A 57,671-nucleotide genomic window follows, 5' to 3' on the forward strand; every position below is an offset into this window, starting at 1 on the left:
CCCGTATGTTGCTCAGGCAAATGCGCCCCTTCGCGAAACAGCTTTTCCCGCAAGCTGCCATCGTCATAAGCCGTCTTGTACGACCCACGCCGCTGCAGCTCCGGTATCACCAGAGCAATGAAATCCACATAGCTCTCCGGCGTGACGATGCGCGTCAGGTTGAAGCCATCGAGCCCGGTTTCGGCGATCCACGATTCCAGCTCATCCGCCACTTGCTCTGGCGAGCCGACCACGGTGATGTAGCGTCCGCCGAGGGCGTGTTGTTCGAGCAATTTGCGCCGGGTCCAGTCGTTGTTTTGCAGGTTTTTGGTGGCGGACTGGATGGCGTTGCTCTTCACGTACTGGATCGGTTCGTCAATGGCGTATTCGGAAAAGTCGATCCCGGTGGATGCCGAGAAATGCGCCACGCCGGCCTCGGCACTGGCGTAGCTCAGGTACTCGGCGTGCTTCGCCCAGGCCAGCTCTTCGGTGGCACCGACAATCACGTTCAGGCCCATGAACACCTTGATGTCCTCAGGGTTGCGCCCGGCCTCGACGGCGCTGGCGCGGACCTTGTCCACCTGCACCTTGGTCGACGGCTTGTTCTGGCCGCTGATGAACACGCATTCGGCATGGCGCCCGGCAAACAGCAAACCACGATCGGAGCTGCCGGCCTGGAACAGCACGGGCGTGCGCTGCGGTGACGGTTCGCACAGGTGATAACCCTCCACCTGATAGAACTCGCCCTTGTGCTCGACCTTGTGCACTTTGTCCGGCTGCGCGTAGATGCGTTTCTGCGGATCGTTCAGCACCGCTCCGTTTTCCCAGCTGCCTTCCCAGAGTTTGTAGAGCACCTCCAGGTACTCGTCGGCCTGGTCGTAGCGACGGTCGTGCTCGACCTGTTCGCTCAGGCCCATGGCCTTGGCGGCGCTGTCGAGGTAGCCAGTGACGATGTTCCAGCCCACACGACCGCGACTCAGATGATCGAGGGTCGACATGCGCCGGGCGAACAGGTACGGCGACTCGTAGGTGAGGTTGGCGGTCAGGCCGAAACCGAGGTTCTTCGTTACCGCTGCCATCGCCGACACCAGCAGCAGCGGATCGTTGACCGGCAACTGGATCGACTCTTTCAGCGGCACGTCCACCGAGTTCTGGTAGACGTCGTAGACACCAACGATGTCGGCGATGAACAAACCGTCGAACAGCCCGCGCTCCAGCAGCTGCGCCAGTTCGGTCCAGTATTCGATCGTCTTGTATTGGGTCGAGGTGTCCCGTGGATGGGTCCACAGGCCATGGTTGATGTGCCCGATGCAGTTCATGTTGAACGCGTTGAGCAGGATTTTCTTTTTAGTGGCCGTCATCAGATGGTTCCCCGCAGTGGCGGGTTTTCATCGTTGAGGTAGTAGTTACCGATGGCGTGATACTTCCAGCGCACCGGGTCGTGCAGGGTATGCACCCGTGCGTTGCGCCAGTGGCGATCCAGGCCGTGTTCGCGCAGGGTCGCCTGGCTGCCGGCCAGCTCGAACAGCGTGGTGCCGGCGGCGAGGGAAATCTCGGTGCTGATGGCGCGGGCTTCGGCGACCGCAATCGAGGCGGCGGCGACGGTCTCGGCATTGGTGTTGGCCTGGGCCTGGTCGAGGAATTCTCCGGCACGTTCCAGCAACGCTTCGGTGGCGTGCAGCCGGATGCTCAAATGGCCGAAGCTCTTGAGGGTCAGCGGATCTTCAGTGGCTGTGTCGTGTGTGGCGTCGATCCATGGCCGGGTCTTGGTGCGCACGAAGTGCAGCGCATCTTCATAGGCGGCACGGGCGATGCCGGTGTCGATGGCGGCATGGAGAATCTGCGCCAGCGGGCCGACCGGGGTCGGGCGCTCGAAGGCGGTCTGGAACGGGATCACATCTTCGGCCGCAACAAAAACATCCTCGAACACCACCGAACCGCTGCCGGTGGTGCGCTGGCCGAAGCCGCTCCAGTCGTCGATCACCGTCAGGCCTTTGCTGTCGCGCGGGACAAACGCCAGTTGTTGTACGCCCTGTTCATCCACCACCGAGGTCGGGATGCGCTGGGCATAAATCGCGCCCGTGGCGTAGAACTTGCGACCGTTGATGCGATAGCCACTGCCGTCGTGGGTCAGGCGGGTCACGCGGTCATGGGCAGTCTTGGTGCCCAGCTCGGCGAGGGCATTACCAAAGCGTTGGCCCGCCAGTACTTCGGCGTACAGGCGTTTTTTCTGCTCTTCGCTGCCGTTCACGCGCAGCACTTCCAGGGCATAAAAATGGTTCTGCGGGATCTGGCCGAGGGAGCCATCCGCCTGGGCAATCATCGCGATGACCTTGGCCAGCGTGACGTTGGAAACACCGGCGCCGCCGTATTCTTTGGGCACGCTGATGCCCCACAGACCCGAACGGGAAAACACTTCCAGCTCCGGATATGGCAAACGGCGTTCACGGTCGCGCTGGGCGCTGTCGCGTTTGAAATCTTCGGCCAGGTCGCTGGCGACGACCAGGGCTTGCTCATCGCTGGTGATGACCGCGACGTGTTGAGAAATTGACATGTGTTTCTCCAGAGGTCTGGTCGTTAAATCCAGGAATGGCGAGCGGGTAGCGTGCCATTGAGGTGATAGGCGCCGACCGCGTGGTATTTCCAGCGCACCGGATCATGCAGCGTGTGCACCCGGGCGTTGCGCCAATGGCGGTCGAGGTTGAATTCGGCGAGGGTGGCGCGGCTGCCGGCCAGTTCGAAAAGCTTTTCGCTGGCCAGCAACGAGATCTCGGTGGTCAGCACTTTGGCTTCGGCCACGGCAATCGAAGCGCGGGCGGCGGACTCGGCGGTGAATGGCGCGGCACTGACCTGATCGAGCACTTGACCGGCCTTGCGCAGCAGAGCTTCGGCGGCATGCAATTCGATTTTCAGTTTGCCGATATCGGCGATCACGTACAGGTCATCGCTGGCCCGCTCAACGTTGGCGTCGATCCATGGCCGAGCGCGGGTTTTCACGAACTCGATAGCATCATCGATGGCGCCCCGGGCGATGCCGGCGTCGATGGCGGCTTGAATCAGCTGCGAGACCGCTCCTTGAATATTTGGCTGTTCGTTGATCTTCCAGTTGTCGACCACCAGTTCGGCGTCGACTCGCACGTTGTTAAGCAAAATCGTGCCGCTGGCGGTGGTGCGCTGACCGAAGCCGGACCAGTCGTCGACGATGCGCAGCCCAGGCGTGCCGCGACGCACGAAGGCCAGCACTTGCTTGCCGTCGTCGTTGAGCGCCTTGACTGCAACCCAATGCGCGAACAGCGCGCCGGTGGAATAGAACTTCTGCCCGTTGAGGACAAAACCGTCGCCGTCGGCCGTGATGCGTGCCTTGAGTTCGAGGGTATTTTTGGTGCCGCGCTCGGGCCCGGCATTGCCGATGCGCCAGCCTTCGAGAACGCTTTTGAACAGCTGTGTTTTCTGCGCTTCGGTGGCACTGCCGAGTACCAGATTCAGTATGCCGAACTGGTTCTGCGGGATCTGCCCGAGGGCTGGGTCCGCGGCGGAAATGATCGCGAACACCTCGGCCAGGGTGACGAACGAAACCTGTGGACCACCGTATTCGCGGGGGATAGCGATGCTGCCCAGGCCGCTGCGGGTGAACTGTTCGATTTCCGACCATGGCAGCTTGCGCTGCTGGTCACGTTTGGCCGCTTGCAGTCGGGCGACGTGCGCCAGCTCATGGGCGGCCTTGATGGCTTGTGCGTCGTTGCGCAGGACTTGCGCGGGCAACAACAGCGGGGCGACATCCAGATCACTCTGGACGATTGCATCTGCCAGACTGGACATCAGTGCCGCTCCTTGGCTGCACGCAATGCCCTGGCGATCTGCACTGGGGTGATTGTGTTCCGGACCATACCTACCTCACATCTTATGGAAGCGCCGCTATGCGGCGAACGAAAACAAGAATGTCCGGTGGTCCGGTGCATATACCCTAAGCGTTTATAAAAAACTTATGAACTAACTTTTAGGAATATGCATAGAAAGGATCGCGGTCGGCGACAACTCCTGTAGGAGCGAGCCTGCTCGCGATGGTCGTTAACGATGACGCGGGCTGTCTGGATGCCTGCGTTGTCTGAACGTTCTTCGCGAGCAGGCTCGCTCCTACAGGGAGTGTCGGCCAACCTTCAACATTCGCGCCGGCGCCCAGCGCGAGTTGTTGCCTACCCGGTCGAGAATGCAGTAGGTCACCTCCAGTCGCAGATCTTCGCCGGCGTCGACAATGATTGCCGGTGGTACCCAGACGTGGATCGGCCGGCCCACGTCAGCCGCCATGAGCCGAGGCAGATCCATGCGCACATCGCCCCAGCGCAGGGTGATTTCGTCGTCGGAGGCCATGTTCAGGTAAGGCTCGATGGTCAGCGGCACGCCACGCTGGATCTGTCGCCTGTTGAGCCCCCGGCGGCGGATGAAGGCGGGCAGATTTACCGGCGCCAGGAACTGATTTTCGTCATCACCGAGTGGGCCGCCGGGGCATTCGAGCTTGACCGCTACCCGCGTCGCCACCGACAGCACCGGGTTTCTGCCGACCTGCATGACTCGGTAATGCACCCAAGGGGCACCGCTGACGATAAAGCTTTCCGGGACCCGCAGGCTGACAGTGTGGCCAGTGTCCTGCGCTGTCAGCACACGGGAGGCAACGAAGTGGCCGTTCCAGAACAATTCGATAAGGTCGCCGGTGCCCATGTCGGCGTACGGCCCTATGTCGACCCACAGGTCAGTCGCCGCAATGATATTGATACCGGCCTTGTGGGCCTGGGGCAGGGTGGGTGGCGCCAAAGCCGGGATGCGCGGGAGGCAGTTCATGGGTATCTCTCCTTGAAGTATTTCAGCGAAGTCCATATCGGGAACAAGCGGAAAGTAGCGGGTCAAGGTAGATAAGAGCGCGGTCTAAGTTGAGTCAATAGAGTGGGTTAGTTAAGGACGAGCTCCGCTGTAATTCAGAAGCTTCCTACATCTGGTAGTTAATTCTCGCTAAGGGAATGCCGCAAATAGACATGGCTTGTGTAGGAGCGAGCCTGCTCGCGATGGGTTCGAAGGCGCCGCGGGGAGCCGGTAATCCGGCGTAATCGTTAATGACCATCGCGAGCGAGCTCGCTCCTACAGTTGATGGTGTTCACCACCGCATTCGTTGGCGTGCATATATATGTAACGCACATAATGACAGGGAGTTAGTTGTGGGGTGGGTAACTTCCATCCATGGAAGTTGGGGGTTCTACGATGGGTGTTTCAAGCGTGTGAGTTATTTAGAAATTTGCTGAGAAACTGTTTTGTACGTTCTTCTTTCGGGTTGGCAAACAGCGCCTTGGCTTCGCCTTGTTCGACGATCACCCCCTTGTCGAAAAACACCACACGATTGGCCACGTCGCGGGCGAAAGCCATTTCGTGGGTCACGATGACCATGGTGCGATTCTCTTCGGCCAGGCCGCGGATCGTCGCCAGTACTTCGCCCACCAGTTCCGGGTCGAGGGCCGAGGTCGGTTCGTCGAACAGGATCACCTCCGGTTCCATCGCCAGCGCGCGGGCAATCGCCACACGTTGTTGCTGGCCGCCCGAAAGACGGCGCGGATAAGCATCTTCCTTACCCGCCAGGCCGACCTTGGCCAACAGCTTCTTGCCCAGGGCAACGGCATCGGCGCGCGGGGTCTTTTTCACCACGATCGGGCCTTCGATGACGTTTTCCAGGGCGGTGCGATGGGGGAACAGGTTGAAGTTCTGGAACACGAAGCCCACGTGCTGGCGCAAACGGCGCACCAGGCCTTGCTGCTGGTTCAGCGGACGGCTGCCATCGATCTCGATGTCGCCGACCTTGATCCGGCCGCTGGTGGGTTCTTCCAGGAAGTTCAGGCAACGCAGAAACGTGGTCTTGCCCGAGCCGCTTGGCCCGATGATCGCCACGACCTCGCCTTCCTTCACTTGCAGATCGATGCCGTTGAGTACGACTTGACCCTTGAACTGCTTTGTCAGTTTTTCCACGACAATCATTGGGTCAGGACTCCAGATCGTGCCGATTGACCCGGGCTTCCAACTGGTTCTGCAGGTGCGAAAGCATCGTGGCCAGGACCCAGTAGATCAGCGCGGCGGCAAGGTACATGGTGAAGACTTCGAAAGTCCGGGCGGTAATCAATTGCGCCTGTCGGAACAGCTCCGGCACCTGGATGGTAGCGGCCAGTGCGGTGTCCTTGACCAGTGAAATAAAGCTGTTGCCCAGCGGCGGCAACGCCGTGCGCATCGCTTGCGGCAGGATGGCCCGGCGCAGGGTCTGCGCGCGGGTCATGCCGATGCTGGCAGCCGCTTCCCATTGGCCGCGTTCGATCGATCCGATCGCGGCGCGCAGGATTTCACAGGCATAGGCGGCCATGTTCAGGGAGAAGCCTATCAGGGCCGCCGGCAGCGGATCGAGTTCCAGACCCAATTGCGGCAAGCCGTAATAGATCACGAACAGTTGCACCAGCAACGGCGTGCCGCGAAAGAACGACACGTAGATGCGGGCCAGCCAGCTTACCGATTTGAAACGCGACAGGCGCATCAGTGCCAGGCCGAAGCCCAGCACGAGGCCGAAGAACATCCCGCCGAGGCTCAGGATTACCGTGTAGTACGCGCCTTTCAACAGGAAAGGCGCGGAGTCCAGCGCAAGTTGGAAAGCCGCTTCCATTATTTGGTGACGTCAGCTTGGAAGTACTTTTCCGAGATCTTGGCCAGGGTGCCGTCGGCACGCAGCTCATCGAGGGCCTTGTTTACCGCAGCCAGCAGCTCTGGCTCACCTTTACGCAGGGCGATGCCGGATTCCTGACGGGAGAACGCTTGGCCGGCAGCCACGGTTTTCGGTGCTTTCTTGGCGTATTCAAGTGCGGCCAGTCGATCGATCAGAATGGCATCGGTACGGCCGTTGTTCAGATCTGCAAACTTGGTCGGATCATCGTCGTAGGTGCGCACATCAGCACCCGGCACGTTGGCTCGCACCCATTGTTCGTAGTTGGTGCCCAGGCCTACGCCGACTTTCTTGCCGGTCAGGTCAGCGGCGGTCTTGATGTTCAGCGCGGCTTCCTTGTCCTTCAGCACCAGCGCTTGAATCCCGGAGATGGTGTACGGCTCGGAGAAGTCATACTTCTTCTTGCGCTCGTCGGAGATGGTCACCTGATTGACCACTACGTCCAGGCGCTTGGATTCCAGCGCGGCGAGGATACCGTCCCACTTGGTGGGTTGAATCTTGGCCTTGACGCCCAACTTTTTGGCCAGAGCCTCGGAGAGCTCGACTTCGAAGCCCGCCAGCTTGCCGTTTTCGTCGACAAAGCTGAACGGTGGATAAGTGCCTTCCAGGCCGACGTTGATCACGCCTTTGTCCTTGATTTGTTGCAGCTGCTCACCGGCAACCGCTTGGCCGATCAGGCCAGCGCTCAGTGCCAGGCCCAGCGAACCCACCAGCAGATTTCGACGTAGTGCGGAAAAATTCATGACAAGCCCCTGTGTTTTCTTATGGAAGACGCTTTAAAAAAGGTTGGCGAAATCGGGAATTGGACGACAGCGCTATCCTGCCCTAAAGCAGCGTATGCGTCTCTCGGGAAATTCGCCTGCGGTATGACTATATGATGGCGTTTTTAGATTAGAAAATAATAATTTATATGTTTATTATTCTTTTATCGAATAATGCTTTTTACCTGTAGGAGCGAGCCTGCTCGCGAGGGTCGTCAACGATAACGCTGGCAACCTGACACCCCGCGGCGCCTTTTCGTCCATCGCGAGCAGGCTCGCTCCTACAGGGTTGCGGCGTCTACAGGAAATCCTTGTACGCAAACAACGCTGGCGCCCCACCGGTGTGCAGGAAAATAATCGGGCCGTCATCGAAACGCTGACGTCCGATCCCATCCAGTAACCCCGCCATGGCCTTGCCCGTATAGACCGGGTCGAGCAGCAGGCCTTCCTGGCTTGCCACCAGCTTCACTGCCGCCAGCGTCCCGGCATTCGGTTCACCATAGCGTGGCCCAAAATACTCATCCCACAACTCGACCTTGAAATTCGCCGGCAAGCTCACGCCCAGCAACTCGGCGGTGCGCTCGGCCAAGCCTTGTACCTTCGGCCGCTGATCTTCCTCGCTGCGCGAAACCGTGACGCCGATCACTGGCAGATCCGGCAGCGCTTCGCTCAGCGCCAATGCCAGGCCGCTGTGGGTTCCGGCGCTGCCCGACGCCAGGACCACGGCGGCAAACTTCAGCCCGGTGTCCTTGATCTGCTCGGCCAGTTCCAAGCCGGCGCGCACATAACCCAGGGCGCCTAGCGCGTTGGAACCACCAATCGGCACCAGATAGGGTTTCTTGCCATTACTGTGCAAGCGGGCAGCCAGGGCCTGCAATTGTTCGTCGGCGTTGTCGAGGTTTTCCACAAGCTCGACCTTGGCCTCGAACAGGTCCAGCAGCAGCCGATTGCCATTGCCGACATAGTTGGCGTCGTCGGTGCCGAGGGGGTTTTCCAGCAGGGCGACACAACCGAGGCCAAGCTTGGCGGCAATCGCCGCCGTCTGGCGCACGTGATTGGACTGCAGCGCGCCTGCCGTGATCAAGGTGTCGGCGCCCTGGGCCAGGGCATCGGCGGCCAGGTATTCGAGTTTGCGCAGCTTGTTGCCGCCCATGGCCAGTGGGGTCAGGTCATCGCGTTTGACGTACACATCGCGACCCAGCCAGGTCGACAGGCGTTCGAGTTTTTCCAGGGCGGTGGGCTGACCAAGGAGGTCGAGACGGTTAAAGCGGGCAAGCTGTTGTTTGATCATGAGTCCGTACTGGCGGTGGAGGATGAAAGGACTATAGGCACCCCTAAAAGCCTGGGCAACCGTCAATCGCCTTATAGCCAAAGATGCTTACTACAGCACAATTGGTTCTTAATTTGGCTCGCAGACCTTGCCGTAAAGTAATCGCCGTCAGTGCGGCCAGACAGTCCGGTCGCCCGTGAGGAGTTTTTACCGTGAGTGAGCGTTCCAGCCATTGGCAATTGCAGACCATCGTCAGTCAGCTGCGCACGGCACGCGATCAGTGGCGTGCACAAAATGGCCGCGCCAGCACCGAGCAGGGCGGTCGCGAGTTGCCGTCCCGGGCGGCGATGGCGGAGATTCTCGAAGCACTGTGTGGCGCACTGTTCCCTATGCGCCTGGGGCCGGTGGACCTGCGCGAGGAAAGTGAAGACTTCTACGTGGGCCACACCCTTGATGTCGCGCTGAATGCACTGCTGGCCCAGGCGCGGCTCGAATTGCGGTACGCCGCTCGCCACAGTGGCCGGGCCGACACCGAAATCGAGGCCAAAACCATCCAGATCATTCAGGACTTCGCCCTCGCCCTGCCGGGGCTGCGCAGCTTGTTGGATACCGACGTGCTGGCGGCCTATCACGGCGATCCGGCGGCACGCAGCGTCGATGAAGTGCTGTTGTGCTACCCGGGCATCCTGGCGGTGATTCACCATCGCCTGGCCCACCATTTGTACCGCGCCGGCTTGCCATTGCTGGCACGGATCAGCGCGGAAATCGCCCACTCGGCCACCGGCATCGACATTCACCCCGGTGCACAGATCGGCCGCAGTTTCTTCATCGACCACGGGACCGGCGTGGTGATTGGAGAGACGGCGATCATTGGCGAGCGGGTGCGGATTTATCAGGCCGTGACCCTGGGTGCCAAGCGCTTCCCGGCGGACGAAGATGGTCAGTTGCAGAAGGGCCAGCCGCGGCATCCGATTGTCGAGGACGACGTGGTGATCTATGCCGGCGCGACGATTCTGGGGCGGATCACCATCGGCAAGGGCTCGACCATTGGCGGCAACGTCTGGCTGACTCGCAGCGTACCGGCGGGCAGCAACCTGACCCAGGCGAGTCTGCAGCTGGATGATGGGACGCAGAAGTAAAGCTTTGAATTTTCGCTGACTGAGCTGGCCTCATCGCGGGCAAGCCCGCTCCCACAGGTTCTATGTACGCCACAGATCCTGTGGGAGCGGGCTTGCCCGCGATTGGATTTCAAGTCGAATCGAGCCAGCGGTCCCGATCAAATCTCGCGTCAAATCTTCCTTCGAGCTTGCCTGCCAACAGTACCGCCCAGCCCTGCGATTAGTCCTTAGCCCCCTATCTATGTTTAACTTGAACGTTCATTCAAGTTAAACCGGTGGTTCGCCGCCCGCTCACAACAGGAGGCTTGCCTTTGCTGAGTCCGATTTCTACAGCCACGTTTTCCCCCTTTGAGGTGCACCGTTGATGAGTGCATCGTCCCTCCCTTCAAGCGGCCTGGTCCGCATGAATCCGCCAGTGTTCTGGTTCGCCGCGAGTTTCATTCTGTTGTTCGGCGTCGTGGTCATGGCCATGCCAGAACAGGCCGGCGCCTGGCTGCTGGCGGCGCAAAACTGGGCGGCCAACACGGTCGGCTGGTACTACATGCTGGCGATGACCCTGTATCTGGTCTTCGTGGTGGTCACCGCGTTATCGGGCTACGGCAAGATAAAACTCGGTGCCGACCACGACGAGCCCGAATTCAGTTACCTGTCCTGGGCCGGCATGCTGTTCGCCGCCGGGATCAGCATCACCCTGTTTTTCTTCTGCGTGTCCGAACCGCTGACCCATATGCTCCAACCGCCGCAAGGTGAGGCGGGCACGGCGGATGCGGCACGTCAGGCGATGCAGGTTCTGTTTCTGCATTGGGGGCTGCACGGCTGGGGCGTGTTCGCCTTCGTCGGCATGGCGCTGGCCTACTTCGCTTACCGGCACAACCTGCCGCTGGCCTTGCGCTCGGCGCTGTATCCGCTGATCGGCAAACGCATCAACGGCCCCATCGGTTACGCAGTGGACGGCTTCGGCATCATTGCCACGGTGTTCGGCCTCGGCGCCGACATGGGCTTTGGCGTGTTGCACCTCAACTCGGGGCTGGACTACCTGTTCGGTATCGCCCATACCCGGTGGATTCAGGTCGGCCTGATCACGCTGATGATGGGGGCGGCGATCATAGTGGCCGTGTCCGGCGTCGATAAGGGCGTGCGGGTCATGTCCGATATCAACATGCTGCTGGCCTGCGCACTGCTGCTGTTCGTGTTATTCGCCGGCCCCACGCAGCACTTGCTCAACACCTTGATCCAGAACCTTGGCGATTACCTCGGCGCGTTGCCGATGAAGAGCTTCGACCTGTACGCGTATGACAAGCCCAGCGACTGGCTGGGCGGCTGGACGGTGTTCTATTGGGCCTGGTGGATCGCATGGTCGCCGTTCGTGGGCCTGTTCATCGCACGGATTTCCCGAGGCCGGACCATCCGCGAGTTTGTCTTCGGCGTGCTGTTGATTCCTCTCGGTTTCACCCTGGCGTGGATGTCGATCTTCGGCAACAGCGCCATTGACCAGGTGCTCAACCACGGCATGTCGGCGTTGGGTTTGTCGGCCATCGATAATCCGTCGATGACCCTTTACCTGCTGCTGGAAACCTACCCGTGGAGCAAAACCGTCATCGCGGTCACGGTGTTCATCAGCTTCGTGTTCTTCGTCACCTCCGCCGATTCCGGCACCGTGGTGCTGTCGACGCTGTCCGCCAAGGGCGGCGGCCCCGATGAAGACGGGCCGAAATGGTTGCGGGTGTTTTGGGGGGCGATGACTGCGCTGGTGACCAGCGCGCTGCTGTTTTCCGGCAGCATCGATGCGCTGAAATCAGCGGTGGTGCTGACCTCGCTGCCGTTCTCGCTGATCCTGCTGTTGATGATGTGGGGCCTGCACAAGGCGTTCTATCTGGAATCGCAGAAGCAGATTGCGCAGATGCATTCCCTGGCACCGGTGTCCGGCTCGCGGCGGGGCGGCTGGCGCCAGCGCTTGAGTCAGGCGGTGCATTTCCCGTCGCGGGACGAGGTGTATCGCGTTCTCGATTCGACGGTACGCCCGGCCATCGAAGAGGTGTCGGCGGTGTTCATCGAAAAAGGCCTCGGCGTCGTCACCCACCCGGAGCCGGTCAACGACAGCGTCAGCCTGGAGATCGGTCACGGCGATCAGCACCCGTTCATCTATCAGGTGCAAATGCGTGGCTATTTCACGCCGTCGTTCGCCCGTGGCGGCATGGGTTCCAAGGAACTGAACAACCGGCGTTACTACCGAGCCGAAGTGCATTTGAGTGAGGGCAGTCAGGACTACGACCTGGTGGGTTACACCCGGGAGCAGGTGATCAACGACATCCTGGATCAGTACGAGCGGCACATGCAGTTCCTGCATCTGGTGCGTTGATCGGGCCTTCACGTCTCGGTGGTCAGCACCATGAACAACACCAGCGCCGCCACCGGGACACCGAATACGGCGCTGCCGACCATCAGTTCCATACTCAGTGGCTGGCCGGCATGCACCACCCCGACCGCGCCGTTGATCAACGTCAATGCCAGCCACAGGCCGACAAAGCCGTAGGCCAGTGTCTGGCGGGTGAAGCCGATTTTCTCGCCGATGTAGAGCATCAGCGCCAGGAGGATCAGGCCGAAGGTGATGATGATGGTGGTGTGCATATCGGGTTTCGTCCTGCGGATGTGTGGTGCCACTCAGGCCGCTTTCGCTGGCAAGCCAGCTCCTACAGGTTCTGGGCGGCCCGACCTGCCTGAAACCAGCTTAAACCAACCCGCCATTTACGCCGGACACTGCAAGGGCAAAGAAATCGTGAAACGTTTCAGCAATTAGTCGAATCCGGGGTTTTTTGGTGTTTGTCCGGGCGTATGCTGGGCGACTGGCGAAGCAGTCGAGACCAGATTCAAGACAGACAAGAGAGGATTCGATGACTTATACCGCTGCCGAAAACCGCTACGACTCCATCCCTTACCGCCGCGTGGGCCGCAGCGGGCTGGTGCTGCCGGCGTTGTCCCTGGGCCTTTGGCACAACTTCGGCGACAGCACGCCGATCGACATCCAACGTGCGCTGCTGCGCACAGCGTTCGATCTGGGTATCAACCATTTCGACCTGGCCAACAACTATGGCCCGCCCTATGGCAGCGCCGAGATCAATTTCGGTCGATTGCTGCGTGAAGACTTCAAGCCGTACCGTGACGAGTTGATCATCTCCAGCAAGGCCGGTTGGGACATGTGGCCGGGCCCCTATGGTCAGGGTGGCGGTTCGCGCAAGTACGTGCTGGCCAGCCTCGACCAGAGCCTGCAACGCCTGGGCCTGGACTACGTGGACATTTTCTACTCTCACCGTTTCGACCCGGACACGCCGCTGGAAGAGACCGCCAGCGCCCTGGCCTCGGCGGTGCAACAGGGCAAGGCGCTGTACATCGGCATCTCGTCTTATTCCGGGGTGAAAACCCGGGAAATGGCAGCGTTGCTCAAGGAATGGAAAGTCCCGTTGCTGATTCATCAGCCGGCCTACAACCTGCTCAACCGTTGGGTGGAAAAAGACCTGCTGGACACCACCGAGGAACTGGGCACCGGGGTGATTGCCTTCACGCCGCTCGCTCAAGGGTTGCTGACCGACAAGTACCTCAACGGCGTCCCGGCGGATGCGCGGGTCAATCGACCGGGTGGCGGTTCTTTGCAGGCGTCGCACTTATCCGAGGCCAACATCGCTCACGTGCGCGCGCTGAACGAGATCGCCCGGCGTCGCGGTCAGAGCCTGGCGCAACTGGCGCTGGCGTGGACCTTGCGCGATCCACGGGTGACGTCGGCGCTGATCGGCGCGAGCCGGCCGGAGCAGATTGTCGAGAACGTGGGGGCGTTGAAGAATTTGAGTTTCAGTGTGGAAGAGTTGGCAGAGATTGACCGGTTTGCCCAGGAGGGCGGGATCAATCTTTGGGAGAAGCCTTCAACGGCGGAATGAGTGATCGGCACTGGATTTCCAGTGCCTGTTCCGACCTCTTCGCGGGCAAGCCCGCACCCACAGGATATGCGCCATTTCGAAGTCGGCGCAGTACCTGTGGGAGCGGGCTTGCCTGCGAAGGGGCCATCAAATTCAGCACAAATGGATTGATCAGCGGAAAAACGGCACACCCCCCAACACCGTAGCCCGATGCATCACCCGCCGCGCGGGCCGGTAATCATCTACCGCGTAATGCTGGGTCACGCGGTTGTCCCAGAATGCGATGTCGTCTTTCTGCCAGCGCCAGCGAATGGTGAATTCCGGCCGCGTGGCATGGGCGAACAGGAACTTCAGAACCGCCTCGCTCTCGGTTTCCGACAGTTCGTTGATCTTCGACGTGAAGCCTTCGTTGACGAACAGCGAGCGACGCCCGCTCACCGGATGTGTGCGGATCACCGGATGAGACAACGGCGGATTCTTGCGTCGTGCTTCTTCCCACTGCGCCAGCGCCTCAGGCGTGTTGCCGTAGCGCTCCAGCGGAAACGAACGGGTGAAATCGTGGGTGGCGGTCAGCCCTTCGAGCAGGTTTTTCATCGGCGTCGACAAGGCTTCGTAGGCTGCGATACCACTGGCCCACAGCGTGTCGCCGCCAAACTCCGGCAGCAGCTTGGCACTGAGCACCGCGCCCATGGCCGGGGTCGGCAGGAAGGTCACATCGGTGTGCCAGATCGCGTTGTCGCGCACGTCGGTCACGGCGGTGTCGAGGATCAGCACTTCTGGCTGTTCGGGCACGTTCGGATAGATCGGATGAATGTGCAGGTCGCCAAAGTTGGCGGCAAAGCGTACCTGTTGCTGCGGAGTGATCGGCTGGTCGCGAAAGAACAGCACCTGATGCTTGAGCAGCGCCTGCTCGATGGCATCGCGTTGTTCCAGGTTCAACGGCTGGCTGATATCGACGCCGCTGATTTGCGCGCCGAGGGCAGAGCTCAATGGGACGATGGACAAATTACTCATGGTCTTTCTCTTCAATCCGGGAGTACCAACTGTGGGAGCGAGCCTGCTCGCGAAAGCGCTGTGTCAGTCACTGAAATGTCGCCTGACACTCTGCATTCGCGAGCAGGCTCGCTCCCACAGGAAGGATAATCAGTGGGCCTGGCCGTGCCACGGCACCAGTTTGCGTTGCAGGGCGCGCAGGCCCATTTCCATGGCGAAGGCGATCAGCGCGATCACCAGAATCCCCAGCACCACCACATCGGTGACCAGGAACTGTGCGGCGGACTGCACCATGAAGCCCAAACCGCTGGTGGCGGCGATCAACTCGGCGGCGACCAGGGTTGACCAGCCCACGCCCAGGCCAATGCGCACGCCGGTCAAAATGTCGGGTAACGCACTCGGCAAAATCACATGGCGAATCAACTGCGACCGCGTTGCGCCCAACGACTGGGCGGCGCGCAACTTGGCCGGATCGACCGTGCGCACGCCGGTGGCGGTGGCGATGGCGATCGGAGCGAAAATCGCCAGGTAGATCAGCAGGACCTTCGACAGCTCGCCAATGCCGCACCAGATCACGATCAGTGGCAGATAGGCCAACGGCGGGATCGGGCGGTAGAACTCGATCAGTGGATCGAGCACGCCCCGCGCAATGCGATTGGCGCCGATGGCAATGCCCACCGGCACGGCGGTCAGCACCGCAAAACCCAGGCCCAGGCCGATGCGGCTGAGGCTCGCGCCCAAGTGCTGCCACAGGGTCGAATCCATGTAACCGGTGGTTGCCAGCAGCCAGCCTTTTTGCAGCACGGCGGACGGTGGCGGCAGGAACAGCGGCTCGATCAGCCCGCTGGCGGTCACGGCCCACCAAATGATCACCAGGGCGGCCAGGGTCAGCAGGCTGATCCAGCGAATGCTCAAGCTGCGGCGTACCGGTATCGCGGTAGCGCCGGGTTTTACCGCCGCAACGGGAATTTCATAGCTGCTCATGCGCGCTCCTGCCGCTGGGCGGCGCTGCGTTGGGAGAACACTCTGGCGAGCACGTGTTCGCGGGTTTCAATAAAACGCGGGTCGGATTTGATCGCGCGGGCCGATTCACCGGCGGCGTAACGCTGACCGAAATCCAGGCTCAGGCGCTCGACGATTTGCCCGGGATTCGGGGCGAGCAAAATCAGGTCGGTGGCGAGGAATACCGCTTCCTCGATGTCATGGGTGATCAGGAAAACCGGTTTGGCGGTACGCCGCCAGACTTGCAGCAGCAACTCCTGCATTTGTTCGCGGGTGAAGGCATCGAGGGCGCCGAAGGGTTCGTCCATCAGCAATACACGCGGGTCGGCTGCAAGGGCACGGGCGAGCCCGACGCGCTGTTTCTGGCCACCGGAGAGCTGCCAGATTCTGCGGCTCTCGAATCCGGACAGATCCACCAGCGAGAGCATTTCCCGAGCGCGGATTTCACGTTTGTCCCGGGCAATACCGGCCAGTTCCAGACCGAACCCCACATTGGCCAGCACATCCTGCCAGGGCAGCAGGGCGTCGTCCTGGAACACCACGCCGCGTTCGGCGCTGGGGCCTTTGACCGGCACGCCATCGAGGGTGATGCGCCCGGCGCTGGGTTCGACGAAACCGGCGATCAGGTTCAACAGCGATGTCTTGCCACTGCCGGACGGGCCGAGGGCGACCAGCAACTGCTGGGGCCCCAGGCTCAGGGAAATATCCGCCAGCACAGGTGTAGGGCTGCCGGGGTACTGTGCGCTGATGCGCTCCAGCTGTAGCAAAGCCATCGCGGTCAACTCCCGATCAGTTGGTGATGAACTTGGCGCTGACGTACGGCGCGTAGTCCGGCAGTACGGCCTCGACCTTGCCTTGTTCCTTGAGGAACACGGCGGTGTCGGTAATAGCCTTGGTGGTCGGTGCGCCCAGGGTGACGACCTGATCGGCCGCCAGTGGGTAGACGTTACCTTGCAGCAACAGCGGAATATCGCTGGCCTTGGCACCGGAGAGCTTCACCAGCTTGTCGACATTGGCCTGATTGGCGAGCCAGGCTTTCGGGTCTTTGCGGTAATCGGCGTAGGCATCCAGGGTCACTTTGGCGAAAGCAGTGACGATTTCCGGATGTTTCTCGGCGAAGTCTTTACGCACGATCCAGGCATCGAAGGTCGGCGCGCCGAACTTGGCCAGTTCGCCGGAAGTGATCAGCACTTTGCCGTTTTCCTTGGCGACACCCAGTGCCGGGTCCCATACGTAGGTGGCGTCGATGTCGCCGCGCTTCCATGCTGCGATGATTGCTGGCGGGGCGAGGTTGAGCACGGTGACTTTCGATGGATCGATGTTCCAGTGCTTCAGCGCGGCCAGCAGGCTGTAGTGGCCGGTGGAAACGAACGGCACGGCGATCTTCTTGCCGATCAGGTCTTGCGGGGTTTTGATCCCGGAACCGTCGCGAGCCACCAGGGCTTCGGCGGCGCCGATCTGGGTGGCGATGAGGAAGGTTTCCACCGGCACTTTGCGGGTGATAGCTGCCGTCAGCGGGCTGGAACCGAGGTAGCCGATCTGCACGTCGCCGGAAGCGATGGCGGCGATGATGTCGGCACCGTTATCGAATTTGCGCCAGCTGATGTCGGCCTTGGTGGCTTTTTCATACGCGCCGTCGGCCTGGGCGACTTTCGCCGGATCAACGGTGGTCTGGTAGGCGACAGTGACGTCAGCCGCCTGGACAAACAAACTCGCGGCAGCCAAAGACGCGGCCGCCAGCAAGCGAAGGGGGAAAGTCAGTTTCATGGGGAAGCTCCTTGTCAGGCGACCGAGAGTCGGCGTGAAAGGAGACTAAATGATCTAAGAATTCGAAAATAAATAACTTTTTCGAATGAGCTTATGAGCGGAAGGTTTTAAAGGCGGTAGTCGTGAACCGCCTTTGTGGCGAGGGAGCTTGCTCCCGCTGGAGGCCGAAGGCCTCCAAAATGCAACGATGCAGATGCGCCTGGATAAACACCATCGCTGATTTTGCGACTGCTGCGCAGCCGAGCGGGAGCAAGCTCCCTCGCCACAGGAGAGTAGCTAGTTACTGATCGCCAGAATGCTCGCCTGATACGACCCGACAAATACATCGAAATCGCCAACCTCGTTCTGCTCAAGCTCCACTTGCTCAGCCAGTGACGACCGTGCGCGTTCTTCAAACTTCGCCTGGTCTTCGCGGGACAACGGCTCGCTGCGGAAGAACTCCGCGTGGGCCTGGCTCTGACGCAGCGAGAACCGGGCAAAGCTCTCCTTGTGCTCGGCCATTGCTGCGAGGACCTGGGCCGAAGGCGTCAGGGACGGGTCCTTGACCTTGGCCAGCTGGGCATCCAGCGCCTTGCTGTGGGCATCGCCGCCATGGCTTTGATCCAGCAGCGCGGCCAGTGGCGCGATGTTTTCCAGCAATTGGCCCGCCCACTCCTTCAGGTCCACAGGGTGACCGTCGCGTTGCAGTTGCAGGCCCGGGCGGCGGCCTTCCTTGACGACGCTGAGGAAGTTCGACGTCGCGTTGCCGCAGCTGGTGTTGGTCAGCAGCGGGCTGTCGTTCAGGGCGCAGTACAGCAGGAAGGCGTCGAGGAAACGCGATTCGGTGATGTCGATGCCCATTGGCAGGAACGGGTTGATGTCCAGGCAACGAACTTCTACGTACTGGATGCCGCGAGCCATCAGCGCCTGGATCGGCCGCTCGCCGGAATAGGTCACGCGTTTGGGGCGGATATTGGAGTAGTACTCGTTTTCGATCTGCAGGATGTTGGTGTTGAGCTGAACCCACTCACCGTCCTTGTGCGTACCGACCTCGACGTACGGCGCATAGGGTGTCGCCACCGCCTTGCGCAGGCTGTCGGTGTAGCTGACGAGATCGTTGTAGCACGGCGTCAGGCCGGCCTGGGCGTTGCTCTGGTAACCCAGATCGCTCATGCGCAGGCTGGTGGCGTACGGCAGATACAAGGTGTCCGGGTCCAGCTGTTCCAGCTGATGCGAACGACCGCGCAGGAAACCGGCGTCCAGTGCTGGCGACGCGCCGAACAGGTACATCAGCAGCCAGCTGTAGCGGCGGAAGTTACGGATCAGGGCAATGTAGGACGACGACTGGAAGTCGCGGTCGGTGCCGACAAAACCTTCAGCCGCTTTAAGCAACGGCCAGAGTTTTTCCGGCAGGGAAAAATTGTAGTGAATCCCGGCGATGCACTGCATGGTCTTGCCATAGCGCAGGGCCAGGCCCTTGCGGTACACGTACTTGAGCTGACCGATGTTGGACGTGCCGTAATAGGCAATCGGGATATCTTCCTCGGCCGGCAACGGGCACGGCATCGATGGACTCCACAGGTACTCGTTGCCGAGCTTGCTGTAGGCAAAACGGTGAATGCTGTCCAGGCTCGCCAGCGTATCGGCAGGATCGGGCAAGGCCGGGGTGATGAACTCCAGCAGCGACTCGGAATAGTCGGTGGTGATCTGTTCATTGGTCAGCGCGGAACCCAATGCTTCCGGGTGCGGCGTTTGCGCCAGGCGACCTTCGCCGGTCACGCGCAGGCATTCACGTTCGATGCCGTGAAGGCACTGTTCGAGCAGAGAGAGGTTGGCACGCTCGCCGAGCAGGGCCAGGCGGCGGTTGAGAAGTTCGCTCAAGTTGGATTCCTTCACGCGTCAGTCGCCCCAATATGGGGGTGGGCAAGACGGTCTACAAGGGTGAAGTTGAAACTGGCGTTTTCGCCTGGTTTTTTGAGCCGCGCAGGTACTGACTGTCGTAATCCCCTGTGGGAGCGAGCCTGCTCGCGAAGAGGGAGTGTCAGCGACATTGAAGTCTCCTGACACACCGCCTTCGCGAGCAGGCTCGCTCCCACAGGAAACTCCGGCGCTGCGGTCACAGCGCCGAAATTACCTCAAATTGATGGCGACTAGCTACAGGACAGCGAACGTGCCTTGTGCTTTTGCGACCAGTTTGTCGCCTTGCACCACATCGGCTTCGACCACCAGCGTGCGGCGGCCCGGGTGGATCACCCGCGCCGTGCACATCACCTCGCCGTCGGCGACGGCGCGGATGTAGTTGATCTTGCACTCGATGGTCGCGCTTTGCTGGTCAAAGCCGTGGGTGCTGGAGCAGGCCAGTCCCATGGCAATGTCCACCAGGCTGAACAACGCCCCGCCGTGCAGTTTGCCGGCGCGATTGCGCAGCTCCGGTTCCAGCACCAGGGCGACTTGCGCCACCCCGGTTTCCAGGCTGTGCAAGCGGCAGCCCAGCAGCTTGAAGAACGCGCTTTCGGTATACCCCGCAGGGATCTCCATCAGCGTTTCTTCAACTGCTTGGCGTTGGCGAACAGCGAAGCCATGGCGTTATTGGACGGAGCCGCCGCCGTGGTTTCCTTGCGCGGTGCAGTGTTCTGGGACTGGCGTGGCGCCGACCCCGGACGTGCACCGCGAGCGCCGTCGATTTTCTCGCCCGGGGTGTCGCTCATGCGCATCGACAGGCCCACGCGTTTACGCGGGATGTCGACTTCCATGACCTTCACTTTCACCACGTCACCAGCTTTGACCGCTTCCCGTGGATCTTTGATGAACTTCTCGGAAAGTGCAGAGATATGCACCAAACCGTCCTGATGCACGCCGATATCAACGAATGCGCCGAAGTTGGTCACGTTGGTCACCACGCCTTCGAGGATCATCCCCAATTCCAGGTCCTTGAGATCTTCGACGCCTTCCTGGAACTCGGCGGTCTTGAACTCCGGACGTGGGTCGCGACCCGGTTTTTCCAGCTCTTGCAGAATGTCGGTAACAGTCGGCAGGCCGAAGGTTTCGTCGGTGTATTTCTTCGGGTCGAGGCGCTTGAGGAACGCGGCGTCGCCGATCAACGAGCGAATATCACGGTCGGTCTCGGCGGCAATACGCTGTACCAGCGGATAGGCTTCCGGGTGCACCGCCGACGAGTCCAGCGGGTTCTCGCCGTTCATGACGCGCAGGAATCCGGCGGCCTGTTCGAAGGTTTTTTCACCCAGGCGTGCGACTTTCTTCAGCGCGGCACGGGTTTTGAACGCGCCGTGCTCGTCGCGGTGGCTGACGATGTTCTGCGCCAGGGTTGCGTTGAGGCCGGAGATTCGCGCCAGCAGCGCCACGGAAGCGGTGTTCACGTCCACGCCGACGGCGTTCACGCAGTCTTCGACCACGGCATCCAGGCCACGGGCCAGTTTCAGTTGCGACACGTCGTGCTGGTACTGGCCGACGCCGATGGATTTCGGATCGATCTTCACCAGTTCCGCCAGCGGGTCTTGCAGGCGACGGGCAATCGACACGGCGCCGCGGATCGACACATCGAGGTCGGGGAATTCCTTCGACGCCAGTTCCGACGCCGAGTAAACCGATGCGCCAGCCTCGGAGACCATGACTTTGGTCATCTTCATGGCCGGGTATTTTTTGATCAGCTCGGCGGCCAGTTTGTCGGTTTCACGGCTGGCGGTGCCATTGCCGATGGCGATCAGGTCCACCGAGTGCTTGGCGCACAGCGCCGCGAGTATCGCGAGGGTCTGGTCCCACTTGTTGTGCGGCACGTGCGGGTAAACCGTGGCGTGATCCAGCAGCTTGCCGGTGGAGTCGACCACGGCGACCTTGCAGCCGGTGCGCAGGCCCGGGTCGAGGCCCAGGGTGGCACGCGGGCCGGCCGGGGCCGACAGCAGCAAGTCGTGCAGGTTGTGCGCGAATACGTTGATCGCTTCGGTTTCCGCGCCGTCGCGCAGTTCGCCCAGCAGGTCGGTTTCCAGGTGGGTGTAGAGCTTGACCTTCCAGGTCCAGCGCACCACTTCACCCAGCCATTTGTCGGCCGGACGGTTCTGATTCTGAATGCCGAATTGCTGGCCGATCATGCCTTCGCACGGGTGCATGGTGCCCGGCAGTTCATCACCGACTTTCAGCGCGGAGCTGAGAATGCCTTCGTTACGGCCACGGAAAATCGCCAGGGCACGGTGCGAGGGCATGCTTTTGAGCGGTTCGTCGTGTTCGAAATAGTCGCGGAACTTGGCGCCTTCCTCTTCCTTGCCGGCGATCACGCGGGCACTGAGGGTGGCTTCCTGCTTCAGGAAGTTGCGCAGCTTGTCCAGCAAGCCTGCATCTTCGGCAAAGCGCTCCATCAGGATGTACTTGGCGCCTTCGAGAGCGGCCTTCACATCGGCCACGCCTTTCTCGGCGTTGACGAAGCGTGCGGCTTCGGCGTCTGGCGTCAGGCTCGGGTCGTTGAACAGACCGTCGGCCAGTTCGCCGAGGCCGGCTTCCAGGGCAATCTGGCCCTTGGTGCGGCGCTTCTGTTTGTACGGCAGGTACAGGTCTTCGAGGCGGGTCTTGGTGTCGGCGAGCTTGATGTCGCGTTCGAGTTGCGGGGTCAGCTTGCCTTGCTCCTGGATGCTGGCAAGGATGCTGATGCGCCGTTCGTCGAGTTCTCGCAGGTAGCGCAGACGCTCTTCCAGATGACGCAATTGCGTGTCATCGAGGCTGCCGGTCACTTCTTTTCGGTAACGGGCGATGAAGGGAACGGTAGAGCCTTCATCGAGTAGCGCGACGGCCGCTTCGACCTGTTGTGGGCGTACGCCGAGTTCCTCGGCGATGCGGCTGTTGATGCTGTCCATAAAACCACCTGACAAATTGTGAAAGCAGGCTCGCAGGCGCAGGGATTAGGGCCCGGCGAGTCTGGTTGAGCGGCCTGGCCTGCGCCGCTACCTGGATCAAAAGGTATCCCGTTGACCCGTGAAATCGAACAATTACTGCCGGCGCCATGAAAATAAAATGCGGCCGCCCGGCGTAACGATCAGACGTTGCCTGACACAAAAGGCCGCGCATTATAACCAGCGTTCCGCCCTTCGGGGGGTATCGCAGACTGTAGGCAAAATGCCCGGTTTTCTGGCGGTGAAGGAAAAATCTGCTAACAATGCACACGGTGCGTATATCGGCAGCTACGCCATAATGCGCGCCGAGATCAAAGGAGCATCCAATGAGCAGCACTGCAAACATTGCTGAAGGCGAAAAAATTCTTATTGTTGACGACGATCCTGGGCTCAGCAGCCTGTTGGAGCGTTTTTTCGTCAGCAAGGGCTATCGCGCCCGTGCCGTACCGAATACCGAGCAGATGGACCGCCTGCTGGCGCGTGAAGTGTTCAACCTGGTCGTCCTCGACCTGATGCTGCCCGGCGAAGACGGCCTGACCGCGTGCCGCCGTCTGCGTAGCGCGAACAATCAGATTCCAATCATCATGCTGACCGCCAAGGGCGACGAGCTGAGCCGAATCAAGGGCCTTGAACTGGGCGCCGACGATTACCTGGCCAAGCCGTTCAACCCGGACGAGCTGATGGCGCGTGTCAAAGCCGTTCTGCGCCGTCAGTCGGCTCCGGTGCCGGGCGCGCCGGGCAGCGAAGACGAAAGCGTGACGTTCGGTGACTACGAATTGTCCCTGGCCACCCGCGAACTCAAGCGCGGTGAAGAAGTGCACATGCTCACCACCGGTGAGTTCGCGGTACTCAAGGCACTGGTGATGAACGCCCGTCAGCCGCTGACTCGCGACAAACTGATGAACCTGGCCCGTGGTCGCGAATGGGATGCCCTCGAGCGTTCCATCGACGTGCAGATTTCCCGCCTGCGCCGGATGATCGAGCCCGATCCGTCCAAGCCACGCTATATCCAGACCGTCTGGGGCGTGGGTTATGTGTTCGTTCCGGATGGCACCGCCACCAAGTGATCGGTGATTTGCAAGAGCGGGTGGTGCGGGTAACGGTCATATGACCCTGCCCGCAGACTCGTGACCTGCAATATGCGAGCATCGCTCGCTCCTGCAAGCGTGTAGCGGTTACCCATGAAAACCCCGGTTTGGTTCCCCCAAAGTTTCTTCTCCCGCACCCTTTGGCTGGTGCTGATCGTCGTTCTGTTTTCCAAGGCGCTGACCCTGGTTTATCTGTTGATGAACGAGGACGTGCTGGTGGATCGTCAATACAGTCACGGCGTCGCCCTGACGTTGCGTGCTTATTGGGCAGCCGACGAGAACAACCGCGACAAGATTGCCGAAGCCGCGACCCTGATCAGGGTGGTGGGGGCCGGTGTGCCGGAAGGCGAACAGCACTGGCCGTACAGCGAAATCTATCAGCGGCAGATGCAGGCCGAATTGGGTGCCGACACCGAGGTGCGATTACGCATGCACTCGCCACCGGCGCTGTGGGTCCGGGCGCCAAGCCTGGGCGACGGCTGGCTGAAAGTGCCGCTGTATCCGCATCCGCTGCGCGGTCAGAAAATCTGGAATGTACTTGGCTGGTTCCTGGCCATTGGCTTGCTGTCCACTGCCTCGGCGTGGATCTTCGTCAGCCAGCTCAACCAACCCTTGAAACGTCTGGTCTACGCCGCGCGGCAACTCGGCCAGGGTCGCAGCGTGCGTCTGCCGATCAGCGATACCCCGAGTGAAATGACCGAGGTGTATCGCGCCTTCAACCAGATGGCCGAAGACGTCGAACAGGCCGGTCGCGAGCGTGAACTGATGCTGGCCGGGGTCTCCCATGACCTGCGTACGCCGCTGACCCGCTTGCGGTTATCCCTGGAACTGATGGGTGATCGCAGCGACCTGACGGATGACATGGTCCGCGACATCGAAGACATGGACGCGATTCTCGACCAGTTCCTGGCGTTCATCCGCGATGGCCGCGACGAATCGGTTGAAGAGGTGGACCTGAGCGACCTGGTCCGCGAAGTCGCTGCGCCCTACAACCAGGGTGAAGAGAAAGTGCGCTTGCGCCTGGAACCGATCCAGCCGTTTCCGTTGCGCCGGGTGTCGATGAAGCGGCTGCTGAACAACCTGATCGGCAACGCCCTGCACCACGCCGGCAGCGGAGTCGAAGTGGCTGCGTACGTGTCCGGTGATACCAGCGCGCCCTACGTGGTGCTGAGCGTCATGGATCGTGGTGCCGGGATCGATGCGTCGGAACTGGAAGCGATTTTCAACCCCTTCACCCGTGGCGACCGCGCCCGTGGCGGCAAGGGCACCGGGTTGGGGCTGGCGATTGTGAAGCGGATTGCTTCGATGCATGGCGGGAATGTTGAGTTGCGCAACCGTGAGGGCGGCGGGCTGGAAGCGCGGGTGCGGTTGCCGTTGGGGTTGATGCTGCCTCGGGATGCGGTTTAAGAATTTGGCATTGTTGTCGAGGCCTAAGACCTCTTCGCGAGCAGGCTCGCTCCCACAGGGATCTTGTGAACGCTGAAAATCCATTGTGGGAGCGAGCCTGCTCGCGAAGGCGGCATCCCTGCCACTATCAAAGTTGAGTTAACCCTTGCCCTTGGTCCGCGTCATGTTCGGCCCGCCATTCTTCTCCAGATGCTCGATGATGATCCCCGCCACATTTTTGCTGGTGGTGGTCTCGATCCCTTCAAGCCCCGGCGATGAGTTCACTTCCATCACCAGTGGCCCGTGATTGGAGCGCAGGATATCCACCCCCGCTACCGCAAGCCCCATGACCTTCGCTGCACGCAATGCCGTCATGCGTTCTTCCGGCGTGATCTTGATCAGGCTGGCGCTGCCGCCGCGATGCAGGTTGGAGCGAAACTCGCCGGGTTTGGCCTGGCGTTTCATCGCTGCAATCACCTTGTCGCCCACCACGAAGCAGCGAATATCGGCACCGCCGGCCTCCTTGATGTACTCCTGAACCATGATGTTCTGCTTGAGGCCCATGAACGCCTCGATCACCGATTCCGCTGCCGTGGCGGTTTCGCACAGCACCACGCCGATGCCCTGGGTGCCTTCCAGCACCTTGATCACCAGCGGTGCGCCGTTGACCATTTCGATCAGGTCGGGAATGTCGTCCGGCGAGTGGGCAAACCCGGTAACCGGCAAGCCGATCCCACGGCGTGACAGTAATTGCAGCGAGCGCAGCTTGTCCCGGGAGCGGGCAATGGCCACCGATTCATTGAGTGGGAAAACCCCCATCATTTCGAATTGGCGCAACACCGCACAGCCATAAAAGGTGACCGACGCACCGATGCGCGGAATCACCGCGTCGAAACCCTCCAGCGGCTTGCCGCGGTAGTGGATCTGCGGCTTGTGGCTGGCGATGTTCATGTAGGCGCGCAGGGTATCGACCACCACCATTTCATGGCCGCGTTCGGTACCGGCTTCGACCAGGCGACGGGTGGAATACAGACGCGGGTTCCGCGACAGCACAGCGATCTTCATGCAACACCTGTGGAGAGGGTAGATACCGGGAACACCGGCTTGTCTTGTACATATTTAATGCCCGGATTGACCACCAACTGGCCGTCGATCAGGGCTTTGGAACCGAGTAACAGGCGATAACGCATGGACTTGCGGCAGGCCAGCGTGAACTGGACCCGCCAGACCCGATCACCGAGGGCCAGGGTGGTGCTGATCACGTATCGCACCTGCGCGTGACCGTTAGAGCTTTTAATGGTTTTCATCGTCACCAGCGGCGCTTCGCAGCGGCGGTGACGCAATTGCACTACCGTGCCCAGGTGCGCAGTGAAGCGCACCCACTGCTCGCCGTCGCGGTCGAACGTCTCGATGTCCGTGGCATGCAGGCTGGAGGTGCTGGCACCGGTGTCGATTTTTGCCCGAAGGCCAGCGACTCCCAGATCAGGAAGCGCCACCCACTCGCGCAGACCGACAACGGTCAAATGGTCAAATGTCTTCAAAATTGCTCAACCGGTAGAAACCGCGGTGGCCGCAGGCGGCCGAATTCGCGGTATTCACGCAGAATAATGATTAAAAGGCGACAGATATCTACGGCCCGGATTTCCAGCTTCGCAATGAGGTTATGGAATGTCAGCATTGTAATCCGGGACGACGTAATTCTTGGTACGAGAGAACGGTAGTACAGTTCACCAATATTTCAGAACGAGGAAATCCCATGGCACAAAAAAACGAAGAGGACGATAAAGTCCGTCTCGATAAATGGTTGTGGGCCGCGCGGTTTTACAAAACCCGCGCCTTGGCCAAAGCGGCCATTGAAAGCGGCAAGGTGCATTGCCGGGGTGAACGTTGCAAACCAGGCAAGGAACCGCGCCTTGGCGATGAGTTCGTGATTCGCACCGGCTTCGATGAGCGTACGGTGGTGGTCCAGGCGCTGTCGATTGTGCGCCGTGGCGCTCCGGAGGCGCAGACCCTGTACGCTGAAACCGAAGCCAGCATCGCCAAGCGCGAGAATGCAGCGGCCGAGCGCAAGGCGGGTGCCCTGGGTGTGAGCACCGATGGCAAACCGAGCAAAAAACAACGGCGGGATCTGTTCAAGTTTCGTGGCAGCAGCAACGACTGACCGGCTGCGACTGGCCAGGCGATTCGCAGTCTCTGATCGGGACAGACTTGTAATTCCCCGAATGAGCAACCATATCGGGGGATTCGCCAATGGCGCGTCGAGCGGTTGAACAGCCACTCGTCGAAAATCACCACAGTCTGCGGGCCATGAGCCATAACCAGAGAGCTGGCGCCGTCAGGGGCCTGTTCCTAAAATGCCGGACATGACCAGGCATTTGCGCACTCAAGGGTGTTGCCAATGCGTGATTTTCACCGTTGAAACCCTATTGTTACCCATTCAGATACCCAGACTTATGACCGACCTACCGGATTCCGACTTCACTCAACGCTTCATCTTCGATGACAGCGACACCCGTGGCGAGATGGTCTCGCTGGAGCTCAGCTACGCCGAAGTCCTGGCCAAACACGCCTATCCGGAGCCGGTCGCGCAACTGCTCGGCGAACTGATGGCGGCCGCGGCGTTGCTGGTCGGCACATTGAAGTTCGATGGGTTGCTGATCCTTCAGGCCCGCTCCGAAGGCCCGATCCCATTGCTGATGATCGAATGCTCCAGCGAGCGTGACATCCGTGGCCTGGCCCGTTATGAGGCAGACCGGATCGCCCCCGACGCGACACTCTCCGACCTGATGCCGGATGGTTCGCTGACGCTGACCGTCGACCCTAGGCAAGGCCAGCGCTACCAGGGTGTTGTCGACCTCGACGGCGAAAACCTGTCGGAGTGCTTTACCAACTACTTCGTCATGTCCCAGCAGATCGGCACGCGTATCAAGCTTTGCGCCGATGGCCGTCGCGCCCGGGGCATGCTGCTGCAGCAATTGCCTGCTGACCGCTTGAAAGACGAAGAAGAACGCGCCGCCAACTGGCAGCACCTCACCGCACTGGCCGGAACGCTGACTGCCGATGAGCTGTTGAGCCTGGACAACGAAACCGTGCTGCACCGCCTCTACCACGAAGAGCAGGTGCGTCTGTTCGACGTGCAGAAACTGCGCTTCCGCTGCAGCTGCTCACGCGAACGTTCGGCCAATGCTCTGGTCAGTCTGGGGATGGAAGACGCACAAAATCTGGTGGTAGAACACGGCGGCAAGATCGAAATCGACTGCCAGTTCTGCAACCAGCAATACCTGTTCGACGCCGCCGATGTCACTCAATTGTTCGCCGGCGCGGGTGTCGATACACCGTCAGATACCCGGCACTAAAACGGTTCAGCGCAGGTAAATTCACTGGTTAGTGCCGGAATAACGCCGTTACGACGGGAGGGCCCTACTCTTTTTGGGCTTTTCTGGCATAATCCGGGCCACTTTTTTCGCGGTAGTAGTGCACGACTTTCTACTACAAAACGTTTGGAGCACTCGGCCACTGGCCGACGGGGAACCTCATGACGCAAGCCAATAACGCCGTGTACACCGATCTGAGTGTTGATGATCTGGTTAAAGAAGCCCTGAACCGCGGTGAAGGCGAGCTTGCCGATACCGGCGCACTGGTTGTTCGTACCGGTCACCGTACCGGCCGTTCGCCAGTCGATCGTTTCATCGTTGAAGAGCCGTCCACCCAGGCTGCTATCGCCTGGGGCCCGATCAACCGCAAGTTCCCGGCCGACAAGTTCGATGCCCTGTGGGCTCGCGTCGAGGCGTTCAACAACGCGCAAGAGCATTTCGTTTCCCACGTCCACGTAGGTGCCGCCTCCGAGCACTACCTGGCTGTGAAGATGACAACCCAGACTGCCTGGCAGAACCTGTTCGGCCGTTGCCTGTTCATCAACCCGGCCCAGTACAACCCGGCGGGTCGTGAAGAGTGGCAGGTCCTGAACGTTGCCAACTTCGAGTGCGTACCAGAGCGTGACGGCACCAACTCCGATGGCTGCGTGATCCTCAACTTCGCCCAGAAGAAAGTGCTGATCGCTGGCATGCGCTACGCCGGTGAAATGAAGAAGGCCATGTTCTCGGTGCAGAACTTCCTGCTGCCGGCTGCTGATGTGCTGCCAATGCACTGCGCCGCCAACATCGGCGAAGAAGGCGACGTGACCCTGTTCTTCGGCTTGTCCGGTACCGGCAAGACCACCCTGTCCGCCGACGAAAGCCGTTACCTGATCGGTGACGACGAGCACGGCTGGGGCGAAGGCGTTGTCTTCAACATCGAAGGCGGCTGCTACGCCAAGTGCATCGACTTGTCCGAGAAGAACGAGCCGGTCATCTGGAAAGCCATCAAGCACGGCGCGGTCCTGGAAAACGTCGTTATCGATGACGCCAAGCACGCCGACTACGCTGATGTCAGCCTGACCCAGAACAGCCGCGCCGCCTACCCGCTGGAGCACGTTGCCAAGCGTTCCGAGAAGAACCTCGGTGGCGAGCCAAACGCCGTGATCTTCCTGACTTGCGACCTGACCGGCGTGCTGCCGCCAGTGTCGATCCTCAACGAAGAACAAGCGGCCTACCACTTCCTGTCCGGCTACACCGCGCTGGTGGGCTCGACTGAAATGGGTTCGGGCAGCGGCATCAAGTCGACCTTCTCCACCTGCTTCGGCGCACCGTTCTTCCCGCGTCCGGCTGGCGAATACGCTGAACTGCTGATCAAGCGCATTCGTGGTTTCGGCTCCAAGGTTTACCTGGTCAACACCGGCTGGACCGGCGGTGGCTACGGCGTCGGCAAGCGCTTCAACATCCCGACCACCCGTTCCGTGATCGCAGCGATCCAGAGCGGTGCCCTGATCGGTGCCGAGACCGAGCACCTGGACACCATCAACCTCGACGTGCCACTGGCCGTACCGGGCGTTGAGACTGGCCTGCTGAACCCACGTAACACCTGGGCCGACAAAGCCGCCTACGACGAAGCCGCCAAAGCACTGGCCGGCCTGTTCATCGAGAACTTCAAGAAGTTCGAAGTGAGCGACGCGATCAAGGCTGCGGGTCCAAAGTTGTAAGTGTTGGTTTGAAACAATGAAAAAGCCGCCCTTCGGGGCGGCTTTTTTGTGCGCGACGTTTCAGGTTTTGAGGTGCAGCACAAACGCTCCGACCAACACCAGCACAACCCCCAGCACCTGTACTCTCCCCAGCCGTTCCTTGAAAAATACATACCCCAGAATCGCCGCAATCCCGCCCGACAACGTACTGATCACCGTCACCACCGAAACCGAACCCGCCACCGCGCCCCAGGCGAATGACGAGAAACCACCGAGGTTCATCAGGCTCGCGCCGGTCAACGTCAGGCAATTTTTCAACGGCGGGATTTTCAGACCGTCGTCGATCCTGAGGACGATCACCACCAACACAATCAGACCCACCAGATAAGCCAGCCAAAGCATCGTCACCGGCCCGAGTATCGGCAGGACGAAGCGGCCTTGTAGCCAGAAACTGGTGCCGTAAAACACTGCCGCCAGCAGCGCGTAGGCAATGGAACTGCTCGCTTGAGTGGTGTGTGGCACTTTCGGATCGGAGTGAATGCTGGAGAGGATCACGCCGATCACGCACAACGCGATACACAGCCACTGGAGCGGGCTGATCTGTTCTCCGCCTGCCCAGGACAGCAATGTCGTCACCACGCCGTAAGAGGTCACCAGCGGCGCCACAATCGAGGCTTTGCCGAGGGCGAAGGCCTTGGATAGTGCCAGGGCGCCAGACACGGTCAATACCGCGGCGGCGACACCGATCAGCCAGGTTTCGAGCGGCGCGGCCATGGACCGGAGAATGACGACGGGGAAGGCGATCAGCAACAGGCTCATGATGCTGAAGCCCAGCGCCTGGCCGAAGAAAACGGCGCGCTTGACGCCCACGGCGCGGGCATTCAAACCCACCAGAAAATCCGTGCCGCCCCAAAGCAGGGCAGCCAGCAAACCCATCAGAACGTCCACGTAATATCCTTATTGTTATACGCCGGGGACGTTAAAGGCCTTCAAGCTCCCGGGTGTCCCAGCGTTGAGCCTTGATAGCCCGGTAGAGCATGCCGATGGTCAATGGTTCCTTCTCGCCACGGCCCTTGGCTTTGCGCTTCAGGAACACATCGTAGCCTTCGGGCTGGAAATAGCGATAACTGTCGTAATCCACGAAATCGATGGCGAACTGGTCTTCCAGGGTTTCGATCAAGTGTTGGGCGTCGGCGCCGTTGCAGCCGAGGTCGAAATTGATCGAGGTGGTGAGGTGGATGGTTTTGCGTTCGGGCAGGCCGATTTCTTCGTGTAGCAACTGCAGGAGCTGGTGCATGGTGGGGTCGTTGGGGAAGTTGGGGGCGAGGTTCATTACGGGGTATCCAGAGGCGGCTGGGGTAGAGCTTATTGGTCGTCGGTCATGAGTGGAAGGCCGGCGTTCCCCTCGTAAAATCTCATTCACCTCTTGCACGCTTTCCATTAGCTCATCAAAAAACTTGCTCATGGTTATCTCCAGTGCTTGATGACGGTTTTCGAGTCGTTGCGTTTATCGGGGGCCGTTTTCGTTGCCTGATCGTTCCCAAGCAAAGAATGGGAACGATCTTCCATTGATGTCAGGCTGGGGCTTTCCAGCTAATCATGCGTTGCTGGGCAATCTTGAGCAGGTCGCAGCCGTCCTGGATCAGAAGGTAGAGCGCGTGGGTTATGTGGGGGATGTCTTTGACGTCGCCGTCCTTGAAGCTTTGGCAGTGCAAGGTTTGGAGAAGGTCGCTGGAGGCTCGGATGCGCTGGAGGGCAGCTTCGAGGATGTCTTGGGGGTTGGCTGCTGTGTCGATGATCAGGGGGGGACGTGTCGGTTAGGTTGGTTTGAAGTGGCAGGTAACGTTCGTTGGTGAACGGATTCCATTTGTTCATTGTTGGTTATCTCTGAATGCATCGGCATGAACCACCACTACCGTGACCAAGCGGTGGAGGCGGACTGTGTTCAGGTTGGTCAAACCGGCAGAGATAACCCGGCACGCCGAGGCGTCCCAAACACAGCCGCCATAAAGCGTGCCGACACAAAAATATGTCGGCAGCATACAAGGGCATGCGCCAGTTATCTCTGTTTTTCAGGTGACCAAACCCGAGTCGCTGATTTTGCAGCGACAGCCAGGACTATAGGCGTGAGTCTGCTGGCTGCGGAAAGGCGACAAGGTGTCTTCTTTTGTAGGACCGTGCCGAAGCTTTGATAGGGCGTTGCTGACGGACTTATCTCTTCCGAAGATTCTCGCGTTTGATTGCCATCAATCGTTTGGCTTCTTCATCTGGAATGCTTGGACGAGGGTCGTTCAGGCTGGCTTGCACTTGTTCTCTGAACCATGCGTCGTAGGCTGCTTGTTCGAGCAGTTGTTGAGCGTCGGGCTTATTGTTTTTCATCAGGTCGACCGCGTTATCGTTCTTCGCGAGCAGGCTCGCTCCCACAGGGGAATATAGTCAGCCGGTGGCTTTTGGCAGGCGCTGCCGGGCGATGTCGAGCAGGTCGTTGCCGTCCTGGGTCAGCAGATACAGCGCGCTGACGATGTTGGGGATGTCGCTGCTGTCGGCCTGTTTGAAGCACAGGCAGTACAAGGTTTCGAGCAGGTCGCTGGCGGCGCGGATGCGTTGGCGGGCGGCGTCGAGGATCTCGAAGGGATCGGCCTCGGTATCGACGACCAGCACGGCGGTTTCGCTGTAGCTGGTTTTGAGCGGGCGGTAGCGGTCGGTCAATGGGTCGGGGTTGTTCATTGGTTGGGTCCTGTGCGAATTCGGCGAGTCTTCCCGGCAGGCCGAGACACTGCTTTCAGCCGCGCCGGAGACTATAGAAGGGTGTGTTGTTGCGCGACAAGACGGCGGTGATGGACAGGTTTTGTAGGGATTTTGTTGCTGATTGAGGAAGGGGACTACACGTCGGTGGAGGTTTTTTGTCGTGTAGGTGCCGATGGTAAAAATACCTACGGGATTGTCAGGTTGCGCGCAGTGATTCTCGCTTGCAGGGGCTTCAGAAGTGGTAGGGCATTTCGATTTTTGCGGCGAATGCGCAGGCCTCTTCGCGAGCAGGCTCGCTCCCACAGTGGGTTTGCGTCGTACACAATTTTTGTATTTGGTGAGGACTATCTGTGGGAGCGAGCCTGCTCGCGAAAGCGGTCTGCCGGTTAGCCAATCTCCCAAGCCTTGCCATCCCTCCAAGCCATCCGCTGTATCATCCCGTATCGTTTTTTGCCCCGACCTTTTCTCGACTCGCTGCCATCGCCAACTAGGCTTTGCCCATCGCAGCGGTCAACGGAGTGACAGCTTATGCACAACACCCTGGAACAGGTTTTCGGTTATCCACAGTTTCGACCCGGTCAGGAGAGAGCAGTCAGCGCGGTGCTGGCCGGGCGTTCGGCGGCGGCGATTTTCCCCACCGGCTCCGGTAAATCCCTGTGCTATCAGCTACCGGCGGTGATGCTGCCGCACCTGACGCTGGTGGTTTCGCCGCTGTTGGCGTTGATGCAGGACCAGTTGGCGTTCCTGCAGCGCCACGGCATTGCGGCGGGCAGTATCGATTCGGCGCAGAGCCGCGATGACGCCAGTGATGTCATGGCCCGTGCCAGGTCCGGCGAATTGAAGATTTTGATGATTTCCGTGGAGCGCCTGAAGAACGAACGCTTCCGCAATTTTTTGCAGCAGGTGCCGATCTCGCTGCTGGTGGTGGACGAGGCGCACTGCATTTCGGAGTGGGGCCACAACTTCCGCCCGGATTACCTCAAGCTTCCGGACTACCAGCGCGAGTTCAACATCCCTCAGGTTCTACTGCTAACGGCCACCGCGACGCCAAAAGTCATTGCCGACATGCAGGCCAAATTCTCCATCGCTGCCGAAGATGTGGTGACCACCGGTTTCTACCGGCCGAACCTCAATCTATGGGTCGAACCCGTGCGTGGGCAGGACAAACGTCGACGCCTCGTCGAATGGATGGGCGAGCGCCCCGGCCAGCCGAGCATCGTCTACGTCACCCTGCAAAAAACCGCCGAACAGATCGCCGAGCACTTGAGCCGCAATGGTATTCAGGCCGAGGCCTATCACGCCGGCTTACCCCACGATCAGCGCGACGGCATCCAGAAACGCTTCATGGCCGGGCAGTCCAATTGCATTGTTGCCACCATCGCGTTCGGCATGGGCATCGACAAGAGCGACATCCGCAACGTGGTGCATTTCGACCTGCCCAAATCCATCGAAAACTACAGCCAGGAAATCGGTCGTGCCGGGCGTGACGGGCAACCGTCCGACTGCCTGGTACTGGCCAATCGCGACAGCCTCAACGTGCTGGAAAACTTCGTCTACGGCGATACGCCTGAGCGCGATGGCATACGCCGTGTGCTCGACGAGCTGCAAGCTTGTGCGCCTGAAGGGCAGTGGGAGTTTCTGCTGGGGCCGCTGGCGGACAACAGCAATATTCGGCAACTCCCGCTCAAAACCTTGCTGGTGCAGCTGGAGTTGCGCGCAATCATCGCCCCGCGTTATGCCTACTACGCTGAGTACCGTTTCAAATATTTGCTGGAGCCGGAGGAACTGCTGGCCCGTTTCGAAGGCGAGCGCAGGGACTTCGTCGCGGCCATCATCCAGACCTCCAGCCGTGCGCGGACCTGGGCCACGGTGAATTTCGAGGCGTTGTACGAGCAGCATCAGGCTGAGCGCAACCGGGTGGTCAAGGCGCTGGATTACTTCCAGGAGAAGGGGTGGGTGGAGCTTGAAAGCAAGCTGATGACAGAGGTCTACAGCCTGCTGCAATCGGACTTTGACGGCGCCGCACTGAGCGGGGAACTGCATGCTTACTTTGTTCGTCATGAGCAAACCGAAATCGCACGAATCCACGCCATGCTCGATCTGTTCGCCACCGACCATTGCCTGGGCTATCGCCTGGCCGAGTACTTCGGCGACGAAAATGCGCCCCGACAGTGTGGGCATTGTTCGGTATGCCATGGGCAAGTGGCGCGACTGCCAGAGCCTCCGGCATTACCGGCCCTTGTGGATAAGAATTTCGAGGCGTTGTGCGGTAATTTTATCCACAGGCATGAGCAGCACACCGGCAGCGTGCCTTCAGCCGAGCGCGTGACACGGTTTCTGTGCGGGATCAGCGTGCCGCTGTTCACCAGGCTCAAGGTGCGGACGATTTCCGGGTATGCGTCGTTGGAGGATTATCCGTATGCCAAGGTGCGCGCGTGGGCCGAACAGCATTTAGCGGGCTGAAACCCGATCAATGTAGGCGCGACGGTGCGGCGATCCGACTTGCTCGCGATGGGCGCAACGCGGTTTGCGCAATAAACTGGCCATTCAATCTCAGGAACCGACACTGATGTCCAACCCGATGCCCCTACGCACCGACTACCCGCATTTCCAACCCATCACCACCCGTTGGCATGACAACGACGCCTACGGTCACGTCAACAACGTTACCTACTACAGCTTTTTCGACACGGCAGTGAACACCTACCTGATCGAAGTCGGCGGCCTGGATATCCATGATGGTGAGGTGGTGGGGTTCGTGGTGAGTTCGGCGTGCGATTACTTCGCTTCCATCGCGTTCCCGGATCGGATCGAAATCGGGCTGCGGGTGGGCAAGCTGGGCAACAGCTCAGTGCAGTATGAATTGGCGGTGTTCAAGCAGGGCGAAGACGAGGCCTGTGCAGCGGGGCGTTTCGTGCATGTGTTTGTTGACCGTGCGTCGAATCAGCCGGTGGCGATTCCGAGCGGGTTGCGTGGGGCTTTGGAACGTTTGGTGGTTTAGACCGGGCAAAAAAAATCGCAGCCCGAGGGCTGCGATTTTTTACCTGCGCGCGACACCGTTATGGTTAGTCGCGGTGGCGCCAGTATTTGTGGTGCTTGTGGTGGCCATAGTGGTGACCACGGTCATGACGATAGTCGTCACGGTAGTAGCGACGGTCGCCACGACGACCATCATTGTCGTCTTCATCATCGGCCTTGGTGCCCATGTAGTTACCCAGCGCGCCACCGGCGCCGCCGCCTGCCGCGGAGCCGATCAGGCTGCCGGTGGTGCCGCCCATGCTGCGGCCGACCACGTTACCGCCTGCTGCGCCTAGTGCACCACCAATGGCGGCTTCGCCACGGCTGTGTTTGTTTGCGCCGACTGCGCTACCACCCGCACCACCCAGGGCTGCGCCGATGGTTGAACCGGTATTGCCGCCAAGTGACTGGCCGACGACTGAGCCTAAAACCCCGCCCAATGCGCCGCCCACACCTGCTTCGGTGTTGCCGCCAGCGGACGCCATGCCACTGACCAGGCCAAGGGACAACAAGAGAATCGAGGAGAACTTCATGGGGGAACCTCAAGGGGATGACGGCGCGATCCTGAGGCTCTGGGATGGGCGTGACAATCGAAATCCGACGAGTAACACGACTTGAGCACATTTCTATAAGTTGCTGTTTTTTGGGCGGAACTTAAGTGTTTTTCGCCGGTCTTTAGCTACTTCGGATTGGCCGTTTTTGTGAAAAAACGGCCTTTTTTGTGGGCGTTTGAAAATGCTTTGACAGTGCCACTACCTGAGGTGTTTCGTCCGACGCCATCGCGAGCAGGCTCGCCCCCACAGTGGATCTTAGTCGAACACAAATACTGTGTTCACTGAAGCACTAATGTGGGAGCGAGCCTGCTCGCGAAGAGGCCAAACCGGATGCCGCGTTAAGCCGATTTAGCGAGGATCAACCCACTCTCACTCGCCGCTTCCAGCCGGATCGCCACGAACTTCGAGGTCGGTGTATGGCTGCCATCCCCGGTGCTTTCCAGGGGTATCAGCGGATTCACTTCCGGATAGTACGCGGCTGCTTGCCCGGCCGGGATATCAAACGCCAGCAGTGTGAAGCCTTTCACCCGACGCTCGACGCCATCGTCCCAGATCGACACGATGTCAGCCTTCTGCCCCGGCTTGAAGCCCAGGCGAATGATGTCGGCTTCATTGACGAATATCACATCACGCTGACCTTTCACCCCACGATAACGATCGTTGAGACCATAGATGGTGGTGTTGTACTGATCGTGGGAGCGCATCGATTGCATGATCAGATCCGGCAGCACACCGGTGGCGCGAGTGCGTTCGTGCACCAGGTCCTTGGGCAGTGCGTTCGGGCGGAAATTGGCCCGGCCTGACGCGGTGTTCCACTGGCGAGCGCCGGCACTGTTGCCCAGGTAAAAACCGCCCGGGTTCTTGAGCTTGTCGTTGAAGTCCTTGAAGCCGGGAATGGTGTCGGCAATCAGGTCGCGGATGCGGCGGTAGTCGGCCACCAGCCAGTTCCAGTCGACCGGGTGGCTGCCCAGGGTGGCTGCGGCGATACCGGCAAGAATCGCAGGCTCCGAGCGCATCTGGTTCGACAGCGGCTCCAACTGGCCGTTGGAGGCGTGGACCATGCTGAACGAGTCTTCGACGGTCACCGCTTGAGGGCCTTCGGTTTGCCGGTCGATATCGGTCCGGCCCAGGCATGGCAGGATCAGGGCGTCCTTACCGTGGGCCAGATGGCTGCGGTTGAGCTTGGTGCTGATCTGCACTGTCAGGTCGCAATTGCTCAGGGCCTGGAAGGTTCGTGGGCTATCAGGGGTGGCTTGGGCGAAGTTGCCGCCGAGGGCGATGAACACTTTTGCCCGACCTTCGGCCATGGCGTGGATCGCCTCGACCACGTTGTGACCGTTTTCACGGGGGACCTTGAACTGGAAGCGACGCTCCAGCGCATCGAGGAACGCCACCGGCGGACGTTCGTTGATGCCCATGGTTCGGTCGCCCTGCACGTTACTGTGACCACGTACCGGGCACAGGCCCGCGCCCGGCCGGCCGATGTTGCCGCGCAGCAGTTGCAGGTTGGCGATTTCCTGGATGGTCGCCACCGAGTGGCGATGCTGGGTGATGCCCATGGCCCAGCACATGATGACGTTCTTGCTCTTGGCGTACATGCTTGCCGCTTGCTCGATCTCGACCAGGGTCAGGCCCGATTGCTCGACGATCTGCTCCCACGAGGTCTGGTCGATCACGGCCAGATAGTCGAGCACGTTCACACTGTGTTCGTTGAGGAAGGCGTGATCGAACACCGCCGGGGCGCCTGCCTTCTGCGCGTCGCGCTCCCATTGCAGCAGGAACTTGGCCATGCCGCGCATCACCGCCATGTCACCCCCCAGTGCAGGACGGAAGTAGGCGGTGTTGGTCGGCTTGTCACCGTTGGTGAGCATTTCGATCGGGTGCTGCGGGTGCTGGAAGCGTTCCAGGCCCCGTTCTTTGAGCGGGTTGATGCACACCACTTGCGCGCCGCGTTTGACGGCTTCACGCAGCGGCTCGAGCATCCGTGGGTGGTTGGTGCCGGGGTTCTGGCCCCAGACGAAAATCGCATCGGCGTGTTCGAAGTCATCGAAGGTCACGGTGCCTTTGCCGACCCCAACACTCTGCGACAACGCAACACCGCTGGCCTCGTGGCACATGTTCGAGCAGTCGGGAAAGTTATTGGTGCCATAGGCGCGCACGAACAATTGATAGAGGAACGCCGCTTCGTTGCTGGCCCGTCCCGAGGTGTAGAACTCGGCCTGATCCGGGCTCGACAGCCCCTGCAAATGTTTGGCGATCAAAGAGAATGCTGCGTCCCAGCTGATCGGCTTGTAGCGATCGGTTTCGGCGTCATAGCTCATGGGCTCGGTGATCCGGCCCTGATATTCGAGCCAGTAGTCGCTCTGTTCCAGCAGGGAGGTGACGCTATGTCTGGCAAAGAATGCCGCATCGACACGCCGTTTGGTCGCTTCCCAGTTCACCGCTTTGGCGCCGTTCTCGCAGAACGCCACCATGCCGCCTTCCAGCGAATCGCCCCAGGCGCAACCCGGGCAGTCGAAGCCGCCGTTCTTGTTGGTCTTGAGCATCATGCGCAGGTTCTTCAGCGCGTTGTCACTGGTCAACCAGGCGTGGGCGACACTGATCAGGGCGCCCCAGCCACCGGCTGCGCCTTTGTAGGGCTTGTAGCGGGGGACGGGTGTCTGGTCGGCTTGACGATGTTGACTCACGCTTGATTCTCCAAAGCCGGGCTGTAGACCCGCGGCGCATTCTTTTGTGGCAGATGGATGAGATTGAGGTTGTGACGACGGGCCCATTGCACGGCAAGGCCCGTGGGCGACGACAGGCTGACAAGGGTCTGGATGCCGGCGCGTAAGACTTTCTGGATCAGTTCGAGGCTGCAACGGCTGGTGACGATCACCAGTCCGCCCGTGGTCGGGATGTTGCGACGGATCAGTCCGCCGATCAGCTTATCGAGGGCGTTGTGCCGGCCGATGTCTTCACGGCCCAGCAACAACTCACCTTTGTCGTTCATGAACACCGCCGCGTGCACCGCGCCGCTGTACTGGCCCAGCGGCTGGAACGCGCCGATACGCTGGCGCAGGCCGTCGAGCCACTCGGCAGGCGGCAGTGGCGCCCCGGGCAACACCTTGAGGTCCGGCAACGCTTGCTCGACCGCTTCCACGCCGCAGAGCCCGCAACCGCTGGTGCCGGCCAGTTGCCGACGTTGCTGCTTGAGGTTCCAGAACGCGCGGTTGGCGATGGTCACTTGCGCATATTGCGCCGACCCCGAACCGCTGAGTTGCAGGTCATAGATATCAGTGGCGTCCTGGATAATGCCGCTGCCCAGGCTGAATCCGACGATAAAGTCTTCCAGGTCCGTGGGTGTGATCAGCATGACTGCCTGGCTGATGCCGTTATAGGCAATCGCCAACGCCACTTCCTCGGCCAGCGCAGTGCTGTCCGATTCGGAGCATTCAAGGTTGCTGTAGCTGTAGGTCTGGCTGGCAGCAGGCGCAGGCGTTTCGAGGGCAGGCGCCTCGCAGGCAGGGCGCTTGGCGTTCATGGCATCACCGACGGATTGATCAGCTTTAAGACTAGGCGCGTCAACTTGTCGCGTCTAATCGCTAATACTGATCTACCGATAGATGCCGTCGATCAATTGCCCGCCAACGATTGTTGGAAAATCGCGAAGCACGCCTCTGCCAGCGCCGAACGTGGCGCGCTGCGACGCATGATCAGCCCCAGCCGGCCAAGGGTCTGGGCGTTTTCGATCGGCTGCAGGCGCAAATGATCAGTCAGGCTTTCCAGACCACCCTCCAGTGGCATCACGGCGCAGCACAAGCCGCCGTGCACGGCTTGTAAAAGTTGATGCACCGCATCGGTCTGCAACAACGGCTCTGGGGTGAGGCCACGGCTGTGAAAGTTATGGTCGATGGATTGGCGGAAATGCATGCCGCTGGTGAGCATGCCCAGCGGCAGCTCGATCAACGATTCCCAACTCAGCGGCGCGTCGCCAAAGGTGAAGAAGCGCTGATCGTAAAGCAGGCCCATGCGGGTTTCGTTGAAGGTGAGTGAGTCGAAGCGTTCGGCATCCAGACGTTCGAGGTACGACACGCCGAGATCCAGGCGATTGTTCGCCAATTGTTCAAGGATCTGCTCCGAGCTCAGCGCCGACAATTCGAAGCGCAGGTTGGGGTGCTCTGCGTGCAGGCGCTGCAACAGCGGCAGTGGGTCGAAGCTCGACAGCGGCACCACGCCCAAGCGCAAGGTGCCGACCAGATTGCCGCGACAGGCCGCCGCCTCGGCGTACAAGCCGTCATAGGCTGCCAGCACGGTGCGGGCCCAGGCCAGTACCCGTTCCCCCGGCGCGGTGAAGCCCTCGAAGCGTTGTCCACGATTGACCAGCGGCAGATCGAGTTCTTCTTCGAGGTTACGCAGGCGCATGGACAGGGTCGGCTGGGTAATGTGGCAGCGCGCGGCGGCCTGGCCGAAATGCCGGGTTTCATCGAGAGCGATGAGGAATTTCAGCTGCTTGATGTCCATCTTCGCTCCAGGGTGCGGGAATGTGCGGATTCTATCGTTTGGGGGGAAGCGGCGTCATTGGTCGGGTTTGAGTCGTGTTTGGCCTCTGTGGTCTAGGCTTTTGCGTCTGGACACTAATTCCCAGGGAGAGCACACGATGAGCCTGTTCAGTTTTCTTAAAGAAGCCGGAGAGAAAATCCTCGATGCGCTGACGCCGGACAAGGCCGAAGCCAACAGCGAAGCGTTGACCAAGCATGTGCAGAGCGCACTGACGGGGATCGATACTTCCAGGATCCAGGTGAAGGTCGAGGGCGATAAAGTCATCGCCACGGGTGAAGCGGGCAGTCAGGAAGAGAAGGAAAAAATCCTGTTGGCTTTGGGCAACGTCGCCGGCGTCAGCGGTGTTGACGATCAAATCACCGTAACCGGCCCCGTGACCACGGCCGCGAAGTTTGTCACGGTCGAGAAAGGCGACACACTCAGCGCGATTTCCAAGCGTGTGTATGGCGATCCAAACAAGTATCAAAAAATCTTCGAGGCCAACAAACCGCAACTCAAACACCCGGACAAGATTTACCCGGGGCAGGTGTTGCGGATTCCCGAGTAAGACTCCAGACCGTGTGATGGCCTTCGCGGGCAAGCCACGCTCCCACAGGATCAGTGTCGTTCACGAAGGCTGCGAACGACACTGATCCTGTGGGAGCGTGGCCTCGGTCTCAGAGCCCGGCAATCAAATCCCGATAATCCCCCACCGCCGCAAACTCCGCCGTGTCCTTTGGCCCTTGGCGGCTGTCCGGTTCGCTCACGGCCAACAGGTGCGCCACGCCAAAATTCCGTGCACTGCGCAAGATCGGCAAGGTGTCGTCGATAAACAAGCTGCGGGCCGGGTTGAAGTCGATGTCGGCGTGCAATGCGTCCCAGAATTGCGGGTTTTCCTTTGGAAAACCGTAGTCGTGGGAGCTGATCAAACGTTCGAAGTAGGGCGCCAGTTCGACTTTTTCCAGCTTCAACGACAATGAATCACGGTGAGCGTTGGTGATCAGCACCACGCGTTTACCGGCTCGCTTGATCGCCGCCAGAAAGGTGTCTGCGTCCGGACGCAGGGCGATCAGGTGGGCGGTTTCCAGTTTCAGCTCGCGCACGGGCAGATTCAGTTCGGCACTCCAGAAATCCAGGCAGTACCACTGCAACTGCCCGGCATGGCGCTCGAACAACGGCTTCAACTCCAGCTCGGCCATGACCCGGCTGACCCCATGCAGTTCGGCATAGCGCTGGGGCAAGTGCTCCAGCCAGAAATGGTTGTCGAAGTGCAGATCCAACAGCGTGCCGTCCATGTCCAGCAGAACGGTGTCGATGTCGTGCCAGGGCAGCGGGGACATAAAAAACTTCTCCAGCGGTAAAAAAGGTATCCGAGGTAAACATTCAGGATAGGCCGGGTATAGTAACCCGCTAACGCCCAGGAGCCTCTTTCATGCGCCAGAAACCCACCATCCTCGCCCGCGAGATCGTCGCCACCAGCCGTTTATTCTGCGTGGAGGAGCTGAAATTGCGTTTTTCCAATGGCGTGGAGCGCACCTATGAGCGGTTGGTCGGCAAAGGCGCCGGGTATGGCGCGGTGATGATCGTGGCGATGCTCGATGCGGACCATGCGGTGCTGGTCGAGGAATATTGCGGCGGAACCGATGAATACGAACTGTCGCTGCCCAAAGGCCTGATCGAGCCCGGCGAAGACGTGCTGGCAGCGGCGGAGCGTGAGCTCAAGGAAGAGGCCGGGTTTGGCGCACGGCAGCTTGAACACTTGACGGAACTGTCGTTGTCCCCCGGCTACATGAGCCAGAAAATCCAGGTGGTGCTGGCCACCGATCTGTACGAAGAGCGCCTGGAGGGTGACGAGCCGGAGCCGATGGGTCAGGGCAAGGTCAACCTGCGCGAGCTGTCGGCGCTGGCGCAAAACCCGCAATTCACCGAAGGCCGTGCCTTGGCGGCGTTGTATCTGGCCCGCGATCTGCTGACCCAGCGCGGGGTGTTTCTGCCATGAATTTTCCGCACCCCTTGATGGCCCCGGTGGTCGAGCTGGCCTTAAAGGCGGGTGAAGCGATTTTACCGTTCTGGCGCACGGGTACCGCCGTCACCGCCAAGGCTGACGACTCGCCTGTCACCGCCGCCGACCTGGCCGCCCATCACCTGATTCTGGCCGGGCTGACAGCGCTGGACCCGAGCATCCCGGTATTGTCCGAAGAAGACGCCAACATTCCTCAGGGCGTACGCGCCGGGTGGCAGCGTTGGTGGCTGGTTGACCCGCTGGACGGCACCAAGGAATTCATCTCCGGCAGCGAAGAGTTCACCGTCAACATCGCGCTTATCGAGCAGGGACGCGTGGTATTTGGCGTCGTTTCGATGCCGACCAACGGGCGTTTTTATGTAGGGGGTTGCGGGTTGGGCGCGTGGCGTGGCGACAAGGGCGCCGAGCCGCTGCCGATTCAGGTTCGCGAGGTGCCGCCGACGGGTGCAGCGTTTACGGTGGTCGCCAGTCGCCGCCATTCCAGCCCGGAACAGGAACGTCTATTGGCCGGATTGAGCGCCAGCCTGGGCGAGCTGGAACTGGCGAATATCGGCAGTTCGCTGAAGTTTTGCCTGCTGGCCGAAGGCGCGGCCGATTGTTATCCGCGCCTGGCGCCGACTTCACAGTGGGACACGGCGGCGGCGCAGGGTGTGCTGGAAGGGGCGGGCGGTGAGGTGCTGGATCTGAGCGGTGCGCCATTCAGTTATCCGGCGCGGGAGTCGCTGTTGAATGAGTTTTTCCTGGCATTGCCGGCGAAGGCGGCTTGGCGCGAAAAACTTCTGGAGCTGGCGCGTTCCTGAGCCCTGCATCATTTTGTGGCGAGGGAGCAAGCTCCCTCGCCACAGGTTTCGTGTAGGTTCTGATGTTTAGCGGTGGAGGACGTACTGCCCGATAAACTTCACCGCATCCTCATCGCTGCCTGCATTCACCACCCGCGTAGGCAGGCTCAGGCGAGCACGGCCGTAACGCTGGTACATGGCCAGGAATTTCTTCCACACCTGTGCGCTCGGTGCCTGGCAAATGGCGTGTGCATCGCCCGTCACCGGCAGCGGATAGTGGATCTGCCCTTCCTGAATCACGATGTGCCCGTCCGTAATGCCTTCTTCTTTCAGGCGCAAATACAGCCAGCCCCAACCGGCCAGCACCGCGCCGCAATAAAGGCTGCCGCCGAACATGGTGCTCTTGTGGTTGACGTTGGCCTCCAGCGGCATGTGCAGGCGCAGTTGATGATCGTGCCAGTCGAGCACTTTGAGGCCCATGTCCCGGGTGAGGGGAATGTCGTGGTGGAGGACGGATTCCAGTTGACGACTGTCGCGGCTCATTCAGCGGCCTCTTGTGTGGTGGATGGTTGACGTTAGCTTAATCGAGTTCGTCAGTGTGGCTGGCGGCACCGCTGTCGGCGAAGCTCAGGCCGTGTTTGCGCAATTTGTCGTGCAAGGTCTTGCGTGGAATGCCCAGGGCTTCGGCGACGCTGCGCACCGAGCTGTGGGAGCGTGCCAGTTCGGCGGCAATCAGGGTTTTTTCGAAGTTTTCCACTTGCTCGCTCAGTCCGCCGCTGACCATGTCCACCCCGATGCCGGCGGCACTTTGCACCTCGCTGTTGTCCAGCGCCAGTTCCAGGCCGAGGGCAAAGCGTTCGGCGGCGTTTTGCAGTTCGCGCACGTTGCCGGGCCAGGTGTGGCGCAGCAGCAGGGCACGTTGGCCCGGTTGCAATTCATGGGGTGGCAAGCCGTGGCGGGCACTGGCCTCATCGGCAAAATGCTGGAACAGCACCAGCGCATCTTCGCCTCGTTCACGCAACGGTGGAATGCGCAGTGGCGCGACGTTCAGCCGGTAGTACAAGTCGGCGCGGAAACGCCCCTGATCAGCAGCCTGGCGCAGGTCTTCCTTGGTCGCGGCAATGATGCGGATGTCCAGCGGGATCAACTGATTGCCGCCCAGGCGTTCAACCACCCGCTCTTGCAGCAAACGCAGCAGCTTCACTTGCACGTCCAGGCTCATGCTTTCGATTTCATCGAGGAACAGTGTGCCGCCGTTGGCGAATTCGAACTTGCCGATGCGTCGCTTCTGCGCGCCCGTGAAGGCGCCCGGCTCATGACCGAACAGCTCGCTCTCGACCACCGACTCGGCCAGCGCCCCGGCGTTGATCGCCACGAACGGACCGTTGCGGCGGCTCGACAAATCATGCAGCGCCCGCGCCACTACTTCTTTGCCGGCGCCGGTTTCACCGAGGATCAACACATCGGCCTTGGTCGCCGCCAAGGCACCGATTTGTTCGCGCAGGCGCAGCATCGATGGCGATTGCCCGACCAGTCGGGCGCTCAACTCATTGCGATCACTCAGGGCCAGGCGCAGGCTGCGGTTATCCAATACCAATCGGCGCAAGGCCAGGGCGCGACGAACGCTGTCGAGCAGGGCATCGCTGGCGAAGGGTTTTTCCAGAAAGTCATAAGCGCCCGCGCGCATGGCTTGCACCGCCAACGGCACATCGCCGTGACCGGTGATCAGCAACACCGGCAGATCCGGGTCTTGAGCGTGGAGTTCCGTCAGAAGTTCGAGACCGTCCATGCCGGGCATGCGAATGTCGCTGACCACCACCCCTGGCCAATCACGTTCCAGTTGTGCGGCGAGGCCCTTGGCTTCGGCCAACGGCAGAATTTTCAGGCCAGCCAGATCGAGGGTCTGCCCCAGGGCCTGACGCAAGTGGGGATCGTCGTCGATCAACACAACCTGGATGCGATTGTCGATGGTCATGCACTTCGGTCCTCGGACGGTTGCAGGCTCACGCCCGGTGCGCCTGCGCGCAGTTTCAGGGTAATCAGGGCGCCACCCTCCTTGTGGTTGGCGAACGACAGTTCACCGCCGAAGGCGCGCATCAGGGTCTCGCAGATGGCCAACCCCAAGCCAAGCCCTTGAGTGCGGGTCTTGGTGGTGTAGAAAGGCTCGCTGGCGCGGCCAAGGGCCTCCATGCAGAAGCCGGGGCCGTTGTCGCGAATGTACAGGTTGACGCCATCGGCGCTGGCGTGGGCACTCAACCAGAGTTTACGCGGCGGGCCTTTTTCGGTCAGGGCGTCCAGGGCGTTGGCCAGCAGGTTGCCGAGCACCTGGCGCAGTCGGGTTTCCCCGGCCTCGACCCACAAGGTGGCGGCGGGCAAATCGCGGATCAGTTCGACGTCCATGCTGCGCCGCCGCTTGGCCAGCAAGGCCAGGGCGTCGTCCAGCGCCGGTTGCAGGGCAACGCTTTCGGGCGCATGGCGATCGCGCCGGGCAAAGGCCCGCAAATGGGCGATGATCGAGGCCATGCGCCCGGTCAGTTCACTGATCAACTTCAGATTGCCGCGGGCATCGTCGGTGCGCTGGTGGTCGAGCAACACCTCCGCGTTTTCCGCGTAGCTGCGGATGGCGGCCAGTGGCTGGTTGAGTTCGTGGCTGATGCTCGCCGACATCGTCCCCAGCGCCGACAGTTTGCCGGCCTGCACCAGATCATCCTGGGCGCGCACCAGCTCTTGCTGGGCCTGCTCGCGCTCCAGCACTTCCTGTTTGAGGCGACGGTTGAGGCCTTCCAGGTCGCTGGTGCGCTCGGCGACCCGGCCTTCCAGCTCGCGCCGGGCCTTGGCTTCGAAGGCGATCCGTTCCAGGTAGTGGCGGCGGCGCTGCATCATCAGACCGAGCAACAGCATTACCACCAATAGCGTCGCACCACCGATGGCGACCACGGTGCGCACCGGGCGATCGATCAGGGTGCGTGGGGCCAGGATGCTGACGTTCCAGCCGGTTTCCGCGATCTGCTGGGTCTGGGTTAGCCAGGCATTGGGATTGAGCTTCAACGGCTTCGGTTCGCGGGTTGGATAGGGCTGGATCGCGCTGATAGCCCGGCCCTCTTCTTCACTTAGGGGGCGGGTCGAGCGAAAGCGCCATTCAGGTCGCGAGGTCAGGATGACCACGCCGTTGTGATCGGTCAGCAGCAGTTGTTCAGGGGTTTTGCCCCAGAGGCTTTCGGTGTGGTCCAGGTCGACTTTGACCACCAGCACGCCTTTGACTTTTTCGCCGTCACGCACGGCAGCGGCGAAGAAGTAACCACGTTTGGCGGATGTGGTGCCGAGTCCGAAAAACCGCCCCAGCCGTCCGGCCATGGCTTCGCTGAAATACGGCCTGAACGAAAAATTGCGTCCGACGAAACTGTCGTGCTTGTCCCAGTTGGACGCCGCCAGCGTCTTGCCCGTGGTGTCCATCAGGTAAATGACTTCAGCGCCGGTCTGGGTGCTGATGTTTTTCAGCAGGCGATTGGCATTGCCCTGGGTCACGCCATCGTCCGGTGCGCCAAGAACGGCGCGCAGGGCCGGGAGGTCGCCGAGGATCTGCGGCAACACTTCATAGCGATGCAGGGTCCCCAGCAGGTTGGCGACATACAGGTCGAGGGTCTGACGGTTCTGCCCGGCCAGTTCGCTGCGGTAATAGCGCTCGGCCAGATGCTCCAGCGGCCACAGCAACGGTGCCAGGCACAGGGCGAGCAGGGCCAGGCTGCGCCAGCGGGGTCTGCGGGGGAGGGTCGGAGTCATGAGCATCGAGCGCCTGTGGGTACGGGCACATTATGCCTAGGCTTGTGGGCGCAGTCTGCGAACCGTTGATACGCCCCGGTTGTTCATCAGGCGGGTGAACGGGGGGTTGCGTATCGACGCGCGCAGTGGCGATATAGGCGCCTAATAAATTTAACACCTTCATAGAAGAGGTCCGTTCCATGCCGCTCGCCACGTTGATTCATCGCGCCAGTTTGCCCAGCCCGCAAGTCTCTGCGGAGCAAGCGCTTGAGCTGTTGCAGGAGCATTACGGGCTTGGCGGCAGGTTGCAGGCCCTGGGCAGCCAACAGGATCTGAATTATCGCGTCGACAGCGATCAGGGCCGTTTCGTCCTGAAAATCTGCCGGGGCGATTATTCGGCGCTGGAGTTGCAGGCCCAACATGCCGGGCTCAAGCACTTGAGCGAACACCCGCAGGTGCATGTGCCGCGAGTGATTCCCGCGAAAAACGGTGCGGACCTGCTGTCCCTGGACGTCGGCGGTCAGGCGGTGCACGTGCGCCTGCTGGATTACATCGAAGGCCAGTCCCTGACGCACCTGGATCATTTCAACCGCACAGTGGTGGCCGGTTTCGGTCGCTTGTGTGGCGAAATGGACCTCGCGCTGGAGGCATTCGACCACCCGGGGCTGGTGCGCACGCTGCAGTGGGACGCGCGCCATGCCCAGGCACTGATCGCGCATCTGCTGCCGGTCATCCAGGATGACACCCAGCGCAAACTGATCGCTGAAGCGGCGGAGCAAGCCGAGCGTCACTTGCAGCCCTTGGAAGACAAGTTGCCGATCCAGGCCATCCACATGGACATCACCGACGATAACGTGGTGTGGCAGCGCGATTCAGAGCGCCAATGGCAGTTGCAGGGCGTGATCGATTTCGGCGACCTGGTCCGTACCTGGCGTATCACCGATCTGTCGGTAACGTGCGCGGCCTTGCTGCACCACGCCGATGGCGATCCATTCTGCATTTTGCCGGCGGTGCAGGCGTATCACACGGTCAATCCCTTGCAGCGCGAAGAACTGCTGGCGCTGTGGCCGCTGATCGTCGCCCGTGCGGCGGTGTTGGTGCTCAGCGGTGAACAGCAGGTCAGCATCGATCCGGGCAACGCGTATAGCCGTGACAACCTGACCCACGAGTGGGAGATTTTCCGCGTGGCGACCTCGGTGCCAGTGGCGTTGATGGAGGCCGCGATTCTGGAATCGGTCGGCCAGCACCTGCCGGACATTTCCAGCGACGGTTTTGCACCGTTGCTGCCGAGCCTGGTGGGGCGCGAATTTGCCTTGATCGACCTCGGTGTGCTCAGCCCGCACTTCGAGGCCGGTAACTGGGAACAGGAGGGTATCGATCAGCGGCTGCTGGACGAAGCGGCCGCAGCCCACGGTCTGGCCGCCAGCCGTTACGGGCAATACCGTTTGTCCCAAACCCGCCCGGACAGCGCGGCTGAGCCAGACACCTGCCCGTTGCACGTCGAATTGCGTGTGCCCCTTGGCACGACGGTCGAGGCACCGTTTGCCGGGGTGCTGCATCAGCCGTTGCCGGGTGTGCTGCAACTGGATGGCCCGCAACTGAGCGTGCGTCTCTGGGGCGTGATGCCATCGCTGCATGTCGGCGCCGCACTGGTCAAAGGCCAGGTGTTGGGCTCGGTCGGCGGACCGCTGATCGTGCAACTGTGCCGGGGCGGGTCGTTCACCGCGCCGTTGTTTTGCACACCGACCCGCGCGCCAGCCTGGCAAGCGTTGTGCCCCTCGCCAGCGGCGCTGCTGGGCTTGGCTTGCGATGCTGAACAGGAACTCGATTCGACAACGTTGCTGGCCCGTCGCGACGCCAGTTTCGCCCGCACGCAAAAACACTATTACGTCGATCCGCCGCGCATCGAGCGGGGCTGGCGCAACCATCTGATCGACATGCAAGGCCGCTCGTACCTCGACATGCTCAACAACGTCGCGGTGCTCGGCCACGGTCATCCGCGCATGGCCGCGGTCGCCAGCCGGCAGTGGTCGTTGCTCAACACCAACTCACGGTTCAACTACGCTGCCGTGGCCGAATTTTCCGAGCGCTTGCTGAAGCTGGCGCCGGACTCGATGGACCGTGTGTTCCTGGTCAATAGCGGCAGTGAGGCCAACGACCTGGCGATCCGCCTGGCCTGGGCCTACAGCGGCGGGCGCGACATCATCAGCGTGCTCGAGGCCTATCACGGCTGGACTGTGGGCGCCGATGCGGTATCGACCTCGATTGCGGACAACCCCCGGGCGTTGGAAAGCCGCCCGGACTGGGTGCATCCCGTCACCGCGCCGAACACCTATCGAGGCGAATTCCGTGGCCCGGACAGTGCGCCGGACTATGTGCGCAGCGTCGAGCACAACCTGGCGAAAATCGCCGAACAGAAACGCCAGCTGGCAGGGTTCATCTGCGAGCCGGTGTACGGCAATGCCGGCGGTATCTCGCTGCCAGCGGGTTACCTGAAAGAGGTCTATGCCAAGGTGCGCGCCCAGGGTGGCGTGTGCATCGCCGACGAAGTGCAGGTGGGCTACGGCCGCATGGGCCATTTTTTCTGGGGCTTTGAAGAGCAGGGTGTGGTGCCGGACATCATCACCATGGCCAAGGGCATGGGCAATGGCCAGCCACTGGGCGCGGTAATCACTCGCCGGGAAATCGCCGAAGCGCTGGAAGCCGAGGGTTATTTCTTCTCGTCGGCTGGCGGTAGCCCGGTCAGCTGCCAGGTCGGCATGGCGGTGCTGGATGTGATGGAAGAAGAAAAGCTCTGGGAAAACGCCCAGGTCGTGGGCGGGTATTTCAAGGAGCGCCTCGAAGCGTTGATCGATATGCATCCGCTGGTGGGTGCGGTGCATGGTTCGGGTTTCTATCTGGGGGTGGAGCTGATCCGCAACCGTGAAACCCTGGAGCCGGCCACCGAGGAAACCACGGCACTGTGCAATCGCCTGCGGGACCTGGGCATCTTCATGCAACCGACGGGCGATTACCTGAACGTGCTCAAGATCAAGCCGCCGATGGTGACGTCGCGCCGGAGCGTGGATTTCTTCGTGGACATGCTGTCGAAGGTGCTTGCGGAAGACCTGTAAACAGACGCCCCTTGTGGGAGCGAGCCTGCTCGCGAAGGCGGTCGATTAGTCGGCATTGATGTTGACTGATACACCGCTTTCGCGAGCAGGCTCGCTCCCACAGAGGTTGGGGGTGTTAATTCGATTGTTATCGGGTTTTTGTGCGTATTTTAAGACGAAAGGCAAATTGACTGCTTCAAAAGCCGATATATATCGGCTATAAAGTCGCCAATGCCAGGGCGTGGATGATCCATGCCCGACCGTCAAGCACTTGCCCGGAGATGATCCATGAGCCGTATCGTTACCGTTGCCGCCACCCAGATGGCCTGTTCCTGGGACCTCGAAGGCAATATCGAGGTCGCTGAAAGACTGGTCCGTGAAGCCGCCGCCAAAGGCGCGCAGATCATCCTGATCCAGGAGTTGTTCGAGGCGCCGTACTTCTGCCAGAAGCCGAACCCGGATTACCTGCAACTGGCCACGACGGTAGAAAACAACGTCGCTATCAAGCACTTCCAGAAAGTCGCAAAAGAACTGCAAGTGGTGCTGCCGATCAGCTTCTACGAACTGGCGGGCCGTGCACGTTTCAACAGCATTGCGATCATCGACGCCGACGGCAGCAATCTCGGGATTTATCGGAAAAGCCACATCCCGGACGGCCCTGGCTACCACGAGAAGTACTACTTCAACCCGGGCGATACCGGCTTCAAGGTATGGAATACCCGCTACGCGAAAATCGGTGTGGGCATCTGCTGGGACCAGTGGTTCCCGGAAGCCGCACGCAGCATGGCGCTGCAAGGCGCGGAAATCCTGTTCTACCCGACCGCCATCGGCAGCGAGCCGCACGATAAGACCATTTCGTCCCGTGATCACTGGCAACGCGTGCAACAAGGCCACGCCGGCGCTAACCTGATGCCGCTGATCGCCAGTAACCGCATCGGCAACGAAGAACAAGACGGCTACGACATTACCTTTTATGGTTCGTCGTTCATCGCCAACCAGTTCGGCGAGAAGGTGCAGGAACTCAACGAAACCGAAGAAGGCATCCTGGTTCACACCTTCGACCTCGACCAACTGGAACACATCCGCAGCGCGTGGGGCTCGTTCCGCGACCGTCGTCCGAACCTGTACGGCGCGCTGAAAACCCTCGACGGTACCCTGGAGTCCTGATCGACATGACCACTTTGAATAGCACCCCTCGCGCCGACGGCTTTTACATGCCGGCCGAATGGGCACCCCAGACCCAGACCTGGATGATCTGGCCCGAGCGTCCGGACAACTGGCGCCTGGGCGGCAAACCGGCGCAAGCCGCGCATGTGGCGGTGGCCAAGGCCATTGCCCGTTTCGAACCGGTTACCGTGGCAGTGTCCGCCGGCCAGTACGAAAACGCCCGTGCCCGCCTGGACGTACCGAACATCCGCGTGGTGGAGATGTCCAGTGATGACGCCTGGGTCCGGGACACCGGCCCGACGTTCGTCATCAATAAGAGTGGCGAAGTCCGTGGCGTGAACTGGGACTTCAATTCCTGGGGCGGCTTCGACGGTGGCCTGTACTCGCCGTGGAACCGCGACTCGCAAGTGGGTGGCAAGATCCTCGAGATCGAACGCAGCCCGCGCTATCGTACCGAGGGCTTTGTGCTCGAAGGCGGTTCGATCCACGTCGATGGCGAAGGCACGCTGATCACCACCGAAGAATGCCTGCTCAACCGCAATCGCAATCCGCACCTGAACCGTGCGGAAATCGAAGCGGTGCTGAAGGACAATCTGGCTGTGGATAAAATCATCTGGCTGCCGGACGGTTTGTTCAACGACGAAACCGACGGCCATGTGGATAACTTCTGCTGCTACGTGCGTCCGGGTGAAGTGCTGCTGGCGTGGACCGACGACCCGCAGGACCCGAACTACCCGCGCTGCCAGGCGGCAATGAAAGTGCTGCAAGGCAGCACCGACGCCAAGGGGCGCCCGTTCACGGTGCACAAGATGCCCATTCCGGGGCCGCTGTACGCGACCGAGGAAGAGTGCGCCGGTGTCGATCCGGTAGATGGCACCCAGGAGCGTAACCCGTCGGTGCGCCTGGCCGGTTCCTACGTGAACTTCCTGATCGTCAACGGCGGCATCATCGCCCCGAGCTTCGATGACCCGCTGGATGGTCCCGCCAAGGAGATCTTGCAGGCGCTGTTCCCGCAGCACGAAGTGGTGATGGTGCCCGGTCGCGAACTGTTACTGGGCGGCGGCAATATTCACTGCCTTACCCAACAGCAACCAGCGCCGCACAAAGAGTGAGTGAGCTCGTAACAGCCTGAGTTGATTGCGAAATCATTCAGGCAAACGTTTTCACTGATTTGCTCGCACAGAGCCCGCAGCCCTACAGGACTGCGGGCTTTTTTGTATCCGCTGGTCGACAGTTGAGGCAGGTTGGCATAGCTCTTGTATCGCTCAGGCTGCAAAACAGGGAGGGGGAGAACTTAGTCGTTCTGTCATAAACCTTGGATAAGTTAGCCGCTCACAAACCAGGAGAGAGCGCTGAAATGAACGCCGAAGTGAATGTTGTGAGCGAGCGGGCGTTGCATCCCCTGGCAGTCAATGGCGAATCGCTCCAGATCCTGGCGCACTGGTTCAAGTCCAATGGAACGCGTCAGATCAGCGAGACTGATCCGCGCCGGACGATGATCGAGCGCTACCCCGCTGGTTTATTCAGCGAAGCGGAGCTGGATGCGTTGTGGGATGTGATGGAAGGATAAGAAGAAAAACAACGGATTGATCAACAAAAGCGCTGCCAGGATGGCAGCGCTTTTTTTATGGACGATCAATGGAGATCACCTGTGGGAGCGAGCCTGCTCGCGAAGACGGACGGACAGTCAATATCGATGTTGAATGTGATGGCCTCTTCGCGAGCAGGCTCGCTCCCACAGGTTTTGGTGGTGTGCTTAGAAACTGTAAGTTCCAGTTACTACCACGCTCCGTGGTTCACCCGGCTGGATCTGCGCCGCACTGGTGGCCGACGAGTAGTAAGTTTTGTCGCTGATATTGTTCAACGCCGCACGCAAATTCCAATCCTTCTGCCGGAACCCGGCCAGGGCGTCCCAACGGCCATATCCTGGCAACACGGTAGTGTTGAGGTTATCGGCATAACGATCACCCACCAGGGTCAAACCGGTCTCGGCGTACCAGCCCATTTCCGGTTTCCAGGTCAGGAACAGGCTGCCGTTGTGCTTGGCCACGTTACTGATGCGCTTGCCTTCAAAGCCGTTGTTGTCCTTTTCGACCGTTGCGTCCTGTACGCCCACACCGCCGCGCACGTACCAGTTGCCGGTGATCTTGCCGCTGGCGGTCAACTCGATCCCGCGGGAACGTTGCTGGCCGGTGAGCAAGGTGACGGTGGGGTTGTTCGGATCGCTGGTGCGGCGGTTGTAGAGTTCCAGTTCGTAGATCGCCAGCGTGGTGCTCAGGCGATCGTCCAGCCAGTCACTCTTCACGCCGATTTCTTTCTGCTTGGTCAGCTCGGGGCTCAGGTCATTGGTGTTACCGGCCGCACCCGGGGTAATACCGATCAAGCCACCGCCGACCGGTGAAAACGTCTTCGACCAGGAGGCGTAGAAGGAATGATTCTGCAGTGGCGTCCAGACCAGACCTACACGTGGACTGGTGCTATGGCTGTCACGGTCTTCGGAAATATCCCGCAGCTTGTTGGTCGACTCGATGTCGAAGGTGTCGTAACGCAAACCGGCGAGCAGTTGCCATTGATCGTTCAGTTGCAGTTGATCCTGCACATACACCGCACGGCTTTCGACTTCGGTGTGGGAGCTGCTGCTGACCTGCATGCGCCCGGTGTGGCGCAAGTCGCGGTTTGGACTGTTGAGGTCCAGCGACGGTACGGGGGAGCTGCCCGGCCCGGAAGTGGCGGCGGTGTACAAGGTCGGATCGCGCCGTTGGCTGCCGATTTCGATCCCGGTCAGCAGGCGATGTTCCAGGCTGAAGGTATCGAAACCGCCTTCCAGCTCAACATTGTTGTAGATGTTGCGGGTGGTCAGGTCCTGTTGCCAGTGCTGACGCGTGACCTGGTTGGTTGCCGGGGTGTAGCCGGTCAGGTAGGTGTTGTCGAAGTCGCTGTTGAGCTTGAACACGCCCAGGGTCTGACGCAGTTGCCAGTTGTCGCTGAGCTCATAAGTGAGTTTCGAGCGCAGGGATTGCGACTTGTCGTCGATGAAATCGTGCTCGCTACCGTAGGTCGTATCGCGCCCCACGTCCGCCGGTCGTCCGTTTACCCCGGGGATACCGCGATCCGGCGTACGGTTGTAACGGCTGTATTCGTACTGCACCAACCAGTTCAGGTCAGGGGTCAGTTGCCAGCTCATCGACGGCGCGAACAATTGGCGATTGCCGCTCACGCCATCGCGGAAGCTGTTCTGGTCCATGTTGCCCATGTTCAGACGCAGGCTGATGTTCTCGGAGGGATCGGTACTGAGGTCGGCATACAGGCTGCGCAGATCGTCGCTGCCACCCTGGGCTTCGATTGTCGAACGGCGACCGAACTCCGGCAACTTGCTCACCCGATTGACGATGCCGCCCTGGCTGCCACGGCCATACAACACCGCAGCCGGGCCCTTGAGCACGTCGATGCGTTCTATGTTGTGCAAATCGCGAACGTACTGGCTGTCGTCACGGATGCCGTCGAGGTAGAAATCGTTGCTGGCGTCGAAGCCGCGGATACGCAGGCTGTCGAAGCGGGTGTCGGCGCCGCTGCTGACGTTGGGAATGCCACTCAACGCAGTACCCAGATCGTTGGTGCCGTAATCGACCACGTTCGTGGTTTTGATCGAATCGATGGCTTGGGGAACGTAGCGCACCGGCGTGTTGGTGCGGGTTGCGGTGTTGGTTTCTTGTACACGCGGATCATCCGCCTTAGCTTCAGCGCTGATGGCCGTGGCGGGTAATGTGGTAGGCGCAGCGCAAGCGAAACCGGCAGACAGGACAGCAGAAAGCCCAAGTGTGACGGGCGTGAGACGCAAGGGGGCAGGCATTTAAAAACGCATCCGAGAGGGTGGGAAATTCAAGGTCGCGAATGGTAATGCTTTGCATTTACTTCGGTTAATTATTCTTGAAGAGTTCCCTCGATTGATTGTTTCTAATTGTGTCGAGTTTGTTACAGAAGATTGTTCCAGCTCATTCGACCGATTCACGGAACAGACTGAGAACCATTGCGGCGTTTTTCTGAAACGAACATAGGACTACGCTGCCGGCATCCCGTAACCCGATCCTGCCGGAGCTTTCCATGATCCTTCATTACCTCTACGACCCGTTGTGCGGCTGGTGCTACGGCGCAGAACCGTTGGTGCAGGCCGCTCGAGCGGTATTGCCAGTGGTCGCCCATGGCGGTGGCATGATGAGTGGCGCCAATCGGCAAAACGTTTCTGCACAACTGCGCGATTACGTCATGCCCCACGACCGACGCATTGCCGAATACACCGGCCAGCCATTTGGCGTCGCGTACTTCGAAGGATTGCTGCGCGACCACACGGCGGTATTCGATTCGACACCGCCCATTGCTGCCGTGCTGGCCGCCGAGCAAATGGCCGGGCGCGGACTGGAATTGCTGGGGCGTTTGCAGGCGGCCCACTATGTGGAAGGTCGGCGCATCGCTGACGAAGCGGTCCTGTTTGAACTCGCCTACGGTATCGGCCTGCAACCTCAGGCCTTCGAAGCGGCTTATAACGCCGTCGACACGGCGGCGCATATCAAGGACAGCCGAACACTCCTGGGTAAATTGGGCGGGCAGGGTTTCCCGACCTTTGCCCTGGAGCATGATGGTCAGTTCACCTTGATCGACATCGGACCATGGCTCGGCAAGCCGCAAGATTTTGCGGCGTGGTTAAGTCAGTCGATGCCTGCTCAAACCTCATCCGCTTCCGCGCAAATGTGTGGGCTCACTGGCTGCGCCAATTGATTATTCCTGCCACGTAAAGTGTTTTCTTAGACGTTTTTCGCCTGATTACAGACGATTCATGAAATTGACACATCCTTAAGGGCGCGGCTACGATTCGCGCCAACGCCTGTGGCAGACCGCCATGACCCAAAAATTATAAAAAGGCCCGCCGCGAGTGATCGTGGGCGGGCCTTTTTGATTGCGGAGTGAAAAAAGAGCGCGATAGTGCCATTTCAGTCGTTCGACACAGCGCGTTTCAACTTCGTAATAAGGAAAACAAAATGTTGAACAAGCGAATCAGCCTGATCGCTCTGGGGATTTTGAGCGCTTCACAGGCCATGGCTAACGACCAGGCCGAATCCAAGGGATTTGTCGAAGACAGCAGCCTCAAAGTGCTGCTGCGCAACGCCTACATGAACCGTGACTTCAAAGACGGCAACGCCGATAAGTCCGAGTGGGGCCAAGCGGCCATCGGCACGTTCTCGTCCGGCTTCACCCAAGGCACCATCGGGGTGGGCGTGGATGCCTTCGGCCTGTACGCACTCAATCTGGAGCGCAACGAGAGTCGCAGCGGCGCGCAAGGGATCGACTTTTTCAAAAGAGGTGATAGCGGCGAGCCAGCTGATGACCTGTCCAAAGGTGGTGCGGCCGTCAAATTCCGTCTGTCCAGCACCACGCTGACCTACGGCGACCAGATGCCGGCCCTGCCGGTGTTGAGCTACGACAACGGGCGTCTGTTGCCGGAAAGCTACACCGGTACCCTGATCACCTCCAAGGAGATCAAGGGCCTGGAGCTGAACGCCGGACGTTTCACCGCCGAATCGCGTAAAAGCGCCGAAGGCCGAGACAGCGGTGGCCTGAAGTCGATCAACGTGTTGGGCGGCAGCTACCAGTTCACCGAACAGTTCAAGGCTGCCCTGTACGCGTCCGACGTCGAAGACGTGCTGAAGAAGCAATACGTGAACGCCAACTACGTGTTCCCGCTGGCCAAGGATCAGTCCCTGACCCTGGACTTCAACGGCTATCGCACCAAGCTGGACGATTCCTATGTTCGCGAAGTCGGTGCTACCGGCGACGACAACAACATCTGGAGCCTGGCAGCTGTCTACGCCACGGGTCCGCACTCGTTCACCCTCGGCTACCAGCGCAGCACCGGCGACAGCAACCTGGGCTATCCGTACGGCGGCTACCAGAAAGACCAGAACCGCGTCGGCGACGGTGGCAACACCATCTACCTGGCCAACTCCTACTGGTCCGACTTCAACGCCGAAGACGAACGCAGCTGGCAACTGGGCTACGGCCTGGACTTCA

At 60.5% G+C, this 57,671-nt stretch carries 50 protein-coding genes and 1 pseudogene (2 of these 51 cut by a window edge); 19 read left to right on the top strand and 32 right to left on the bottom strand.

The genetic code is table 11. The features are described 5' to 3' along the window. The 8 genes from LAB08_RS01050 to LAB08_RS01085 all read right to left on the bottom strand — a co-directional run. Nucleotides 1-1,340, bottom strand: the 5' portion of a protein-coding gene (locus LAB08_RS01050; protein ID WP_096513934.1) for an LLM class flavin-dependent oxidoreductase. The gene continues 19 nt to the left of window position 1, outside the view; 1,340 of the gene's 1,359 nt are visible here — the first part of the coding sequence; its start codon is at nt 1,338-1,340; its stop codon lies off the left edge, out of view. Further along, nucleotides 1,340-2,533: an SfnB family sulfur acquisition oxidoreductase gene (locus LAB08_RS01055; RefSeq protein ID WP_096513933.1), complete on the bottom strand. Its 1,194-nt coding sequence runs from the start codon at nt 2,531-2,533 to the stop codon at nt 1,340-1,342. Before LAB08_RS01055 ends, LAB08_RS01050 begins: the two co-directional genes overlap by 1 nt. A 23-nt stretch (nt 2,534-2,556) precedes the next feature. Then, nucleotides 2,557-3,798, bottom strand: coding sequence for an SfnB family sulfur acquisition oxidoreductase (locus LAB08_RS01060; protein WP_096513932.1), 1,242 nt, complete (start codon nt 3,796-3,798; stop codon nt 2,557-2,559). A gap of 315 nt (nt 3,799-4,113) precedes the next feature. Continuing rightward, entirely contained in the window at nt 4,114-4,815 is a 702-nt protein-coding gene (locus tag LAB08_RS01065) for a hypothetical protein (protein ID WP_096513931.1), read from the bottom strand. Nucleotides 4,816-5,238: 423 nt separating this feature from the next. Then, complete coding sequence (gene tcyN / locus LAB08_RS01070; RefSeq protein WP_096513930.1) at nt 5,239-5,994, bottom strand: L-cystine ABC transporter ATP-binding protein TcyN; 756 nt, start codon at nt 5,992-5,994, stop codon at nt 5,239-5,241. Between the two features lie 4 nt (nt 5,995-5,998). After that, nucleotides 5,999-6,664: a cystine ABC transporter permease gene (gene tcyL, locus LAB08_RS01075; protein ID WP_096513929.1), complete on the bottom strand. Its 666-nt coding sequence runs from the start codon at nt 6,662-6,664 to the stop codon at nt 5,999-6,001. Then, entirely contained in the window at nt 6,664-7,464 is an 801-nt protein-coding gene (tcyJ, locus tag LAB08_RS01080) for a cystine ABC transporter substrate-binding protein (RefSeq protein WP_096513928.1), read from the bottom strand. The genes tcyL and tcyJ overlap by 1 nt, the downstream gene beginning before the upstream one ends. A 316-nt stretch (nt 7,465-7,780) precedes the next feature. Further along, a complete protein-coding gene (locus LAB08_RS01085) occupies nt 7,781-8,773 on the bottom strand; it encodes a D-cysteine desulfhydrase (RefSeq protein ID WP_096513927.1) in 993 nt (330 codons plus the stop codon). 191 nt (nt 8,774-8,964) lie between these two features. Here LAB08_RS01085 and epsC point away from each other — a divergent pair, with 191 nt between their 5' ends. After that, on the top strand, nt 8,965-9,891 hold the full coding sequence (gene epsC / locus LAB08_RS01090; protein ID WP_096513926.1) for a serine O-acetyltransferase EpsC: 927 nt from the start codon (nt 8,965-8,967) through the stop codon (nt 9,889-9,891). 382 nt (nt 9,892-10,273) lie between these two features. Then, complete coding sequence (gene betT, locus LAB08_RS01095; protein ID WP_172901694.1) at nt 10,274-12,229, top strand: choline transporter BetT; 1,956 nt, start codon at nt 10,274-10,276, stop codon at nt 12,227-12,229. Nucleotides 12,230-12,237: 8 nt separating this feature from the next. On the opposite strand, the gene LAB08_RS01100 is transcribed toward betT, so the two are convergent. Next, nucleotides 12,238-12,498 carry a hypothetical protein gene (locus LAB08_RS01100; RefSeq protein WP_096513924.1) on the bottom strand — a complete coding sequence of 87 codons (261 nt, stop codon included), beginning with the start codon at nt 12,496-12,498 and terminating at the stop codon, nt 12,238-12,240. Nucleotides 12,499-12,761: 263 nt separating this feature from the next. Between LAB08_RS01100 and mgrA the strand changes: the two genes are divergently transcribed. Further along, nucleotides 12,762-13,799 carry an L-glyceraldehyde 3-phosphate reductase gene (gene mgrA, locus LAB08_RS01105; protein WP_096513923.1) on the top strand — a complete coding sequence of 346 codons (1,038 nt, stop codon included), beginning with the start codon at nt 12,762-12,764 and terminating at the stop codon, nt 13,797-13,799. Between the two features lie 150 nt (nt 13,800-13,949). Here the strand turns inward: mgrA and tauD are convergent, their stop codons facing one another. From tauD to LAB08_RS01140, 7 genes are all read right to left on the bottom strand, one after another. Then, a complete protein-coding gene (gene tauD, locus LAB08_RS01110; RefSeq protein ID WP_096513922.1) occupies nt 13,950-14,792 on the bottom strand; it encodes a taurine dioxygenase in 843 nt (280 codons plus the stop codon). Nucleotides 14,793-14,921: 129 nt separating this feature from the next. Then, nucleotides 14,922-15,755, bottom strand: coding sequence for a taurine ABC transporter permease TauC (tauC, locus tag LAB08_RS01115; RefSeq protein ID WP_096513921.1), 834 nt, complete (start codon nt 15,753-15,755; stop codon nt 14,922-14,924). Then, entirely contained in the window at nt 15,752-16,546 is a 795-nt protein-coding gene (gene tauB / locus LAB08_RS01120) for a taurine ABC transporter ATP-binding subunit (protein WP_096513920.1), read from the bottom strand. The genes tauC and tauB overlap by 4 nt, the downstream gene beginning before the upstream one ends. A 16-nt stretch (nt 16,547-16,562) precedes the next feature. After that, on the bottom strand, nt 16,563-17,540 hold the full coding sequence (gene tauA / locus LAB08_RS01125; RefSeq protein WP_096513919.1) for a taurine ABC transporter substrate-binding protein: 978 nt from the start codon (nt 17,538-17,540) through the stop codon (nt 16,563-16,565). Between the two features lie 276 nt (nt 17,541-17,816). Continuing rightward, on the bottom strand, nt 17,817-19,400 hold the full coding sequence (gshA, locus tag LAB08_RS01130) for a glutamate--cysteine ligase (RefSeq protein WP_096513918.1): 1,584 nt from the start codon (nt 19,398-19,400) through the stop codon (nt 17,817-17,819). A gap of 273 nt (nt 19,401-19,673) precedes the next feature. Next, nucleotides 19,674-20,057, bottom strand: a complete 384-nt coding sequence (locus tag LAB08_RS01135) for a PaaI family thioesterase (RefSeq protein WP_096513917.1) — start codon at nt 20,055-20,057, stop codon at nt 19,674-19,676. Next, complete coding sequence (locus LAB08_RS01140) at nt 20,057-22,381, bottom strand: Tex family protein (RefSeq protein ID WP_096513916.1); 2,325 nt, start codon at nt 22,379-22,381, stop codon at nt 20,057-20,059. The genes LAB08_RS01135 and LAB08_RS01140 overlap by 1 nt, the downstream gene beginning before the upstream one ends. A gap of 362 nt (nt 22,382-22,743) precedes the next feature. Here LAB08_RS01140 and ompR point away from each other — a divergent pair, with 362 nt between their 5' ends. Next, nucleotides 22,744-23,484 carry an osmolarity response regulator transcription factor OmpR gene (gene ompR, locus LAB08_RS01145; protein ID WP_096513915.1) on the top strand — a complete coding sequence of 247 codons (741 nt, stop codon included), beginning with the start codon at nt 22,744-22,746 and terminating at the stop codon, nt 23,482-23,484. A gap of 114 nt (nt 23,485-23,598) precedes the next feature. After that, nucleotides 23,599-24,912, top strand: coding sequence for an ATP-binding protein (locus tag LAB08_RS01150; RefSeq protein WP_096513914.1), 1,314 nt, complete (start codon nt 23,599-23,601; stop codon nt 24,910-24,912). Nucleotides 24,913-25,050: 138 nt separating this feature from the next. On the opposite strand, the gene rimK is transcribed toward LAB08_RS01150, so the two are convergent. Then, the gene (gene rimK, locus LAB08_RS01155) at nt 25,051-25,956 is read right to left on the bottom strand and encodes a 30S ribosomal protein S6--L-glutamate ligase (protein ID WP_020795792.1); all 906 of its coding nucleotides are present in this window, start codon (nt 25,954-25,956) and stop codon (nt 25,051-25,053) included. Then, nucleotides 25,953-26,432, bottom strand: a complete 480-nt coding sequence (gene rimB / locus LAB08_RS01160; RefSeq protein ID WP_095192378.1) for a retropepsin-like aspartic endopeptidase RimB — start codon at nt 26,430-26,432, stop codon at nt 25,953-25,955. Before rimB ends, rimK begins: the two co-directional genes overlap by 4 nt. A gap of 215 nt (nt 26,433-26,647) precedes the next feature. On the opposite strand from rimB, the gene LAB08_RS01165 reads away from it, so the two are divergent. The 3 genes from LAB08_RS01165 (at nt 26,648) to LAB08_RS01175 (ending at nt 29,968) form a co-directional block, all read left to right on the top strand. After that, on the top strand, nt 26,648-27,052 hold the full coding sequence (locus LAB08_RS01165) for an RNA-binding S4 domain-containing protein (protein WP_096513913.1): 405 nt from the start codon (nt 26,648-26,650) through the stop codon (nt 27,050-27,052). 292 nt (nt 27,053-27,344) lie between these two features. Then, nucleotides 27,345-28,247: an Hsp33 family molecular chaperone HslO gene (gene hslO, locus LAB08_RS01170; RefSeq protein WP_096513912.1), complete on the top strand. Its 903-nt coding sequence runs from the start codon at nt 27,345-27,347 to the stop codon at nt 28,245-28,247. A 179-nt stretch (nt 28,248-28,426) separates the two neighbouring features. Beyond that, the gene (locus tag LAB08_RS01175; protein ID WP_096513911.1) at nt 28,427-29,968 is read left to right on the top strand and encodes a phosphoenolpyruvate carboxykinase; all 1,542 of its coding nucleotides are present in this window, start codon (nt 28,427-28,429) and stop codon (nt 29,966-29,968) included. A 60-nt stretch (nt 29,969-30,028) separates the two neighbouring features. Here the strand turns inward: LAB08_RS01175 and LAB08_RS01180 are convergent, their stop codons facing one another. From LAB08_RS01180 to LAB08_RS01200, 5 genes and pseudogenes are all read right to left on the bottom strand, one after another. After that, on the bottom strand, nt 30,029-30,883 hold the full coding sequence (locus LAB08_RS01180) for a DMT family transporter (protein WP_096515601.1): 855 nt from the start codon (nt 30,881-30,883) through the stop codon (nt 30,029-30,031). Nucleotides 30,884-30,926: 43 nt separating this feature from the next. Further along, nucleotides 30,927-31,280: a DUF1493 family protein gene (locus LAB08_RS01185; RefSeq protein ID WP_096513910.1), complete on the bottom strand. Its 354-nt coding sequence runs from the start codon at nt 31,278-31,280 to the stop codon at nt 30,927-30,929. A 241-nt stretch (nt 31,281-31,521) separates the two neighbouring features. Continuing rightward, nucleotides 31,522-31,822, bottom strand: a pseudogene (locus LAB08_RS30235) (hypothetical protein). Nucleotides 31,823-32,158: 336 nt separating this feature from the next. Continuing rightward, on the bottom strand, nt 32,159-32,359 hold the full coding sequence (locus LAB08_RS01195) for an antitoxin PaaA2 family protein (RefSeq protein ID WP_096515599.1): 201 nt from the start codon (nt 32,357-32,359) through the stop codon (nt 32,159-32,161). A gap of 24 nt (nt 32,360-32,383) precedes the next feature. After that, on the bottom strand, nt 32,384-32,674 hold the full coding sequence (locus tag LAB08_RS01200) for a hypothetical protein (protein ID WP_096513909.1): 291 nt from the start codon (nt 32,672-32,674) through the stop codon (nt 32,384-32,386). 549 nt (nt 32,675-33,223) lie between these two features. Here LAB08_RS01200 and LAB08_RS01205 point away from each other — a divergent pair. Both LAB08_RS01205 and LAB08_RS01210 read left to right on the top strand, forming a co-directional pair. After that, the gene (locus LAB08_RS01205; RefSeq protein WP_096513908.1) at nt 33,224-35,158 is read left to right on the top strand and encodes a RecQ family ATP-dependent DNA helicase; all 1,935 of its coding nucleotides are present in this window, start codon (nt 33,224-33,226) and stop codon (nt 35,156-35,158) included. Between the two features lie 106 nt (nt 35,159-35,264). Further along, nucleotides 35,265-35,696 carry an acyl-CoA thioesterase gene (locus LAB08_RS01210; RefSeq protein ID WP_372237726.1) on the top strand — a complete coding sequence of 144 codons (432 nt, stop codon included), beginning with the start codon at nt 35,265-35,267 and terminating at the stop codon, nt 35,694-35,696. Between the two features lie 64 nt (nt 35,697-35,760). Here LAB08_RS01210 and LAB08_RS01215 read toward each other — a convergent pair whose 3' ends face one another. The 4 genes from LAB08_RS01215 to LAB08_RS01230 all read right to left on the bottom strand — a co-directional run bounded on the left by LAB08_RS01215 (nt 35,761) and on the right by LAB08_RS01230 (nt 40,770). Further along, entirely contained in the window at nt 35,761-36,246 is a 486-nt protein-coding gene (locus LAB08_RS01215) for a glycine zipper domain-containing protein (protein WP_096513907.1), read from the bottom strand. 359 nt (nt 36,247-36,605) lie between these two features. Further along, nucleotides 36,606-38,954, bottom strand: coding sequence for an FdhF/YdeP family oxidoreductase (locus LAB08_RS01220; protein ID WP_096513906.1), 2,349 nt, complete (start codon nt 38,952-38,954; stop codon nt 36,606-36,608). After that, nucleotides 38,951-39,790 (bottom strand): formate dehydrogenase accessory sulfurtransferase FdhD, encoded by an 840-nt coding sequence (fdhD, locus tag LAB08_RS01225; protein WP_096513905.1) that lies wholly within the window; start codon nt 39,788-39,790, stop codon nt 38,951-38,953. Before fdhD ends, LAB08_RS01220 begins: the two co-directional genes overlap by 4 nt. 92 nt (nt 39,791-39,882) lie before the next feature. Beyond that, entirely contained in the window at nt 39,883-40,770 is an 888-nt protein-coding gene (locus tag LAB08_RS01230) for a LysR family transcriptional regulator (protein WP_096513904.1), read from the bottom strand. Nucleotides 40,771-40,906: 136 nt separating this feature from the next. Here LAB08_RS01230 and lysM point away from each other — a divergent pair, with 136 nt between their 5' ends. Next, nucleotides 40,907-41,356 (top strand): peptidoglycan-binding protein LysM, encoded by a 450-nt coding sequence (gene lysM, locus LAB08_RS01235; protein WP_096513903.1) that lies wholly within the window; start codon nt 40,907-40,909, stop codon nt 41,354-41,356. Nucleotides 41,357-41,465: 109 nt separating this feature from the next. On the opposite strand, the gene yrfG is transcribed toward lysM, so the two are convergent. Then, nucleotides 41,466-42,128, bottom strand: a complete 663-nt coding sequence (gene yrfG, locus LAB08_RS01240) for a GMP/IMP nucleotidase (RefSeq protein ID WP_096513902.1) — start codon at nt 42,126-42,128, stop codon at nt 41,466-41,468. Nucleotides 42,129-42,220: 92 nt separating this feature from the next. Between yrfG and nudE the strand changes: the two genes are divergently transcribed. Then, nucleotides 42,221-42,787, top strand: coding sequence for an ADP compounds hydrolase NudE (gene nudE / locus LAB08_RS01245; RefSeq protein ID WP_096513901.1), 567 nt, complete (start codon nt 42,221-42,223; stop codon nt 42,785-42,787). After that, nucleotides 42,784-43,611 (top strand): 3'(2'),5'-bisphosphate nucleotidase CysQ, encoded by an 828-nt coding sequence (gene cysQ, locus LAB08_RS01250; protein WP_096513900.1) that lies wholly within the window; start codon nt 42,784-42,786, stop codon nt 43,609-43,611. Before nudE ends, cysQ begins: the two co-directional genes overlap by 4 nt. A gap of 66 nt (nt 43,612-43,677) precedes the next feature. Here cysQ and LAB08_RS01255 read toward each other — a convergent pair whose 3' ends face one another. The 3 genes from LAB08_RS01255 to LAB08_RS01265 are packed head-to-tail and all read right to left on the bottom strand — an operon-like array spanning nt 43,678 to nt 47,370. Beyond that, nucleotides 43,678-44,133, bottom strand: a complete 456-nt coding sequence (locus LAB08_RS01255) for a thioesterase domain-containing protein (protein ID WP_096513899.1) — start codon at nt 44,131-44,133, stop codon at nt 43,678-43,680. Between the two features lie 37 nt (nt 44,134-44,170). Further along, nucleotides 44,171-45,565, bottom strand: coding sequence for a sigma-54-dependent transcriptional regulator (locus tag LAB08_RS01260; RefSeq protein ID WP_096513898.1), 1,395 nt, complete (start codon nt 45,563-45,565; stop codon nt 44,171-44,173). Further along, entirely contained in the window at nt 45,562-47,370 is a 1,809-nt protein-coding gene (locus LAB08_RS01265) for a sensor histidine kinase (RefSeq protein WP_096513897.1), read from the bottom strand. The genes LAB08_RS01260 and LAB08_RS01265 overlap by 4 nt, the downstream gene beginning before the upstream one ends. Nucleotides 47,371-47,549: 179 nt before the next feature. On the opposite strand from LAB08_RS01265, the gene LAB08_RS01270 reads away from it, so the two are divergent. From LAB08_RS01270 to LAB08_RS01285, 4 genes are all read left to right on the top strand, one after another. Further along, nucleotides 47,550-50,462 carry an aminotransferase gene (locus LAB08_RS01270; RefSeq protein ID WP_096513896.1) on the top strand — a complete coding sequence of 971 codons (2,913 nt, stop codon included), beginning with the start codon at nt 47,550-47,552 and terminating at the stop codon, nt 50,460-50,462. Nucleotides 50,463-50,729: 267 nt separating this feature from the next. Then, entirely contained in the window at nt 50,730-51,608 is an 879-nt protein-coding gene (gene aguB / locus LAB08_RS01275) for an N-carbamoylputrescine amidase (RefSeq protein WP_096513895.1), read from the top strand. A gap of 5 nt (nt 51,609-51,613) precedes the next feature. Next, nucleotides 51,614-52,720 (top strand): agmatine deiminase, encoded by a 1,107-nt coding sequence (aguA, locus tag LAB08_RS01280; RefSeq protein ID WP_096513894.1) that lies wholly within the window; start codon nt 51,614-51,616, stop codon nt 52,718-52,720. 245 nt (nt 52,721-52,965) lie between these two features. Continuing rightward, the gene (locus tag LAB08_RS01285; RefSeq protein ID WP_096513893.1) at nt 52,966-53,178 is read left to right on the top strand and encodes a hypothetical protein; all 213 of its coding nucleotides are present in this window, start codon (nt 52,966-52,968) and stop codon (nt 53,176-53,178) included. 186 nt (nt 53,179-53,364) lie between these two features. On the opposite strand, the gene LAB08_RS01290 is transcribed toward LAB08_RS01285, so the two are convergent. Next, nucleotides 53,365-55,458: a TonB-dependent receptor gene (locus LAB08_RS01290; protein ID WP_096513892.1), complete on the bottom strand. Its 2,094-nt coding sequence runs from the start codon at nt 55,456-55,458 to the stop codon at nt 53,365-53,367. 251 nt (nt 55,459-55,709) lie between these two features. Here LAB08_RS01290 and LAB08_RS01295 point away from each other — a divergent pair, with 251 nt between their 5' ends. After that, a complete protein-coding gene (locus tag LAB08_RS01295) occupies nt 55,710-56,381 on the top strand; it encodes a DsbA family protein (RefSeq protein WP_096513891.1) in 672 nt (223 codons plus the stop codon). A 260-nt stretch (nt 56,382-56,641) separates the two neighbouring features. Beyond that, nucleotides 56,642-57,671: the 5' portion of an OprD family porin gene (locus LAB08_RS01300; protein ID WP_096513890.1), read on the top strand. The gene runs 257 nt beyond the window's last position; the window shows 1,030 of its 1,287 coding nt (coding positions 1-1,030); it begins with the start codon at nt 56,642-56,644; its stop codon lies off the right edge, out of view.

This window comes from Pseudomonas izuensis (assembly GCF_002356535.2).
GTDB classification, from domain to species: domain Bacteria; phylum Pseudomonadota; class Gammaproteobacteria; order Pseudomonadales; family Pseudomonadaceae; genus Aquipseudomonas; species Aquipseudomonas izuensis.

Coding starts and splice junctions, on each gene's coding strand:
- LAB08_RS01295 (WP_096513891.1), top strand. CDS start 55,710: ATGATCCTTCATTACCTCTACGACCCGTTGTGCGGCTGGTGCTACGGC.
- aguA (WP_096513894.1), top strand. CDS start 51,614: ATGACCACTTTGAATAGCACCCCTCGCGCCGACGGCTTTTACATGCCG.
- nudE (WP_096513901.1), top strand. CDS start 42,221: ATGCGCCAGAAACCCACCATCCTCGCCCGCGAGATCGTCGCCACCAGC.
- LAB08_RS01260 (WP_096513898.1), bottom strand. CDS start 45,565: ATGACCATCGACAATCGCATCCAGGTTGTGTTGATCGACGACGATCCC.
- LAB08_RS01185 (WP_096513910.1), bottom strand. CDS start 31,280: ATGAACCTCGCCCCCAACTTCCCCAACGACCCCACCATGCACCAGCTC.
- mgrA (WP_096513923.1), top strand. CDS start 12,762: ATGACTTATACCGCTGCCGAAAACCGCTACGACTCCATCCCTTACCGC.
- betT (WP_172901694.1), top strand. CDS start 10,274: ATGAATCCGCCAGTGTTCTGGTTCGCCGCGAGTTTCATTCTGTTGTTC.
- tauC (WP_096513921.1), bottom strand. CDS start 15,755: ATGAGCAGCTATGAAATTCCCGTTGCGGCGGTAAAACCCGGCGCTACC.
- LAB08_RS01230 (WP_096513904.1), bottom strand. CDS start 40,770: ATGGACATCAAGCAGCTGAAATTCCTCATCGCTCTCGATGAAACCCGG.
- LAB08_RS01150 (WP_096513914.1), top strand. CDS start 23,599: ATGAAAACCCCGGTTTGGTTCCCCCAAAGTTTCTTCTCCCGCACCCTT.
- LAB08_RS01200 (WP_096513909.1), bottom strand. CDS start 32,674: ATGAACAACCCCGACCCATTGACCGACCGCTACCGCCCGCTCAAAACC.
- LAB08_RS01270 (WP_096513896.1), top strand. CDS start 47,550: ATGCCGCTCGCCACGTTGATTCATCGCGCCAGTTTGCCCAGCCCGCAA.
- LAB08_RS01265 (WP_096513897.1), bottom strand. CDS start 47,370: ATGACTCCGACCCTCCCCCGCAGACCCCGCTGGCGCAGCCTGGCCCTG.
- LAB08_RS01135 (WP_096513917.1), bottom strand. CDS start 20,057: ATGGAGATCCCTGCGGGGTATACCGAAAGCGCGTTCTTCAAGCTGCTG.
- LAB08_RS01065 (WP_096513931.1), bottom strand. CDS start 4,815: ATGAACTGCCTCCCGCGCATCCCGGCTTTGGCGCCACCCACCCTGCCC.
- aguB (WP_096513895.1), top strand. CDS start 50,730: ATGAGCCGTATCGTTACCGTTGCCGCCACCCAGATGGCCTGTTCCTGG.
- LAB08_RS01255 (WP_096513899.1), bottom strand. CDS start 44,133: ATGAGCCGCGACAGTCGTCAACTGGAATCCGTCCTCCACCACGACATT.
- LAB08_RS01205 (WP_096513908.1), top strand. CDS start 33,224: ATGCACAACACCCTGGAACAGGTTTTCGGTTATCCACAGTTTCGACCC.
- LAB08_RS01285 (WP_096513893.1), top strand. CDS start 52,966: ATGAACGCCGAAGTGAATGTTGTGAGCGAGCGGGCGTTGCATCCCCTG.
- LAB08_RS01180 (WP_096515601.1), bottom strand. CDS start 30,883: ATGGGTTTGCTGGCTGCCCTGCTTTGGGGCGGCACGGATTTTCTGGTG.
- LAB08_RS01100 (WP_096513924.1), bottom strand. CDS start 12,498: ATGCACACCACCATCATCATCACCTTCGGCCTGATCCTCCTGGCGCTG.
- LAB08_RS01175 (WP_096513911.1), top strand. CDS start 28,427: ATGACGCAAGCCAATAACGCCGTGTACACCGATCTGAGTGTTGATGAT.
- LAB08_RS01290 (WP_096513892.1), bottom strand. CDS start 55,458: ATGCCTGCCCCCTTGCGTCTCACGCCCGTCACACTTGGGCTTTCTGCT.
- tauA (WP_096513919.1), bottom strand. CDS start 17,540: ATGAAACTGACTTTCCCCCTTCGCTTGCTGGCGGCCGCGTCTTTGGCT.
- LAB08_RS01165 (WP_096513913.1), top strand. CDS start 26,648: ATGGCACAAAAAAACGAAGAGGACGATAAAGTCCGTCTCGATAAATGG.
- tcyJ (WP_096513928.1), bottom strand. CDS start 7,464: ATGAATTTTTCCGCACTACGTCGAAATCTGCTGGTGGGTTCGCTGGGC.
- LAB08_RS01140 (WP_096513916.1), bottom strand. CDS start 22,381: ATGGACAGCATCAACAGCCGCATCGCCGAGGAACTCGGCGTACGCCCA.
- LAB08_RS01085 (WP_096513927.1), bottom strand. CDS start 8,773: ATGATCAAACAACAGCTTGCCCGCTTTAACCGTCTCGACCTCCTTGGT.
- yrfG (WP_096513902.1), bottom strand. CDS start 42,128: ATGTCCCCGCTGCCCTGGCACGACATCGACACCGTTCTGCTGGACATG.
- cysQ (WP_096513900.1), top strand. CDS start 42,784: ATGAATTTTCCGCACCCCTTGATGGCCCCGGTGGTCGAGCTGGCCTTA.
- rimK (WP_020795792.1), bottom strand. CDS start 25,956: ATGAAGATCGCTGTGCTGTCGCGGAACCCGCGTCTGTATTCCACCCGT.
- LAB08_RS01210 (WP_372237726.1), top strand. CDS start 35,265: ATGTCCAACCCGATGCCCCTACGCACCGACTACCCGCATTTCCAACCC.
- tcyL (WP_096513929.1), bottom strand. CDS start 6,664: ATGGAAGCGGCTTTCCAACTTGCGCTGGACTCCGCGCCTTTCCTGTTG.
- tauB (WP_096513920.1), bottom strand. CDS start 16,546: ATGGCTTTGCTACAGCTGGAGCGCATCAGCGCACAGTACCCCGGCAGC.
- tauD (WP_096513922.1), bottom strand. CDS start 14,792: ATGAGTAATTTGTCCATCGTCCCATTGAGCTCTGCCCTCGGCGCGCAA.
- ompR (WP_096513915.1), top strand. CDS start 22,744: ATGAGCAGCACTGCAAACATTGCTGAAGGCGAAAAAATTCTTATTGTT.
- hslO (WP_096513912.1), top strand. CDS start 27,345: ATGACCGACCTACCGGATTCCGACTTCACTCAACGCTTCATCTTCGAT.
- LAB08_RS01215 (WP_096513907.1), bottom strand. CDS start 36,246: ATGAAGTTCTCCTCGATTCTCTTGTTGTCCCTTGGCCTGGTCAGTGGC.
- LAB08_RS01060 (WP_096513932.1), bottom strand. CDS start 3,798: ATGTCCAGTCTGGCAGATGCAATCGTCCAGAGTGATCTGGATGTCGCC.
- lysM (WP_096513903.1), top strand. CDS start 40,907: ATGAGCCTGTTCAGTTTTCTTAAAGAAGCCGGAGAGAAAATCCTCGAT.
- fdhD (WP_096513905.1), bottom strand. CDS start 39,790: ATGAACGCCAAGCGCCCTGCCTGCGAGGCGCCTGCCCTCGAAACGCCT.
- tcyN (WP_096513930.1), bottom strand. CDS start 5,994: ATGATTGTCGTGGAAAAACTGACAAAGCAGTTCAAGGGTCAAGTCGTA.
- LAB08_RS01055 (WP_096513933.1), bottom strand. CDS start 2,533: ATGTCAATTTCTCAACACGTCGCGGTCATCACCAGCGATGAGCAAGCC.